We start from the raw sequence: 57,671 nt of genomic DNA on the forward strand, positions 1-57,671 counted from the left end.
GAACGGCGGGCTTTTTTATGGGGACTATTGTTGAAGACGATGTGTGCCGCGCTTAATTGGGTATCTGCCGGGCTTTATAAATGCGGCGAGCCAGTAGTAGCAATTCCAGGGTGGCGATCAGAATCAGGCTATAACCGAGTAGTTCGACGACTTCTTCAGCAACACTCTTAAAGGTTCCTGAATAGCTGTCTTCAAGAACGGCTTGCCAGAACTCTTGCCGCCCATACAGGCGCGAAAATATATAAGTGGTCAGCACGCCTGCCGTAAACAAACCAAAGGCGAAGGTGTTGCTGTAATGAGCGAACTCTGCAAGAAAACGTTGGCGCTGCTTCACCACCCAAAAAAGCGATGGGAGAATAATCAGTGCAACGAGTACCTTCCAGGTGTTATCAGCCACATAGTTATCTAAAAAGTGATCCTGTTCGCGTACCAGGGAGGCGGCCACAAATGCTAGCAGCAGCAGTGTAACGGTGGGCCACACTTTAAGTACATGACGAATGTAAATCAGCATTGCACAGCAGGTGGCTAGCACCAGCGTTTGGGTAAATTCGGTAAAACCCAGCTCAGAAAAGCGTACTGAGGGGAGATAGAGCGCTTCTAAATAGGCACCTTGGGTAATCGCACCGATAAACAGTACGTACAGTACTGCACGTACTAAAATGGTTTGAAATCCGATAGGCCAGGCAGGGGGGGGAGACATACCGACATCCTTTGTGGGTAAGCAGCGTAGCTACTACACAATTTTGCAATGACATGTGCATATAAAAACATGCAGGGTTGAATGTTCATTATATCGTCACAGTTATGTGTTGGCACGTCGATATTGCGGTTAATCACTCGACGTTTGGTCATCGGCGCTGCAAAGTGTCCCATAGGCAGGTAATAACAGTGTTGTGAGGCGTAATAGACATGGCTATTAGTGTGTTTGATCTTTTTCGAATTGGCATCGGGCCATCGAGTTCCCATACTGTGGGCCCGATGCGCGCGTCGCGAGATTTTGCCTTGGCGCTTGGCGATACCCGCGTTACCCGACTGGTGGTAAGGCTTCATGGGTCACTTGCCGCCACCGGAGTGGGCCACGGTACCGATCAAGCCGTCATCATGGGACTGATGGGCGAAGCACCAGAAAGTATCGATCCAGACACGATTACGTCGCGGTTAAAACAACTTGCCGAAGGCGAGCCGCTGTTGTTGGCCAATGGCCAACAGATCGCTTTTGACGCTCATAACGATGTCGAATGGGATGAGGCCTGTTTGCCGTTCCATCCCAATGCCATGGTGCTGAGCGCCTATTGTGATGACGCGCTAGTGGCGACCAATACGTTTTACTCCCTCGGCGGCGGTTTTTATGTCGATCAAGCGAAGGCTGATCAAGGCGAGGTCGGTGAAGATGCTACTGAACTGACTTACCCCTTCAATACGGCGGCCGAACTACTCGCACTATGCCGGCAGCATCAACTGCGTATTAGCCAGCTTATGTTAGAAAACGAGAAAGCCTGGCGTAGCGAATCGGCCATCCGTGAAGAGCTGCTGACCATCTGGCACGCTATGAGCGATAGCATTGAGAATGGCCTACGCGCGACAGGCCATTTGCCCGGTGGATTAAATGTGCGCCGCCGTGCGCAGCTGCTCCACCAGCAGTTGCTTCATCCACCGGAAAATCAGCGTCTGATTGTGTCGAGTTTTACCGTAATGGATTGGGTTAACGTGTTTGCGTTGGCAGTAAATGAAGAGAACGCCGCCGGGCGGCGGATGGTCACTGCGCCGACCAACGGCGCAGCGGGCATCGTGCCCGCCGTATTAGCGTACTACTTGAAGTTTGAGCCCGATACTAGCGAAGCTGATGTGGTGGATTTTCTGCTTACCGCCGGGGCCGTAGGCATTTTATGCAAAAAGAACGCCTCCATTTCTGGTGCTGAAGTGGGCTGTCAGGGCGAAGTTGGCTCCGCTTGTGCTATGGCGGCCGCAGGGCTTGCCGAAGTGCTAGGTGGCTCACCTGGGCAGGTGGAAAACGCCGCTGAGATCGGCTTGGAGCATAACCTCGGTTTGACCTGCGACCCGGTCGGCGGACTTGTTCAAGTGCCCTGCATTGAGCGCAATGCGATCGCCTCCGTCAAAGCTATAAACGCTGCACGAATGGCGCTGCACGGCGATGGAGAGCACTTTATATCGCTGGATAAAGTGATCCGTACCATGCGCGATACTGGTCGTGACATGCAAGACAAATACAAAGAGACCTCCAAGGGCGGGCTAGCCGTCAATGCCATCGAGTGCTAGGCCATCAAGTGCTAGGCCAGCGGATTAGGAGGCAGTAAGCTGTCAATATTGGTGACTAGGTAGTCGACCAGCTGGCGGATTTTGGGCGACAGGTGACGGTGGCGAGGGTATACCGCCCAGACAGCGGTATCGTGGTGCTGAAAAGGCTCAAGCACGGCCACCAGCTCACCGCTGGCCAAGTAGGGCGCTACGTAATAGTCGGGCAGTTGTGCAAGGCCGAGCCCTTTAAGTGCGGCATCTAATAAAGCAGGGCCAGAATTACCGCTCCAGCGCCCTTCTACGCGCACCTCGCGTCGTTGACCGTTGACTTCAAACAGCCAGTTGGGCCGTGAGCCAATCAAGCAGCGGTGCTGGCTAAGCTCGCTCAACGTATGCGGGCGTGGCGCTTGGCGAAAGTAGCTGTGTGAGCCGACGATATACTCGCGGCGGTCGCATAACCGTCTGGCGATCAGGCTGGAATCCTTTAATACGCCCATCCGAATGGCAATATCGTAGCCCTCTTCAATGAGTTCTACTGGTCGGTTAGTGAAGTGCATGTGAACATCCAGCTGCGGATGCAAACACTGAAAGTCATTCACCAGTGGGGCGATAAAGCGCTCGCCAAAGGTCGTGGCCGAGGTCAGTTTAAGTAGCCCGCTAGGCTTGGCCTGGAGTTCGCTAAGCGCCTGCTCGGCATCCCGCAGCCCATCAAATAGATGGCGGCAGTGTTCCACGTAGGTAGTCCCCGCGTCGGTTAAGCGAATTTGACGGGTGGTGCGATATAGCAACTGAACACCTAGCTGATTTTCGAGCTGGCTGACCAAACGGCTGATATGCGAGGTCGATACCTTCAGGTGGCGGGCCGCAGCAGAGAACGTGCCTAAACGCACCACCTCGACAAAGGCTTCGATACGGCTCCAGTGCTGCATGCTAACTCCCTGGGTTGATAGTAATTGTTGCTGTGTGGCAATAATCTTATGAGTGTATCCCGGTTTATCAAGAGCGCCTAGCTGGCCTACACTGCTAGCATCGCTAGCCTATCAATGGAGCCTTGTGCTTATGTCTATATCTTTATCTCAGTGGTCTCGCGGTGCGCTAGCAGTGGCCGTGGGCGCTGGCTGGGCAGTTAGTGCTCAGGCAGAGCTACCCGCCCAGCAGCAGGAGCAGGCGCCAGGCTGGTTTCGCATGATGGTTGGGGAGTATGAGGTAACCGCGCTGTACGATGGCCATACGGCTATTGATACCTCCTTGTTAAAAGGCATGGAGCAAGAAGAGATTCTCCGCCACTTGGATGCGCTATTTATCGATGCAGAGAGTGGCATGCAAACTGCGGTCAATGCCTTTCTTATTCACACTGGCGAGAACCTTGTGCTGGTTGATGCCGGCTCAGCTGCCTGCTTTGGCCCCTCGTTAGGTCAGGTGGAGAGTAACCTGCGCGCTTCTGGCTACTCGCCGGAGGATGTCGACACGGTGCTGATGACCCATCTGCATCCTGACCACGTGTGTGGTTTGGCCAATGAGGAGGGCGAAGCGGTTTATCCCAATGCTGAGCTGCGAGCGAGTCAAGCCGATGCCGATTTTTGGCTGGATGAAGAGCGTGCGGCTGCGGCGCCTGAAGCCAATCAACCCTTCTTTACCATGGCTCAAGAGGCGGTAGCGCCTTATCAGGAAGCTGACCGTTTCAACCCTTTTACGGCCGGTGATGAAGTGCTGATGGGTATCGTTGCCCAAGATACCCATGGCCACACCGCCGGACACTCAAGCTTTATGCTCAACAGCGATGATGACGCCATGCTGGTATGGGGTGATGTGGTGCACAGCTACGGTGTTCAATTTGCTGACCCTACTGTGGCCATTGAGTTTGATTCTGACCCCGAGCAGGCCATTCGCACCCGGGAAAGCGTGCTCGAAAGCGCGGTTGAAGATAAGCACTGGATAGCTGGTGCCCATATGCCTTTCCCTGGCATTGGTCATATCGTAGAGGATGAAGAGGGCTATCGCTGGCTGCCGATTGAGTTTGGCCCAGTGGCAGTTGACGAGTAACGGCTTAGTGTCTGTTGTTGAAGTAATGAACATTTAGGAGTCAATATGAAATCACGCGCAGCTGTTGCACTGGAAGCGGGTAAGCCGCTTGAACTGGTTGAGATCGATGTTGAAGGCCCGAAGGCGGGGGAAGTGCTGGTTAAAATGGCCGCGACAAGCGTTTGCCATACCGATGCTTACACGCTCTCCGGTGCTGATCCCGAAGGTAACTTCCCTGCCGTGTTGGGCCATGAAGGTGCCGGCGTTGTACAGGAAGTCGGCGAGGGCGTTACCAGCCTTAAGCCAGGCGACCATGTTATTCCGCTTTACACCGCTGAGTGTGGAAAGTGTAAATTCTGTTTGTCGGGCAAAACCAACCTGTGTGGCAGCGTGCGTGCTACCCAAGGTAAAGGGGTCATGCCTGACGGTACCTCGCGTTTTTCACTCGAGGGCAAAATACTTCATCACTATATGGGCACCTCCACGTTCAGCGAGTACACCGTGTTGCCTGAAGTCTCCCTAGCGGTGGTTTCTAAAGAAGCACCCATGGATAAAATCTGCCTACTGGGCTGCGGCGTGACCACCGGCATCGGTGCAGTGCTGAATACCGCAAAAGTAGAGCCGGGCGCCACGGTGGCGGTGTTTGGTCTCGGAGCTATCGGTTTGGCCGTCATTCAAGGCGCGGTAATGGCCAAGGCGGGGCGTATTATTGCTATCGACGTCAACGCTGATAAATTTGAGCTGGCCAAGCAGTTTGGCGCCACTGATTTTGTGAACCCCAAAGAGTACTCAGATCCAATCCAGCAGGTCATTGTCGATTTGACCGATGGCGGCGTTGACTACTCCTTTGAGTGTATCGGCAACGTCAATGTGATGCGCTCAGCGCTGGAGTGCTGCCACAAAGGCTGGGGTGAATCGATCATCATTGGTGTTGCTGGAGCCGGTGAAGAGATCTCCACACGGCCATTCCAGTTGGTCACCGGGCGGGTCTGGAAAGGCTCCGCCTTTGGTGGCGTAAAAGGACGCAGCGAGCTGCCGGGCTACGTTGATCGTTATATGAACGGCGAAATCAATATCGACGATTTCATTACCCACGATATGCCGTTCGAAAAGATCAATGAAGCGTTTGAGTTACTGCATGCGGGCAAGAGCATTCGTACAGTGCTGCATTACTAAGGTCTGCACAACTAAGTGTCAGAGCAGGTTTCCGTGAGGGCGCTGTGAACCCATCCGTGGGCGCTACTTTTGACATCTGACCGCCATGGATGGCGGAAATGCCGGAATTGTCGGGAATATTTTCCGGCCCTGTCAAAAGACCCTCACTCCAACCTGCCCTGACACTGCGTTATCGGGAGCTTTATAGACAGTCATTTGCCCTGTGCATTACTAGGCCTAGCATTATTAAGTAGTATAGGAAGCACGTTTGAAACGCTAAAACGCGGTAGGGTAGACCTGCCGCGTTTGCTGCATTTAAAGGAACCTGCCCATGAGCATGAGTGAAACTCTAGAACTGGTGTCTGCCAACCGTAGTTTCGGTGGCTGGCATAAGCGCTACCGCCACTACTCCCGTGCGCTGGATTGCGACATGATCTTCGCCGTTTACTTGCCGCCCCAAGCGGAAAACGAGCGCGTACCGCTGCTGTGGTGGCTCTCGGGGCTGACCTGTAATGACGAAAATTTCATGCAGAAAGCGGGCGCTCACCGTATTGCCGCTGAGCTGGGCGTGGCGATTGTTTGCCCTGATACCAGCCCACGGGGCACCGACTTGCCCGGCGAGCATGAAAGCTATGATTTAGGCTCTGGGGCTGGGTTTTACGTCAATGCCACCGAGTCACCCTGGAAGCCCCACTATCGCATGTACGACTATGTGATTGAGGAGTTGCCTTCTGTAGTGCGTCAGCACTTCCCGGTCAATGGGCGCGAATCGATTAGCGGACACTCGATGGGTGGGCACGGAGCATTGATCCTGGCGCTGCGTCATCCAGGTCGTTTCCGCTCTGTGTCGGCCTTCTCACCGGTGGTGAACCCGATGAACTGCCCTTGGGGGCAGCAGGCGTTTAACGCCTACTTGGGGGACGATCAGTCCCGCTGGCGTCAGTACGATGCCTGTGAGCTGGTGGCCAACGGCGCATCACGCCAGAGGCTGTTTATCGACCAGGGCGAAGCGGATCAATTCCTGGAAGAGCAGCTTCAGCCAGAGCGTTTAGAAGCCGTTTGCGAAGAGCATGATCATCCGTTAACGCTGCGCCGCCAGCCGGGCTACGATCACAGTTACTTCTTCATTGCCTCGTTCATCGAGGATCATCTGCGCTATCATGCAGATCACCTCATGAAGCGTTAAGGATAACGGGATGCTCAATCGCTTGCTGCGCCGTTTTATGCGTCTGCTATGGAGGATTGTATGGCGCGGCGTTTTAGCGTTTGTACTGTTGTCGGTCGCGCTGGTCTTGTTGTTTCGGGTCGTTCCACCACCGGGATCGATGGTGATGGTCGAGCGCAAAATTCAGAGCTGGATCCACAGCGATCCGATTCGTATACAGCGCGAGTGGCGAGGTTGGGACTCGCTCTCGGTGAACGCTAAGCTGGCAGTGATTGCCGCGGAGGATCAGCGCTTTCCACATCACGGCGGGTTTGATCTGGTCGAACTGCGCCGCGCATTGCAGGCTAGCCGGGACGGCGGACGACTGCGCGGTGCCAGTACCTTGAGCCAACAAACGGCTAAAAACGTTTTTCTGTGGACAGGTCGCAGCTGGACGCGGAAGGGGCTAGAAGCGTGGTTTACGCTACTGATCGAGATACTCTGGAGCAAGCAGCGTATTTTAGAGGTCTATCTCAACGTCGCCGAGTGGGATCGCGGTGTGTTTGGCCTAGAAGCCGCTGCTCAGCACTATTTTGGCGTTTCTTCAGCTTCGTTAACTGAGCGCCAGGCAAGTCTTCTCGCGGCTATCTTACCCAGCCCCCTGACGCGCAGCGCCGCACGCCCCGATGCCCAGGTTGAGCGGCGAAGCCAGTGGATTCGCCAGCAGATGCGTAACTTAGGTGGGGCTGATTATTTGCAACATCTATAGCTATTTTTAGCCACGCTAGCCGTATTTAGCGACGTCAATTTTCCCAGTGCCTCTAGATTGGGATAGGAGAAGTAATAACCTATGCTGCATGGGAATAAAAGGTACCGGAGAATCGCAACGGTTACAGTGTCCGTTCACCCTGGCGCAGTGGTGTTGTGCTGACATGTTTAGCCAAGCCCTGGAATAAAATTATCGACCATTATAAAAATCGGGTCATCGTCTAATCGCCTTAGGGCCGGGTTTCCGTATCACCATCACTACCCCAGTGATGGCCACCAACATACCCACAAGCCCTAACAAGGGAAGGCGTTCGTCAAAGAGCCACCACGCCTGAAGCGCCGTGACTGGCGGCACAAGATAAAAAAGACTCGCTACACGCGAGGCTTCTCCCTTTTTAATCAAGGCCATGAGTAACAGAATAGCGGCAATTGAGAGAATCAACACCAACCAGCCCAGGGTCAGCACAAAGGTGCTGCTCCACTCCACTTGGCGCGTCTCAAAAAGCAGGGCACCAACGCCTAGCAGAGCGCCTGCTGCCAAATACTGAATAACCGCCCCGGAAAGCAGCGGCATGCTGGTGCAGTATCTTTTCTGATAGAGCGTACCCAGCGAAATCCCCACTAACGCGGCGGTGACACACAGCAGAGCACTAATCCCGAAGCCGTCAAACAGCGACTCACCCAGCTCAAGCTTACTGCCGAGGACTAAACTGATACCTATCAGGCCCAGCGCTAGCCCTGTCCATTGGCGCCAAGAGAGCTGCTCACCCAGCAGTGGGCCAGCGAAGGCGGCGGTCAGAAGTGGCTGCAGCCCCACCAGTAAGGCCGCTAAACCGGCGGGCATGCCCAGGTAAATGCCATAGAAGACGCCACCTAAGTAAGCACCATGGACTAGAAAGCCTGATATGGCGATATGTGTCCATAGCCTGGGTGATGAGGGCCAAGGTATCCGCATCACGACGACCAGCGGAGTCAGTAGCAGTAGCGTGAGTACAAAGCGAATAAACAGAAACGTAAAAGGTTCTGCGTAAGGCAGGCCGAACTTCGCACCAATAAAGCCAGTGCTCCAAAGCAGAACAAAAAGTGCGGGCATGGCAGCAAGCCCTGCTGAAGATAAGTCGTTTTTATGTAACTTTCTGAATATGCTAGACATATTATTTCCGAGGTGGCGTGTTTAATTCGTCTTTTAGATACGTTTGGTTCTTTTTGTTACTAACTTTTACATAAAAGATTGAACCTGCTTGAGCATGGCGCGTCACAGAGGGCACATACACAACGCAATATTGAGGTTTCTTCTATGCAACGTATGACTGCTCTGTTCTCCGCTGCCCTGCTCGCGACCGGTTTGATGACGGCCACCGCCCACGCCCAGGAAGAGCAACAAGGCGCTGCACAAGATCCAATGGCAACCCAGCAAGCTCCTGCCCAGGATTTTTCTGACGACCAGCTCCAGCAGTTTGCCGATGCTTCTCAAGAAATTGCGGTTATTTCTCAGGAATATACCCAGCGTCTGCAGGAAGCGGAAGATGAATCAGCGCAACAGGAAGTGCGTACCGAAGCTAACGACCGCATGATCGAAGTGGTCGAAGACAGCGGCCTAGATGTTGATACTTTCAACGCTATTGGTCAATCCATTCAGCAAGATCCGGAAATGATGCAGCGTGTGCAGGAAATGGCTAACCAGTCATAAGTCATACTGCTAAAAGTGGCTGATGTGTTTTTGCTAATTGGGTCTGGCTAATATAGCAACCTTTATTTAGCAACGTTAATATTAGTATGGTTTCGGCCACCAAAGCCCGGTGCATAACTGCACCGGGCTTTTTTTGTGAGCCGATTGGCCTACGGTTAGTTTTATTATCCTTAGTGGGGTTTACCTAACTTAGCCTTCCCGCCACACTTTAGATTATGCGTTGATTATCCAGCCTATTGACCGGCAACACCAAGGAGTCCCCGTATGGATGTCGAACTGTTAGAAATACGCCAACATATGGGACGGTTTCCCCCTTTTGATGGGCTGTCGGATGATCTCCTTGATGCCATTGCTGAGCAGGTGGAAGTGAGCTACTTCAAAACAGGTAGCAGCATATTAACGCTTAACGAGATGCTCAATGATCTTTGCTATATCCGCAGTGGCGCTGTGGAGGTTTATCGTAGTCAGGGCGAGCTGTATAACCGCCTGGGCGAAGGCGATATTTTCGGTCACTTCAGCCTCTTGCGTAACCATAAGGTGCGTTTCCCAGCCCAGGCGATCGAAGATACCCTGATCTATTTTATTCCCAAGGCGGTCTTCCTGCGATTGTGCGAGGAGGATGACCATTTTGCGGATTTTGTCGAGTTGGAGCGACCGCGGCTTGAGAGCGCTGCCGAGCAGCAAAAGAAATCCAACGACATGATGGTGACGCGGATACGCAAGCTGCTAACCCGCTATCCAGTAATGGTGGAAACGTCTACCAGCGTTCAGCACGCCGCGCAGCAAATGAGCGAGGCTCAAGCCTCCGCCCTGCTGGTAATAAAAGAGGGGAGCGATAACCCTCGCTACAGTTTTAAAGATAGCGAAGGCCAAACTTGGCAGATGTGCGGTATTTTAACCGATAGTGATTTTCGTACCCGCATTGTGGCCGAGGGGCTATCGCCACAAACCTCCGTCGGTGAAGTGATTTCCTCGCGGCTAATTACTATCCAGTCTGACGCCTCTGTTTATGAAGCGATGCTGACGATGTTGCGCAGTAACGTGCATCACCTGCCTGTGCTCTATCGTCAGCGCCCTGTGGGCGTAGTGCATCTCTCCGACATTATTCGCTACGAGACCCACAGTGGTCTCTATCTGGTCAGCAATATTTTTAATCAGTCCAGCGCCCAGGGGCTGGCACGCTTGGCGCCGGATGTGAGCGCGGCGTTTGTGCGTATGGTGCAAGAGGGCGCTAACTCGCAGATGGTGGGTAGCGCCCTTTCCACGATCGGACGCAGCTTTACTCGACGGTTGCTGGAAATGGCTGAAGCTGAACTTGGCCCCCCGCCGGTGCCTTATTGTTTTATGGTGAATGGCTCAATGGCCCGCAATGAGCAGAGCATCGTCACTGACCAGGATAATGCGCTGATCCTCTCCGACGAGTTTAATTCCGAAGAGCATGACGACTACTTTTACGCCCTGGCAAAAATTGTCAGCGATGGCTTAGATGCCTGCGGTTACACCTACTGCAAAGGTGACGTTATGGCGACCAACGTTCAGTGGCGTCAGCCGCTCAGCGTTTGGAAGGGGTATTTTCAGGATTGGATGGCCAATCCCACGCCTGAACGGCTGCTGCACAGCTCGATTTTCTTTGACCTGGATAGTTGCTATGGCGAAGACCTTTATGTGGAAACGCTGCAAGATTTGATTGCCGAGACAGCGCCAAAATCACCGCTGTTTTTAGCTGCCATGGCGCGCAATGCCTTAAACCGTACGCCACCGCTAGGGTTTTTCCGTACCTTTGTGATGGAGCAAGATGGCAAGCACAACAACTCGATCAACTTGAAGCGCCGGGGAACTGCGCCGATGGTGGATTTGGTGCGTATTCACGCTTTGGCCTGCGGTTCCAAAGCGCAGAACTCCTTTCAGCGCTTGAATGACATCAGTAAGACCCAACTATTGGCGACCGGCATGAGCGACAAGCTAAGTTATGCGTTTGAGTTTTTATGCATGTCGCGGATTCGCCATCAAATGATTGACCTACAAGAGGATCGCCTGCCGGATAACAATATCGAGCCCGAAAACGTGGCGGACAGCGAACGCCACACCCTGAAAGACGCCTTCCAGGTGCTTAGCAACGCGCAAAAATTCCTCAAGTTCCGCTATCCCATGCCTGCACAACGGCAGGGGCGCTAAGATGCGCGGTATACGTCCACGTCAAAAAATCGTCCAGGCCGATTGGAAGGGCTATATGGCCCAACGAGCGCAACAAGCGAAAAATCCTGCCCTTCAGCAATTCTTTGGTACGCCGTTGCCTGATCCTGAAACGCCCATTTCTGAGGTGCCCATGGTGGCGCTGGATATGGAAACCACTGGGCTGGATGAGAGGCGCCATGCGATTGTTAGTATTGGCCTCGTGCCCTTCACGTTAAATCGTATCAAATTGGCTGAGCGGCGCTATTGGGTAGTGAACCCTTCGCGGCCGCTAGCAGAAGCCTCAATTACCTACCACCACATTACCCATTCAGAGATCGCCCAGGCGCCGGACTTAGATGCGATACTGGACGAACTGCTGGCCCAGCTAGCAGGTCGCCTAGTGGTCGTTCATTTTCGCAATATTGAACGGCCCTTTTTGAATGCAGCTGTCAAAGCCCGACGTGGGGAAGGGGTGCTGTTTCCGATGATTGATACCATGTCGCTGGAAGCGCGGATGCACCGCCAAACCCTATGGGCGCGGTTCCGCCGCTGGCTGGGTCGCCCACCGGTTTCCATCCGTATGCATGCGAGTCGTGAGCGCTATGGCTTGCCCCCTTATCAAGGACATCATGCCCTAGTGGATGCATTGGCCACCGCAGAGCTATTGCAGGCGCAAATAGCCACCCATTATCGACCTGAAACGCCATTGAAAGATATTTGGTGTTGATGCTTAGCTGTCGACATACCAACAAAAACGGGCAACCCATTGGGTTGCCCGTTTACTAGCTAAATTTGAACAGTACCAGCAAGCTTTAAACTTATGATTGGTTTAAAACCATGGTCGGTTCAAAGCATCGCTAGACGGCTTTAGGTTCGCTCATCAACCCCTTGATAATGGCATAGCAGGCCACTAGCAGAATGATGGTGAACGGGAAGCCGGTAGAAACAGCCATGGTTTGCAGCGCTGTCAGGCCACCGCCTAGCAGTAGCGCAATGGCAATCGCGCCTTCGATGATCGCCCAGAAAACGCGCTGTGGCGTCGGTGCATCGACCTTACCGCCAGCGGTGATGGAGTCAATCACCAACGAGCCAGAGTCAGACGACGTCACGAAGAACACGATGACTAGCACAATGGCTACGAATGAGGTGATTTGTGATAACGGCAGCTGCTCGAGCATTATGAATAGCTGCAGATCAACGCCTGCATCGCGAACGGCCTCAATGCCTTGGCTGACGTACTGATCAATGGCTGTGCCACCAAACGTGGTCATCCATAGTACTGATACAGTGGACGGCACCAGCATCACCGAGACCAGAAATTCACGCACTGTACGACCGCGGGATACCCGCGCAATAAACATACCGACATACGGAGACCAGGAGATCCACCAGGCCCAGTAGAAGGCTGTCCAGCCCTGGCTGAAGTTGGCATCTTCACGACCAAAAGGATTCGATAACGCAGGTAGATGAACCGCATAGTTCCAAAGGTTTTCAAAGAAGCCCGTGGCAATCATCAGGGTAGGGCCAACAGCAATCACAAAGAAAAGTAGCATTGCCGCAAGAATAATATTGATTTTGGAGAGCAGCTGTACGCCCTTATCAACGCCTGCCACGATTGAGCCGATGGCGATCATCGTAATACCGATGATCAACAGGATCATGGTGATATCACTTTCCGGCGCACCAAACAGGTAAGTGAGGCCTGCTGCTGCTTGGGTTGCCCCTAAACCAAGGGACGTAGCCAAACCAAATAAAGTGGCAAACACTGCCAAAATATCAATCACGTGGCCTGGCCAGCCCCATACGCGCTCACCCAAAAGGGGGTAGAACACTGAACGCATGGATAGCGGTAGGCCCTTATTGAAAGAGAACAGCGCCAGGGAAAGCGCGACCACCGCGTAAATCGCCCAGGGGTGCAGGCCCCAGTGGAAGATGGTTGCGGCCATAGCTAACGCTTCAGCACCGGCAGCATTGCCTTCCGCACCCGCAAGCGGCGCCCAACTGCCACCGTCAAATGAAGTGCCAAAGTGTGTCAGCGGTTCGTTAACACCGAAGAACATTAGGCCAATGCCCATGCCCGCGGCGAACAGCATTGAAAACCAACCCATATAGGTAAAATCAGGCTTGGCATCGGCGCCACCAATGCGGATTTTACCTAGAGGAGAGAAGATCAGACCAATACACAAGATGACGAATATATTCGCCGCTAAAATAAAGAACCACGCAAGGTTGCCGGTCAAAAAACCAAAAATAGCATCATAAATAGGCGCAATCGTACGCAATCGTATCTTGCAGCGCCAGGGTTAGCACCACAAACAGCAGCACGATGATTGCCGAAATGCTAAACACCTTGCCGTGCAGGTCAAGATTGAGACCCATGGTGTTAGTAGTGATGTTGTCTTGGCCGATGACATAATCGGTATCGATCAGGTTAGCCGGACCGTCTGGGGCGGGTATGCCCTCAGAGGCGGGCTCTTTAGGGGGGCGTTTATCGTCGTGGTTATCCACAGGAACCTCTCTATTTCGATCAAGAAGTGTCGATCAAAAGGGTGAACAGAAACCAAAATGTGGTCATCAACCCACATTGCATGGTGCGCGCTTAGGTGCTCACAGTAGCAAATCTATTATGAGAGTATTCAACGTAATGTGAACCTTGGCGCTTAAACAGTACTTAATAGCAGGGCTTAAAACAGTTCTTAAAACGACAACAGAGGGCCACCCGCCCCCTGCTACCGTAACTGCTTGGCTCGTTTAGCTATCGAGCCACTCTGTGACTACGTCTTGGTTATCTTCAACCCACTGCTTCGCGTTCTCATAGGGGTCGCTGCCATCTTCCTGGTTCATCAGCATGACTTCGCCCATCTGCTCTGGCGTCCACTCGAAAGCATCGAGAATGGCATAAGCTTCTGGCATGTCATCTTCCAGGCCTTGGCGAACTGCGGTGTGAATCTGCTCTGCACCGCCATAGACGTTTTCAGGGTCTTCTAGATATTTGAGATCAAAGCGGGCAAACATCCAGTGGGGCGTCCAGCCAGTAACAACGACATCTTCCTCGTTATTAATTGCACTCGACAGTGCCGCTGTCATGGTGGCACCGCTGCCACTACGCAGATTCAGCTCAAGGTCATAGGTATCCACAACCTCTTCGGTGAGGCTCATTAAGCCTGCACCGGGGTCAATACCGATGATCTCGCCGTTAAAGCTGTCGGCGTTATCGTTAAGATCTGCAATCGAGTCGACGTCGGTATACTCTGGAACCACAAGGCCCAGCTTGGTGCCATCCAGGTTGGGGCCAAGGTCTTCAATACTATCGCCCAGGCGTTCCATGTAATCGGCGTGAGTGGTTGGCAGCCAAGCAGCGACAATGGCATCCGCATCGCCAGTGGAGAGCGCCTGGAACATAGCCGCCGCTGAGAGTGAGGTTAGCTCGACGTCATAGCCCGCTTGCTCAAGTACTGCAGCGACCACGTTAGTTGAAGCGACTTCGGAAGACCACTCTACGTAGGCCAGGTTAACCATGCCTTTCTCTTCTTCAGCCTGCGCCGCGCTGCTGACGGTCACACCAGCACCTGCTAGCAGTGCCAGCGAAGCAAGACGGATACGGAGGTTCAATGTGCGATGTTTCATTCACTTTCTCCCTTGTGTATTAAAATATAAATGTACTGGTTATTAACGTGCATGATGCTTAACGAGCACGGTTGCTGCAAAACACAGCATGGTAAGCAAAGAGCGACTTAGCAAGCTAATGGCTCAACGCAGCCGCTTCTGCTGTTTTACTCTATCGCGCGTTTTCGCTATTGCCGGGTTTTTCTAAGCGATTGCGTCAGGCGGTCAAGCAGCATGGCCAGGATGACCACCGCGATGCCTGCTTCAAAGCCGTCGCCAGGGCGCAAGCGTTGAATTGCGCGCCATACTTCGCTGCCCAAACCATCTGCACCAATCATGGCGGCGATGACTACCATGGAGAGAGCGAGCATTATCGTTTGATTGATACCTGCCATTACTGTGGGCAGTGATAGCGGTAGCTGCACTTTGAATAGCTTTTGACCACGGGTAGCGCCGTAGGCATCGGCGGCCTCAATCAGCTCCACCGGTACTTGACGAATACCCAGGGTGGTAAAGCGAATGGCCGGGGGCATCGAGAAGATCACCGTGGCAAAAATCGCCGACACCGAGCCAATACCGAAAAATGGAATAGCCGGGATCAAATAGACGAATGCTGGCATGGTCTGCATAAAGTCGAGAATTGGCATAATGACCCGGTAAAGCCGGTTAGACAGCGCCGCGGCAATACCCACAGGTAACGCGATGACGACTGCCACCATGGTAGCGAACACTACCAGCGTGAGCGTTTCAATCATCGGGTTCCAGAGCCCCAGGTTCCAGATCAGTGCCAAGCCCGCAGCAGCGCCTATGGCTAGGCGAGTGCCCGCCAGCTTCCAGCAGAGCAGGGCGATCAAGCCAAGCAGCGCCCACTCGGGTAACCACATCAAGCCGTCATTTAAAACATCGATACCGGTTTGAGTGAAACGAGAGATGCCGCGGGTAACCAAAGAGTATTCGCTGGTCAACCAAGTCAGGCCGCCTTCAATCCAATCACCTAGCGGGATGCGTGGGATATCCATTATTGCTCTCCTGCTCGTGCCAGTTCGTCGAGTACTGCGCCTTTAACCACCACGCCTAGCAGTTGCTCTTGCTTATCAATAACGGCGATAGGGAAACTCTTTTCACTAAACATGGCAAACAGGTTATGCAGTGGCTCATCCATGGGGACTTTGCGGAAATCCTGGGTTAAGTAGGGAATAATCGAATCGGCACTCTCTTCAATGGCCCGGCTGGCGGCATCGGCCTCGAGTAGCCCGATAAGGCGGCGGTTGCGATCAACCACATAAATAGAGTCGATAGCATGGTCGCGCATGCGGTGTAGCGCCGTGCGTGGGCCATCGCTTTCCCGAGCGGTGGAGCGCAGTGGCCGCATGGCGCTCTCGGCGGTCAAGATACGTGCCCGGTCAACGCCTTCGATAAAGCGACGCACGTAGTCATCCGCAGGCTTGGTCAGAATCTCTTCCGGCGTGCCGATCTGCACCACTTCGCCATCTTTCAGCAACACGATACGGTCGCCAATGTTGAGCGCCTCATCCAGATCGTGGGTGATGAAGACCGTGGTTTTTTGCATTTTGGATTGCAGCTGCAAAAGCTCTTGCTGCATGTCTTTGCGAATTAGCGGGTCAAGTGCTGAGAAAGCTTCATCCATTAACAGTACGGTGGCATCGTTTGCCAGAGCACGGGCGAGGCCAACGCGCTGCTGCATACCGCCGGAAAGTTGATTCGGGTAGGCGTCTTCCCAGCCCTCCAGGCCCACTTGCTTAAGCGCATCATGGGCAATTTTATGGCGCTCTGTTTTCTCTACGCCGCGAATTTCCAAACCGAACTCGGCATTTTGCTGCACAGTGCGGTGGGGAAATAGCGCGAAATTTTGAAATACCATAGAGAAGTGACGGCGGCGGCACTCCAGTAACGCTTTCTCTTTTAGCGTCGGGATGTTTTCGCCGTCGATAATGATCTCACCTTCGGTGGTCTCAATTAGACGGTTAAGACAACGGATCAAGGTCGATTTGCCTGACCCCGAGAGTCCCATGATGACCAGCAGTTCGCCTTCATAGACATCAAACGAAATATTGGATAGCCCCAGCGTCTGGCCGGATTTCTCCAGAATTTCGGGGCGCTTCATTCCTTGATCACGTAGCTCAATGGCTTTTTGTGGGTGCTTACCAAAGACTTTGCTTAATCCGCGCACTTTAATTTTGACGGGTCGTGTCTCGTCCATCGGCGATGCCTTTTTGTTGAGCTGAATGGGCGTGTGTCGTTATTGCGCCATTCATAAAGAAATAAGAGCTTGAGTCGGATAATTTATTAAAAATTATTATACATAGGTGGGGCCTGTGTGTCACAACGGCTCGCTCAACGGGGCAATTAACGCTACATGTGTCATTTTTTACCCACTCGCGCGGGCTGCCTATAAGTACATAATGGCATTGCTAATGTTTTATAAGATATTGATTATTAATTGTTTATATTGGTTTTTTATGTTTTTGGCACGTAAAGTGATTGTAATCTAAGTAGAGTGTTGTGAATAACTTGTATACGTGTACGGAAAGCTGACTGTCGATTTTTCCAGTGAAATGTTTAGAAACAAGCAGCGTAAGTAATGGAGGTGGGTATTATGGATAAGCAACACGACCACATTGAGAGCAAGCAAATTTCCAATCGCCCACGCTGGTTAACGCTGTGCATGATGGCGACAGCGGCAAGTGTAATTGTGTTAGCTGGTTGCGGTGATAACGAAGAAACAGCGCCACCTGCTGAAGAGTCTTCACCATTAGAGCAGGATGCCACCACTCAGCCGGAACCGGGTATGAGTGAAGAGTCAGCGATGGAGCAGGATCCAGGCTTAAGTGAAGAGCCAGCAGCAGAAAACAGCATGACGCAATCTGAAGAAACGATGGCAGAAGATCCTATGCCAGAAGAGTCCATGCCGGATGACACCATGGACGAGCCCGCAGAGGGCACTATGAACCCTGACGACGAGCCTGGCTTTGGTGAAGGAACCGAACCTATGCCTGGCGCTGAGGAAGAGGATGAAAATTCGACCAGTAACTAGTCTTTAGCAAGTGTACCGCTCCCTACGATGGTAAATCGCCTCAGCTGTTTGTTCCCTGCGGCTGCTCCACACGATTTGCCATCCTTTCCGCCCCCGCGCCCGCGGGGGTTTTTTTGTTTGCTTTCTAGCTAGCGCATCCCGCCTTATCAGTATCCTGGTAGTTACTCTTCACTATCTTCCAGGCGGCGATAGAGCGTCCGACGAGCAATGCCCAGCACTTCTGCGGTGCGTCGTTTGTTGCCACCCGTTGCTTCTAATACCTTGTTAATATAGCGCTTTTCAACTTCTTCTAGGCTAGGCCAGCGGATTGGCGTTGCCGAGGGCACCTGGCTCCCTGCCAGCACTTCGCCACTGACGGTAGGCACCAGTGGGGTACCGCTTTCGACCGTTGATTGTTCGCGCAGCCGTTCGGGCAGATCTTTATGGCTGAGCGAGCCATCTTCGCTCAGGGTAACTGCCCGCATGATGGCGTTTTCCAGTTCGCGAACGTTACCGGGATAGGCATAGTTGAGCAGGTTGTTGAGCGCTTCTGGCTCGATTTGTTCGATCTGCTTGCCCTGGGCCTCGGAGTGCTTGTCGATAAGGGCAAAAACAAGGTGCTCAATATCGGTACCGCGCTCGCGTAGCGGGGGAATGCGCAGCGAGAACGTTTCCAAACGGTAGAACAAGTCGCTGCGGAAATTCTCCTGCTCGATTTCCTTCTCCAGGTTGCGGTGAGTCGCAGCGATGATGCGGACATCTACTGGCTCTTCGCGCTCGCCGCCCACTGGGCGCACGGTTTTCTCCTGCAAGGCCCGCAGTAGTTTAGCCTGCAGATTGATGGGCATTTCACCAATCTCATCTAAAAACAGGCTGCCGCCCTGAGCGCTTTGAAAGAGCCCTTTGCGCGCCTCATTAGCCCCGGTAAAGGCGCCTTTTACATGACCAAAGAACTCACTCTCCATCAAATCTGCGGGAATGCTCGCACAGTTAACCGGCACAAAGGGTTGGTCATTGCGAGGGCTTTCCTGGTGAATGGCGCGGGCGAGTAACTCTTTGCCGGTACCGCTTTCCCCTAAGATCAAAATGGGGGCATCGCTTTTGGCAAGGCGGGAGGCATCATGAAACAGTGTCTGCATGACCTGGCTTTTACCCACAATGCCGTGGAAATGGCTGATATCCGTGTCGTGGAAAACCGCCAGGCGTTGGCGTTCCAGCACGCGAAATACGGCATCGCGGATGGCATCAAGGTCTAACGGCTTGGTTAAAAAGTCGTCAGCCCCTAGCTTAAGTGCCTCAACCGCCTGATCGATGGTACCGAAAGCGGTAATCACAATAATACCCAGCTCACTGCCTGCTTGGCGGAGCTGCTGGAGTAGCTGAATGCCGGTCATACCCGGCAGTCGCACGTCGGTAATTACCAGTGAGACGGTGGTGTGGCTTAGTAAGGCAATCGCCTCTTCAGCGCTAGGTACGCCGAGTGTCGTGTAGCCTGCATCCTGCAGTTCTTCTTCTAATAACTCACGTATAGCGGCGTCATCTTCAACCACCAACAAAGGTAAAAGGGGATCCTGTTGGGTCACAAACGTTGTCCTCACGCGGATGCGGTTTCACTAATAGGTAGTGTGATTTCAAATCCAGCGCCGCCAAGGGCGCTGTCAAACACGCCGATCGTACCGCCGTGGTCGTTAATAATGCGATGTACCATAGAGAGTCCCAAACCGCTGCCTTGACCGACCGGTTTGGTGGTGAAAAATGGGTCGAACACTTTGTGATGATGGGCACTGGGTATCCCTGGGCCATCATCTTCCACCCACAGTATTAATTCGTGCTCTTGCTGCTGGGCGCGCACTCGAATTCTGTTCACTTCGGGGGCTTGCGCTGCATTGCGCAGCAAATTGGTCAGCACCTGCACAATTTGTTGGCCGTTGGCGAGTAAGTTGGGTGTCGGCGACGGTAATTCAATGTCTAAACGAATATTGCGTGGTTCCAGCTCGTCTTCAACCAAATCGCTGGCATTCATAATAAGCTGATCAAGCGCCAGTTCGCCTTTCTCTACGTTATGTTGGCGGCCTAATTCCATCAACTGGCGCACAATTTCAACGATGCGCTCGACTTCGCCACGAATACGCCCTAGCCGTGCGCGTTCGTCATCTCCAATCACATCGCGGCGAGCCAAACGCTGGGCCTGGCCATTGATCACCGTTAACGGCGCACCTATCTCATGGGCAACGCCGGCTGCCAATACGCCCAGTTCAGCCAGCTTTTTCGATTTGCGCAGGCGCTTTTCAAGCTCAATTTCGCGCCGTTGGCGATTTTCGATCTCTTGGTCTTTTTCGGCCATCGCATCCAGCATGCCATTCAAACCGGAGGCAAGGTGGCGATATTCGATAGGGCCGTCTTCGGTGGCGCGCTGGCTGCGGTCACCTTTTTCTACCAACTGCATTACGTGCAGCAGCCGGTTAAGCGGGCGCTCGATATGGCGGCGAAACCCCCACCAAATACTAAACACGATTCCGGCGGCGCCAATCACAAACACCAACACGGCCACAATACTGATAAAACCCGTGTAGTTCTCAATACCGGTATTTAGCCGATTAACCTGCAGTACCCCATATACAGTGCCATCTTGTGAGCGCAAGGGTGTCAATGCAGAGTAGTAATTCCACCCATCGTGTTGGCGATAGTTGCTATATAAGTCATCGCGCTCAATGATTTGTTGAATCTCTTCACGGCTGAAAATATCTTTGCCTAGGCCCAGCCCGTAAATATCGCGACCCTGGGTATCGAATACATAGGCACCGTAAATTCGATGGAAGGAGAACGCCGACTGTAGCGCTTCTTCAAGCGGCGTGTTGCTATCTGGCGTAACCGCGTAGCTGAGCGACGAACTCAGCGTACGGGTAATAATCTCAACTTCCGTTTGTAACTTTGAGCGTACGTTATCTTCGAGCGACTTGATTGCCACTAAGCTAAAAACCACCAGGATGACAAATAGCGGCACAATCACGGTCAAAATAATCAAATTGCGTAGTCGCATGGGGCATCCATGGTGGTTTTAATACGTTTTAATATCAGCCAGTGAATGAAGCGCTACTGGTTCGTTGGCGCTAGGCGGTACAAGCCGCCCTGGGGGGCGTCAGTGAGTAAGTAAATGGCATCATCAGGGCCTTGGCGAACATCGCGAATGCGACCCACTTCGCCTTGTAAAATCAGCTCTTCCTCGGTGACACGGCCCTCTTCCAAGCGCAGGCGCAACAGCTTCTCGCTACCTAGCCCACCGGCTAATAAGTTGCCTTGCCACTCACTAAAGGCGTCGCTAGTCACTTCGGCAAGCCCAGCGGGGGCGAAGCGGCCTTCAAATACATACACTGGATCAACCATGCCGGGGAGCGAATCTTCGCCAATCGGCTCGTTGGTTGCATAGTCATTGCCCTGGCTGACCTTTGGCCAGCCGTAATTATTGCCCGCTTCGATATGATTCAGCTCGTCGCCGGTGCGGGGGCCATGCTCTGACGCCCAGGCTTCGCCGTTACTGAGCACGACCATGCCTTGAATATTGCGATTACCCATGGAGTAAATTTCATCCAGGGTGGTGTCATCACCAACGAAAGGGTTGTCATCGGGAACGCCGCCAGTAGCGGTAAGACGCAGGGTAGAGCCCGCGTGGTCATCGCTTGCCTGGGCGCGGGGCGGTTCACTGCCGCGATCCCCAATACTCATTAGCAGGGTACCGTCGGGCAGCCACGCCAACCGCGAGCCGTAATGGCGGCCCGGCCCAGAGGCGCGATCTTGTTCAAACAAGTGTTCGACCTCTCCTAGCTGGCCATTGTGCCATTTTATTCGCGATAATGCTGAACGGCTGTTATTGCCCTCGGGCTTGCTCCAGGTGAAATAGATCCAGTCGTTATCACCCTCGCCATTTCCGCCTTCAAAATCAGGATGTAACGCTACGTCTAGCAAACCGCCCTGGCCCTGAGTACTCACTTCGGGCATGCCTTCCAACGTACTGGCTTCACCGCTCTCGGGGTCGACAAGTTTCAGTTGCCCGCTGCGTTCGCTCACCAAGTAGCGGCCATCGGGTAAAAACGCCACCGCCCAAGGGTGCTCAAAACCATCGGCGATACGCTCAATGGAAAGGTTTAAATGGTCGGTTTCCAGCGATTCCTGGACGATTTCCGCATTTGCCGTGTTAATAGCGCCCGCCAGCACTAGTCCACTGATCCTTGCCCAAGCCCCAGGGGGCAGTGGGCGTTGGGTATGGTTGTTCATGTGAAGCATAGCGTGCCCTCTGGTGACGTTAATCATTGGCATCCTTGCCAGTAGTCTAGCAGTGACCTTTTAGTCACGTGTGGGTTCCACTATTACATGAGCAGGGCGAGTAGCACGGGCAGGTAAAACAGCGCTAACAACGTCGAGCAGAAGACCAAACTGGCTACATAGACGGGTTCGCGCTGGGCGCGCTGAGCAAAGAGATAGTTGAAGACCGCCACTGGCATGCACATCTGCACCACTAAAATGCTTTGGGCCAGTGGCGGAAGGCCCACCCAGCCAGCGATCAACCAGGCGACCACGGCAGCGAGGGGCACGCGCACCAGACTAAATCCGAGCCCTGAACGCAGGTTCTTCACCTGAATGCTGGCTAGCGATACGCCCAGAGTAATGAGCATGAGCGGTACCGTGAACCCCGACATTAAGTCCACCGTATTCGCCAGCCAGGGGGGCAGGGAGGTGCCCGTTAGCAGTAGCGCCATGGAAATCGCAATGGCATACACCGTAGGCGTTTTGGCAAGGGTTTTAAGCGGGTTGCCTTGGCTATTAAGCACAGCGCCTAGGGTGAACTGAAAAAGCGAGACGGTCACCATCACGGTGATGCCGTAGGCAAACCCGGCACTACCAAAGGCGTAAAGCACCACGGGTAAGCCCATGTTGCCGGTGTTGGGGTACATCATGGGCGCAAGCAGTACCCGCCAACTGCGGCGCAGCAGTTTTGCCACGCCAAAGGTCGCCGCCCCCATAGTGAGAATGACAAGCGCGGCGGCTAGCATCGTCTGGCCAAAGGTGGTGGCATCAATATCAGCACCCGCCAGGGAGGCCAATACCAGCGAAGGCGTGCCAATGTTAAACACCAGCCGGGTAATAAAGTCGACCGGGTAGGGATGGCCTAGGCGTACCCACAAGTAGCCGAGCCCTGCACCCGCCAGCACGGGCGCCATGACAGCAAAGAGTTCGGCGAGCATTTACAGTCCTTGGCTAATCGGTAGCCGCCTATTGTCGTTAATAAGCGGGCTAACTGGCAAGGCAAACACTCGAATTAACCTAGACGGCGGCGGCTGACGTGCGCCACGGGGCGGGCACCTGGCTGCGTAAAAACTCTAACAGCGCGTGGGTACGGCGGGTCTGGTGACCGTAAGCATAAAGCAGTGTGATAGGAAGTGGCACCGGCTCCCAGCCGGACAGGCAGTTAATCAGCTCGCCTGGATGATGCTGTTCGCGTTTTGCGGTTAACCAGTGTGAGAGCAAGCCGATACCCTGGCTGCGCGCAATGGCATCTATATGCAGGGTAGTGAGATCTACCCGCAGCCGTGAACGGGGCGGGTTAAAGGTGTATTCGCCATGCTCTGGATGAGTGAGCAGTAGCCCGTCAGAAGCCGTGCCCAGCAGGTCTATCCAGGCGTGCTGGTTCAGTTCGTCGGGGTGTTGAGGCGTGCCAGCCGCCTCTAAATAGTGTGGGCTGGCATAAAGCCCGCGGGTTAAATGCCCCAAGCGCTCCTGGTTTAGCCCGCACTCATGAGTCGGCCCAAGCCAGACATGCACGCTATTGCTGTGCATTTTAGTGGGCGGTGTTTCCCTGGTGTGTAGCGTTAACTCTACCTTGGGGTGGCGGTTTAAGAAGGCATCAATGGCACTGGCTAACCAGCTGCGGGCCAGGGCACCGTGCACTTCAAGGGTAATTTCTCCGCTAATCTCCTCACGCAGCTCTGCCAGCGCCTCCTGGCTATGAGCCGCCATTGCCAAAAGCTCGGTGCAGTAGTTGTGAAACAGTAACCCCGCCTCGGTAGGAATCAAGCGGTTGGCCTGACGGCGCAGCAGTGGCTGGTTAAGCCGGGTTTCGAGCTGGCTGATACGGCGGCTAAGGGTCGATTTGGCTAATCCGAGCTTTTGAGCGCTGCGAGTCAAACTGCCCGTGGTCATCACATCGGCAAAGGCGGTAAGTTCGTCAAAGTCATACATGGTCAGGCCCACGGAAAAGGGTGAGCGCTAATTGTGCCATTTTTCGGTGCGAATGAAAATAATAGGCATTTGTGTTCCGGTATGCTGAACGTACCGTCTCACCCCAGTGTGCAAAGAGTGTGTAAAAATATTAATGCTAATAATTCGCATTTAATAGAGCAAATGCTTACCCACATTGCTCACACACTATAAAGGACGAAGTTATGTCTCCCTGTTTGCGCCGTACGCTGCTGGCCAGCGCTATCTCTTCGCTTGCCAGTAGTGCTCTTTGGGCACAAGACGCGCCCCGCTTAGACGATATGGTGGTAACTGCGTCAGGTTTTGAACAGCAGATTACCAATGCCCCCGCGTCTATCAGCGTGGTTTCCCGCGAAGAGTTGGAACAAGGCCACTATCAGAGTGTTACCGATGCGCTGCGCGATGTGCCCGGTGTGATTGTCACCGGCGGTGGGAGAGGGGATAACGGCCAGGATATCTCTATTCGCGGCATGCCCTCCCAGTACACCCTGATATTGGTCGATGGGCGCCCGCAGAATTCCCGCGAGTCTCGCCCTAATGGCGATGCAGGTTTTGAGCAAGACTGGCTGCCGCCGTTACAGGCTATTGAGCGTATTGAAGTAGTGCGTGGGCCAATGTCGACGCTCTACGGCTCCGATGCCATCGGCGGGGTCATTAACGTGATTACCCGCAAGGTTGCGCAGGAGTGGCACGGTAATGTGCAACTCGACACCGTGCTTCAGGAAGACAGCGACTCCGGCGATAGCCGCCAAGCCAATTTTTATCTGAGTGGCCCGCTGGTAGGGGAGCGTTTAGGGCTCCAGCTCTATGGCCGTGCCTCTCAGCGCGATGAAGACAATATCCTTAACGGCTACGAAGATAAAAGCCTGCAAAGCCTCACCGCTCGATTTAGTCTTGCCGCATCAAAAAACCACGACTTCACTTTTGAGGCCGGTATCACGGAGCAGGAGCGCGAATCGCTGATGGGCAACTCGGCGCCATCGGAGGGCTGTCGCGGTGGTTGTGAGGATAGCTACAACAACTATACCCATCAGCACGTTGCGCTAACCCACAGTGGTCGCTTCGATTGGGGTACCAGCGAAACCTACTTGCAGCGTGAGCGCAGCGAAAATAAATCGCGGGATATTGAAATTACCAACACTACCGCCAAAACCAGCGCTGTCATTCCGCTAGGCATGCATATGGTGACGCTAGGCGCTAACTACGAGGAAGAGTCGCTTGAAGATAGTACAACGAACAGACTGCCTGACTCTGATCGTAGTGAGATTGAGAATAGCCAATGGGCAATTTTTGTTGAAGATGAATGGATGCTTACCGATTCCTGGGCATTGACCGGCGGTTTACGTGTTGATGATGACGACAACTACGGTAGTCATTTAAGCCCGCGTCTTTATAGCGTGTGGAATATGACGCCTGACTGGACGTTGAAAGGCGGCGTTTCAACCGGTTATCGAGCGCCCAACCTGCGCGAGATCACCCCCGACTGGGGGCAGGTCAGTCGTGGTGGCAATATTTACGGTAATCCTGACCTTGAGCCAGAGACCTCGCTCAATAAAGAGCTGGCCCTGCTTTATGCCAACGACTCTGGCCTGAGCGGCAGCGTCACGCTATTCCATAACGACTTTGACGATAAAATTACCCGAATAGCTTGCCCCATCGATATCTGTACGGATGGCGCTAACCAGTTTGGCAGCGACCCGACTTATCGCGTTAACGTTGATGAAGCGGTGACCCAGGGCGTAGAGGCGAGTGTGGCTGCGCCTTTAACCGATACCGTTGAGTTAACGGCCAGCTACACCTATACCGATAGCGAGCAAAAAAGCGGTGAGTATGCAGGCGAGCCGTTAACACAGCTGCCTAAGCACCAGGTATCCGCCTCGTTAGATTGGCAAGTCTCTGCCAAGTTGAGTCAATGGACAAAAGTCACTTACCGCGGCGAAGAGAGCCAACCGACTACTGGCCCTTCGAGCAGTGCCATTGTGGCTCCTTCCTACACCTTTGTAGATGCAGGTATTGGCTACCAGCTAAATGAATCGACTCAACTGAACGCGGGTATCTACAACCTGTTCGACGAAGCGATTGACTACGATGAGTACGGCTATGTGGAAGATGGCCGCCGGGTTTGGTTAGGTCTCAACGTCGCCTTCTAAACGCTAGGTTCCCGTTATAAACGCAGTACAGCAGCGGCTATCCAGCGATAGCCGCTTTTTTGGCTGCTAGGCAAGGAGAGGAGAGTCAGCAAAAAAGCCCCAGCGCATGGCCGGGGCAGAAATCAGCATTGAAACAGTAGCGAGCTGAAATTGATTAGAACTCGTAGCGGGCGGATAGCCACAGACGGCGACCTTCTTCACTATTGGCGTAAACGTTGCCAAAGCTGGAGCCATCGCCGTAGGCGCGGTAGTCGACAAAGTCTTTGTCAAACAGGTTATAGATGGTTGCGCTCAGATTAAGCTGATTGGTGACTGCATAGTTACCGCCTAAGTGAAACAGTGAATAGGCTTTAAAGTCGCCCAGGTCATCAAACGAGGGGGCGCCGCGCACGCTTTCGCGGTTACGGTAGCGTTCGCTGCGGTACTCAGCTGAGAGCCAGGTGTCCAGTTTTGCCGTTGCCTGCCAGCGCAGCGTGGCGTTGATGGCGTGTTCGGGGGTATCCGTCAGTGGCTCACCCTCGTTATCGCCACTCTTCTGCTCGCTATCGGTATAGGTGTAGTTAGCGTTAACGTGCCAATCGGGAGCGAACTGGTAGCTGGTAGAGAGCTCAACCCCTTGGGTGATCGCTTCATCGATATTGATATCCTGGCTATACAGGCCGTCAGGAATCAGCAGGTCGTTTTCCACCAGGATATCGCTGCCGCTGGCAATCTTATCGTCAAACTGGTTGTGGAACAGCGTGGCGCTGGCGGTAAAGCCTTGCTGGTTGTCGTAATGGGCGCCTATCTCGCTGCTGGTGCTGGTTTCAGGCTCAAGATCCGGGTTGCCAATGGTCAGCACGGTGCCTTGGCCGGTAACGCCGTTGATGCCATCGTGCAAATCATTAAGCGTGGGCGTTTTATAGCCGCGGCTCACGCCACCTTTTAATGTCCAGTTGGGCGTCGTGTTCCACACCAAGTAGCCGCGCGGGCTGAACTGGCTGCCAAAGGCGTCGTGGTGATCGTAACGGCCGCCTAGGGTCAGGGCCAAATCGTCCCGCAGCATCCATTCATCTTCAGCAAACAGCGACCAGGTGGTTTGGGCAAAGGTCTCACCGGCCAAGCCGTCGTCAAGCTCGGCATCCCACCACTGCAGGCCCAACGTGGTCATGTGGTTGCCCAGCGGCATGATGAATTTGCTGTCGAGCACGGTATTGGTGGTTTCCAGCTCCCGCGGCGCACCGCCGACAATGCTAGGAAAGCCTTCGTAAGCGACGCCAACATCACCAGGAATCGTGCGTCCTTTGGTTTCGGTGGTATTGCGCATCAGGCTGGATTCCAACGTACCCGAGGCAAAACGTCCAGTGTGGCCAATGGCGATTTGCTCGCGCTCAAAACGGAGTTCATCCGAATAGCCGGTGGCGCTGCCAGGGGCGGGCGCGCAGCTGCGGGTGCGTCCATCCAGGGTGCCTAGCTGGCACTCGTCGTTGTTATAGCGTTGACGATTGACTTCACCATCTAGCCACAGGTCATGGCTATCAGAGGGTGTCCAGGTTAGCTTGCCGCCGATGTTGTAGGTATCGCCTTCCACCGGGCTGGGGCCGCGCTGGCTGACCTCAATAGGATTGCCGTCACCGTCGGTGTAGGTGAGTTCAGAAGCATCGCGCTCATAAACCCGGCCACGCAGTTGAAGGCCAAGGGTATCTTCCACCAAAGGGCCGCTGGTATACAGGTTGATCTCGCGACGATCGCCAAAATCGCGATCTTCGTTAAAGGTGTTTTCGACCCCGATAGAGCCAGTCCACTCGCGGCCAACCCGGCGGGTAATAATGTTGATTACCCCACCCATGGCGTCAGAGCCATATAGTGTCGACATCGGCCCACGGATAACTTCAATTCGTTCAATGCTGGAAATGGGGGGAAAGAAGCTGGTGGAGGTTTCGCCAAACCCATTGGGCGTCACGCTGCCGGCGGTATTCTGGCGGCGGCCGTCAATCAGGATCAGCGTGTAGTCGCTGGGCATGCCACGAATACTAATGTTGCTACCACCGGTTTTGCCCACTGAGCCGCCGATATCCACCCCCTCAACGTTGCGCAGGGCATCAGCAATACTGGTAACCCGTTGACGCGAAAGCTCCCCGCGAGAGATCACCGAAATGCTGGCAGGGGCATCGACCATCGCCTGTTCAAACCCGCTGGCCGAGACAACGATATTGTCCAGCTGTTGATCTTCTTGAGCGGTGGCTGTGCCTGCAGAAACAGCAAACGTGACGGCACTAGCCAGAACAGAGCGAGTAAAGCGTGGCATGTCATTCCCTCTTGGTTACGATAATTATTAGCCAATGATATTAATTATCAAATAAAGGCGGGAGTCTAAAAAGAAAAGTTCCCAAACGCGAGGGAATGATTGAGGAACGTTGCGTTGCGCATACTGAAACAGTGAGAGGGTGGAGGAGTTGCAGGAAATGGAACACGCCATTCGCTGGAATAGTAGTGCAAGCGCTTTTGAGAATCGTTATTATCCTTGCCAAGGTACCGTATTGAGAGAAACTTATGCTGGTTAAAACGACATCAATGGCCGCCATCCTCGCTAAGAGCGGGCGTTTAGGTATGGTCGGCGTATTGCTAAGTATTTTTGTGGCAGGCACTGCGCAAGCGCGCACGCTGGAAACCGCCTTTGGCGACGTAGACGTTGAGGGAACCCCAGAGCGCGTCGTAACACTCTACGAAGGCGCTTTGGACGCTGCCGTAGCGGCAGGCGTGAACCCGCTAGGCGCTGTGACGACGCGTGGTGGCGACAACGTGGCAAGCTATATTGAAGCGCACCTTGGCGAGAACACGCCTGCCATTATGGGCGTGGTGCGCGAGATCAATATCGAAGCCGTGCTGGCGCAGCAGCCGGATCTGATTTTGGCGCCCGCCCAGCTTTCTGATGAGCAGTATCAACTGCTGTCACGTATTGCGCCTACGGTGGTGCCACCCACTCAGCCACTTGCGCCGGATAACTGGAAAGACGAAGCCCGCCTTTACGGCGAAGCGCTTAATCGCCAAGCCGCCATCGCAGAAGCGATTGAGGCCGTTGAGCAACGCGCCGCCGAGGTCGCCGAGGCAGTGGAAGAGGCCGGTGTCGGTGGTAGCGCCTTCTTGGTGCGCTGGATGCCCGGTGGCCCTATGGTGATGTCGGAAAACCTTTTCGCTGCAGGTTTGTTAGCCCAAGCGGGGCTGGATGTTCAGGACGCTGGCCTAGTGGGCGAGCGCGGCGTGCATAGCGATGTGCTGAGCCTGGAAAACCTTTCCCAAGTGGACGGCGACTGGCTGTTCCTGGCAACGCTCAACGAAGATGGCCAAGCGGCGGTGGACGCAGCCAAGCAGAGCAGTGCCTTTACGCGCCTAAACGTGGTGCAGCAAGACCACGTAGTGCCGGTAGATGGCCAGCTATGGACAAGTGCCAATGGCCCGCTGGCCGCCCAGGCGATTCTTGACGATATAGAGGCAGCGCTGTTGCCGTGACGGTTCCACGTTTTGCAACGCCTAACGTTAGGCGTGCTACTCCCCGAACGCTAATGCTGCTGCTACTCACCGCCCTTGTGGCGGTGAGTCTCGTTAGTTTATTAATCGGCGCAGGTAGCGTTGGCCCCGGCAGGACCCTGGCGCTACTCAGCGGCGCCCAGGACGATGAAGCACGCTTCATCGTCTGGGAACTGCGCGCACCGCGCACCTTAATTGGTATTGTCGTGGGCATGGCACTAGGCGTTGCTGGAGCCTTGTTGCAAGCGGTGGCACGCAACCCGCTGGCTGAACCGGGGCTTTTAGGGGTTAGCGCGGGGGCGGCGTTTGCCGTGGCGCTGGCCTTAGTGCTGGGTGCCAGCGCCGCCACGTTACGCATTTCAGTCGCGCAGTTAGGTGCGCTGGTGGGCTGCGTGTGCGTATTGAGCGTGGCGCGCTTTCGCGGTGTGGGTAACGACCCCATCCGGCTCGTGCTTGCCGGGGCTGCGTTCTCTGGCCTGTTGGCGTCATTAACCTCATTGATACTGCTTTACGACCAGCGTGCCGCTGATGAAATTCGTTTCTGGGTGATTGGCAGCTTGGCAGGCCGCCGCTTGGACGACCTGCTTGCCGTGCTGCCCAGTATGCTGGTCGCGTCAGTGATGGTTGCGCTGATTGCTCGGCCGTTAGCTGCCCTGGCACTAGGCGAACGAGTGGCCTCTGGTTTGGGCCACCACCCCAACCTCATTCGTTGGTTGGTCATCGCCTGCGTGGCGCTGTTGGTGGGGGCTGCCACCGCCATCGCCGGGCCCATTGCCTTTGTTGGGTTGGTGGTGCCGTTTGTCGCACGGGCCTTTGCCGGGCCTGATATTCGTCGCACGCTATGGTTTTGTCTGCCCATCGGGCCGCTGATCGTCCTCGCGGCCGATATCATCTCTCGAGTGGTGGTCGCTCCATCGGAACTACCGTTGGGCGTACTCACGGCGCTGTGCGGCGCCCCCGTACTGATAGCGGTTGTACGTGCGCGCCGCCTACCAATGCTATGAATTCGCTAATGAAAACCACGCAGATAAAAAGCTCGTCTATGCCTTTCTCTTCGGAAGACCAGTTCCGCGCGGACGGCAATAACAACGTACCGCCACCGCAAGGTTACTGGCGATTCGCTTGGCGAAGCGGGAACGGTGCGAACAGTCTGTTATTTGAGCAGCGAGCGGTAGCCGTTAACCTGGGCCTGTTTGGCGCGTTACTGCTTGCCAGCGTTTTTTATCTAAGCCTGGGCAGCGTTAAGGTCGCGCCAACGGCGGTGCTGCAGGCACTGTTTGGCAACGCAGATATAATGGCGAGCTTTGTAGTGCAGGAGCTACGCTTGCCGCGTTTGGCCGCAGCCGTTAGTACCGGGGCGGCCTTCGCGTTAGCCGGCATACTGATGCAAACCCTGGCCCGCAATCGCTTGGCGACGCCGGGTATTATTGGTATTGATAACGGCGCGACGACATTTGCAGTGGCCTCCATCGTAGGCCTTGGTGTTTCTATCGCGCCGCCTGCCATGGCGTTAGCAGGGGCAACCACCGCAGCGGTACTCACCTTCGGACTCGCCGCGGGCAACGGCACCCAAGGGTATCGCTTTATCGTGGCGGGGATTGGCGTGGGCGCGGTGTTTGGCGCGATAACGCAATTGATGCTGGCGCGCGTCGCCATTGATACCGCCAATGCCGCTTACCCATGGACGGTGGGTTCGCTCAATGCCCGCCCCAGCGGCGCACTGCAGTTACTCATGCTCGGGTTGGCGTTAGGGCTGGCCGCTGCCATGGCATTAGCCCGTTCGCTAACGCTACTGCGTTTCAAGGATGCTACCGCTAGCGGGTTAGGCGTAAACGTCAAGCGACGCCGGTTGGAAGTGCTGCTGCTATCTGTCGCCTTGACGGGGTTAGCGGTCGCTGTTGCCGGGCCGGTGGGCATGGTGGGACTGATTGGCCCGGAGATTGCCCGGTCAATGTCGAGTTCTCGTAGCGTGCCGGTTTTGGCGGCAACGCTGGCGGGGGCGCTGGTCATGGTACTCGCCGACTTGGCCGGGCGTACGCTGCTGGCGCCGATCGAGATTCCCGTCGGTATCGTTACCGCCGTGGTCGGCGGGCCCTGGTTACTTTGGATATTAATGCGCCCGCAACGGAGCTTCACATGAGCCAATCTCCAACACCCACTATGCCATCTCTTGCCACGCAGTCGCTCGGCATGAGTTATGGCACCCGGCAGGTGATCGATGGCTTGGATATCACCCTGCCCAGCGGCAAAGTCACCGCCATTGTGGGCCCCAACGGCTGCGGAAAATCGACGTTGTTGGCCGGGCTTGCTCGTTTACACAAACCCGATAGCGGTGCTGTATTGCTCGATGGCGACGATATTCAGCGCTTGCCCACGCGCCAATTGGCCACTCAGCTGGCGCTACTGCCCCAGGAGGCCGTCGCACCGGAGGGGCTAACCGTGACCGAACTGATTCGTTTTGGTCGCCAGCCCCACCAAGGCTGGCTGCGCCAGTGGTCAGCAGAAGACCAGCGCGTGGTGCAGCACGCGCTAGCGGCGGCAGGGCTTGAACAACTCGCTGACAGGCCAATTGATGCGCTTTCCGGTGGACAGCGCCAACGCGCCTGGATCGCCATGACCATCGCCCAGCAAACCCCGCTGCTGCTGCTGGATGAACCCACCTCCGCGCTGGATCTTGGCCACCAGATTGAAGTGTTCGAGCTGGTGAAACATCTTGCCCACCACGGCCGTACCGTGGTGATGGTGCTGCACGATCTCGCCAGCGCCTGCCGCTACGCTGACCATCTCATCGCCATGCGCGAAGGTCAGATTATCGCGGCAGGGGCTCCGGCTACGGTGGTTACGCCTGACCTGGTGCGAACGCTCTATCAAGTGGAGTGCACGTTACTCACCGACCCTGATACCGGCAGCCCCTTGCTGGCCAATGTGCACCGCTCCCCGGCACCTGCTTACTAGGCAGTCTCCAGCCTTTCGCCGCATTGCTAAAGATGCATTAAGTTGATGCCCTGCTAGAGATAGCGGGGCGATTTCATTACTCTATCGCTTCTAAACCTATTTCAGCTATAACAACCTCAGTAAGGAACACTCGTGTCCTCTCCTGCACACAGTTTTCAAGCGTTGCTGCGGCTACTGCGCTACGCCAAAGGCTATCGTCGGCGCATCATTGCCGCCACCGCCTGTTCGATTATCAACAAGCTGTTTGATATTGCCCCAGAGATTCTGATTGGTGTCGCCATTGATGTGGTGGTCAATCAGGAGCAGAGTTTTGTGGCCAGCCTCGGCTTCGAGACGCCCCAACAGCAGATCACCATGCTGGCGGTGCTGACGTTTGTTATCTGGGCGGGGGAATCGCTGTTTGAGTACTTGTTCCAAATTCTCTGGCGTAACTTAGCCCAACGTTTGCAGGCGGATATGCGCCAAGATACCTACGAGCACGCTCAACGGCTGGATATGGCGTTCTTTGAATCAAGAAGCTCCGGCCAGCTAGTGGCCACCATGAACGACGACGTTAATCAGCTTGAGCGCTTTCTGGACGGTGGCGCCAACGCGATGGTTCAGGTAGTGGTGACGGTGGTGGTGATTGGCGCGGTATTCTTTGTGCTTTCGCCGTTGATTGCGCTGCTGGCGTTTACACCTATTCCGTTGATCATTTGGGGGGCGTTCTTCTTCCAGCGCAAAGCCGGGCCGCTCTACAGCGACGTGCGTGAAAAGGTGGGTGATTTAGCCAGCCGTTTATCCAACAACCTAAGCGGCATCGCGACGATTAAAAGCTTTACCAGTGAAGAGCGCGAAGCGGAACGCCTGCGCGAGGCCAGCGAAGCCTACGTAGAAGCCAACAGAAGGGCGATCAAGGTTAGCTCCGCGTTTATTCCTGTGATCCGCATGGCGATTTTGGCGGGCTTTCTGGCCACCTTTACTGTGGGCGGCATGATGGCGCTCAACGGTTCACTCAATGTGGGTGCTTACGGTGTGTTGGTATTCCTGACCCAGCGTCTGCTCTGGCCGCTCACTGGCCTGGCTCAGGTGATCGACCTGTTCGAACGCGCCATGGCCAGCACGCGACGGATTCTTGATCTACTTGAAGTGCCGATTACCGTTAAGGACGATAGCACCACCCCGCTCGTTCAGCCGGTGCGCGGCGAAGTGACCATCGACAATGTGAGCTTTCACTACGCTACCAGTGGTGTTGGCGTGGAAAACATTCATTTACACGCACCGGCAGGCAACACTCTGGCATTAGTAGGCGCGACCGGCTCGGGTAAATCGACCCTCATCAAGCTGCTGCTGCGCTTTTACGACCCGGAAAACGGGCGGGTACTCATCGATGGCCAGCCGATTACCGAGGTCAGCATGAACTCGCTACGCCAGTCGATCGGCCTGGTCAGCCAGGATGTTTACCTGTTTGAAGGCAGCATTCGCGACAATATCGCTTACGGCAAGCCCGATGCCGACGAAGCCGCGATTATCGATGCGGCAAAAACCGCCGAGGCGTGGAGCTTTATCGAAACGCTGCCCCAAGGATTGGATACGCCGGTAGGGGAGCGGGGCGTGCGGCTTTCCGGCGGCCAACGCCAGCGGCTTTCTTTAGCGCGGGCGCTACTTAAAGACCCGCCTATTTTGGTGCTGGATGAAGCCACCAGCGCAGTGGACAACGAAACCGAAGCGGCCATTCAGCGATCGCTAAAGCGCATCGCCCATGGCCGCACGGTGATTATGATTGCTCATCGGCTTTCGACCATTGTGCATGCTGATGAGATCGTGGTGATTGAGAAAGGCCAAGTGGCCGAGCGGGGCACCCATTCCAGCCTATTGGCAGCTAACGGCCACTACGCCGCCCAGTGGCGGGTACAAACCGGCGAAGCCCAGGCGGGGGATGTGGAAGCACTCAGTAACCTTTAACGACTACTGATTAACTATTACCTATTAACCAGGAGCGCATTGAGGGTGACGGGCACATGCTCTTCAATCTCCTGGTAGCCCAGTAACGACATCACGGTGCGCACCGTGGTGTTGGCCATCAGTGCTCGGCCATCCATCGCCATGGGCTCCGCGTGGGTGACGCGTATCTCATTTAGGCCTTCGCGGGTAAACCGCAGCGGCACGGATTCCTGTTGGTTAACCATGTCTGATTGAACGCTAAAGGTCAGCGTCTCCACCAGTGATTCGCCAATATCCAAACCGTCCAAGCGTTCTGGCGGCATTTGCGCTTCTAGCGTCACCAAGGTGGTGTTCGCCAGCAAACCTATCCAAGGTGGCAGCTCGCCAAAGCGTTCCAGCACATCCGTTTGGCTGAGCTTTAACGGCAAGCGCAGGGTGCCATCGCTGGAGATATCACCCTGCAGATCGCGCACTTGATGGTGATGAGTTTGCGGTGCTTCGCCGTTCAACTGAGTAATCGATGCCTGCACCCGCGACTGTCCAGGATCAAGCTGCCAATCAGCGTGCACGGGCAGCGCCAACAATAAGGGAAATAGAGCAATCAATGCTTTCACAGCGCGTCTCCGCATAAAGAACTACTCACCAGACTGCCCAATCCACATAAAGTGCCGTAATGACATCAAGATAGCGCAAAGGGGCTAGCCTCACCCGGCCACATTCGCTATGATATGCACGCTTTTCGGGCCTATAGCTCAGTTGGTTAGAGCAGGGGACTCATAATCCCTTGGTCGTAGGTTCAAGTCCTACTGGGCCCACCATTTCTATATTTACCTATTTCAAAAGCAGGGAGTAATTAGTCCCTGGAGCTGCTGTATATCTGATTCTAGTTACGCCCTGCGCACGTCTAAAACTTTCAAGTCCCCCAATATTACCCAACCCACCAGCGCCAACCCGCAGCGCAAAGCATACCCATGGCAATCGATACCAGCGGGCTTCTCAATACTACCGCCACCGTGCCAGCGGCAATGGCCGCGAGCCGAACGCCGCCGTCACCATGCACGATGATAGGCGTAATAACGGCAATCAGGACTGAGCTAGACATGGCATCGACGAATCGCCGCACGCGTGGACTTAGCGGCACACGCGACATGATTAGCAGCCCCAGCACTCTGGAGCCATAAGCAATTACCACCATTAGCATGATAGCTATCAACGGCTGCCACACGGGTGATGAGCTCATGAGGCGCTTTCCCTTAACCAGCGCCCGGGTAATAATACGGCCACCACGCCACCAGTAATGGCACCCACCATCACATGTAGGTAAGGCGGCAACCACCAGTACGCCATTAATGCACTCGCCGCTGCTGCCAGCCAGGGTAGGGCCATTGCCGCTCTTGGGTTTCCACCTACAACGATCATCAACAGAAAGCACAGCATGATCACATCAAGGCCGAAGCGTTCAGGTTCGGTAATGCCTCCACCGAAGGCTAGCCCTATCGCAGTGCCCCCGACCCAGGCGCCCCACAGCGCGATCCCGCCACCTAGAAGAATGCCCAGGTTTCGCTCACCGCGTTGATACTCTCCCAGCGCCATTGCCCAGTTGGAGTCGGTTAGCAGAATCACCATAGCGAATTGCTGGCGTTGAGGTAACGCCTTGAGCCAGGGATAGAGCGCCGCACTCATTAGCATATGCCGGGTATGAATCGCGAGTGTGACCGCTGCCAGAGCAAGCAGTGGCAGAGGCGAATGCCACATCTCTAGGGCAGCAAATTGCGATGGAGCCGCGAAGACAAACAGGCTCATTAGCATCGCTTCCCAGCCGGCCAACCCTTGGTGCACGGCGGCTACGCCAAACGCCAATCCAAACGCGATGGTAAAAACCGCCAAAGGCAGCATCATGCGGATCCCTCGCCAGGTGCCCGTGATATCCAGCCGAGTAGGATTTTCTTTTATTTTCATTGCTTAACCGTTCTAAGTGAAACAGGTCATATCAAAAACAAACAGACCTGCTTGTTTTTTTATTATTTGAAGTCTAGATTGAATTATGAACACGCGCCACAGCTGGTGACGTGCCAACAAGATGAAACAATACAACAGATAAAACAGCCGATTAAATCGGCCCGGGAAACTATATGAACTTCACTCGTAATACGCTGACACTCGCCGTTGGAGCGCTGGTCTTGCCTGTCGTTGCTTCTTCAGCCTATGCCGCAACATCCTTTATTGCCAATTCGTTCTACGACCAACAACACCCCCATTCCCGCTACGGTTACATAGAGTGGGCCGAAATGGTCAAGGAGCTCTCGAACGGTGAACTGCAACCCGAGGTTTATACCGGCACCGTACTGCTGGCACCACGGGCTAACCTGCAGGGTATCCAGGATAACGTGGTTCAGGTTGCTCACCATGCGGCTATCTACACGCCTTCTGAAATGCCGGTCGCGAATGCCGTGCAGGAGTTGGGGTTTAACTATGATGACCCGCTGATTGGCATACTGGCGGTGACAGACTTCAGCCTTAATAATCCCACTCAGCTAGCCGAGTGGGAGGAGCTGGATATTGTCTACCTGGGCGCCTATAACACGCCTTCCTATGTGCTGTTCTGCCGCGAGCCAGTCCGAAACCTGGAAGAGCTACGCGGTAAACGTATTCGTACGGCTGGCTCGACTGTTTCCGCCTGGGTCGAGCAAGCCGGGGGAACGCCCGTCAATGTGCCTTCCAGTGAGATGTATAGCGGCCTCGATCGTGGCTCGTTGGACTGTGCCTCTAATGCGGCTAACGACTTGATTGACCGGTCATTGTGGGAGGTTGCCGAGCACACCACGCTGCTGCCTACCGGCATGTATTGGTCTGGCCCTCAGTGGGGCTTCAATTCGGGCTTCTGGGCTAGCCTCAACGATGAGGAACGTGATGTCTTCAAAGAAGCGACTGCCAAGGCAATGACCCGCATGATTGTCCAATATCTGGGCGCTTCTGAAGCCGCACTGGAAGAAGCCGCCTCCCACGGCAACAATATCTACGAGCCTGAAGATGATCTGATGGCTTCCGTGGAGGCTTTCCGCGATGAGGCCTTGGCCAATGTCTACGATAAGGCCCGCGATGAGTACGGCGTTGAAGATCCAGAGGCGTTGATTGATGATTTTATCGCGACCTACGAAAAGTGGGATGCCTTAATCAGCGAGGTTGATCGCGAAGACGAAGAGGCTCTGGCCGAACTGGCCATGGAAGAGATCTACAACAAGCTTCCTGCTGACTACGGAATCTATTAACGCTGCAACACTGAGGCCGCCGCATTGAGGCGGCCTAGGCCAAATAAGGGTTCGCTATGACGAAGCGACAGAATCAAGAAGAACGCTCACGCCAAACCCAGGCTCGGGTGACGCAAGCGACTATCGAGTGCATTCTCGAGAAGGGCATTCGTGCCACTTCAACTGTGGATGTCGCACGTCTGGCGGGCGTTTCCCGTGGCGCTTTAGTTCACCACTATCCTTCTAAGACATTATTGATGCAGGCGGCGCTTGAGGACTTGCTGAGTCGCGAAGTCGAAAGCGTAAGAGAGATGGCCGTGAAGGTTAAAGCAGGCGAGCTTAACTTTGACAACTTACTGAAAGCATTGCATGAGCACTTCAAGGGTGACCTTTATATGGTGACCCTCGAATACCTCACTAACGCGCGTACCGACCCCGACATAATGAAAGTGTTAGTGCCGCTGGCAGCCAATTTCAATGACTCTTTGGAGCAGATTTGGGAGCAACTGGTTGCCAGCGCCAAGCACACGTCACATCAGAATCGCGTCGCCCTGAATGCCACCTTGTGCATGATGCGGGGTATGGGGGCACAAAGCATCTGGCGAGATGACCCAGAACTCTACCGCGACATGCTGCTGTTCTGGAAAGAGACCCTGTTAGAACTGGGCTTTTCTGCCCCGGATGCGCAGAGGAGTGAGCCCGCATGATGGCCAAACACGTCGAATCACTGAGCCAGTGGGTCGCCAAAAGTGCCATGGTGCTGGCGGCCCTCTTTCTGGTGCTTATGGCACTGCATGTCTCACTCGATGTTGGGCTGCGCTACTTATTCGGAAAGTCATTTACCGGCACCCTGGAGTTTGTGTCTTTTTACTACATGGTCGCCGTCGTCTTTCTGCCCCTCGCCTATGTGGAGCTTCAGCGGGAACACATCAGCGTGGATGTGCTGGTGGGAAGGCTTCCGCCTATTGCCCAACTAACGCTTTATCTATTTGCCAGCACCCTTGGGCTCCTCTATTTCGGCATGCTCTGCTACCAGAGCTATCTAGATGCCGTACGCGCTACGGTTCGAATGGAAACGGCCATGGCTAATTTTACCTTCTATTTATGGCCCAGCCGCTGGGCGTTACCGGTTGGCTTTGCAGCTATGTGCCTGGCCATCCTCGCCAACATGATTAAGGCGCTGCAACAACGCCAAGCCCTGTAGGAGCTTCCTAATGAGTAATATCGAGATAGGCGTGGCAGGCATTGCCATCGCCTTGGCCCTGATCGCCCTGCGCGTACCAATCGGCGTTGCGCTGGGGTTGGTTTCGATCATTGGCATTGGTGAAATGACCAGCATGCGTGTGGCCTGGGGCATGATTTCGGCCACTCCGTTTGACTTTGCAGGTACCTGGGAACTGACTGCGGCACCTATGTTCCTGTTTATGGGCTATTTGTGTACCAGCACCAATATGACCCAAGGTCTGTTTCATGCCATGCGCCTTTATCTGGCGCGCTTGCCAGGCGGCCTGGCCGTTTCCAGTGTTATGGCCTCTGCTTTCTTTGCTGCGGCCTCCGGTTCTAGCGTCGCAACATCGGCGGCCATGTCGCGGATTGCCGTGCCCGAAATGCTCAAGCATAACTACGACAAGGGGTTGGCCACCGGTACCGTCGCCGCCTCTGGAACACTCGGCTCGCTGATTCCCCCAAGCGTGTTGCTGGTGCTCTATGGTGTTTATGCCCAGGTGTCAGTGGGTCAACTGTTTATGGCGGGATTCATTCCCGGTGTGCTTTCAGCACTACTTTATATCGCCATGATTATGGTGCGAACCAAGCTTAACCCCAGCTTGGCGGGCAACACCGATGTACGCTCTAGCTGGGACGAGAAGTGGGACGCCTTTAAGCATATCTGGCCGTTGCCGCTGCTGATCGGCTCAGTTCTTGGCGGGATTTTTCTGGGTGTTTTCTCACCTACCGAAGCGGGGGCGGTGGGTACCTCCATTGCCGCTCTGATTGCCTTGGCACGTCGCACGCTAACCTTTTCAGCCATTCGGGAAGCACTGATCCGCACGGCGGTGAGCACGGCAAGCATCTTTATTATTCTCATCGGGTCGCTGTTTTTCACCCGCTTTCTAGCCATGAGTGGCGTGCCCGCTGCTTTCTCCGAAATAATCCTCGGCGTCAGTACCGAGACCTGGTGGATCATTCTCGCGGTGGCAGTGATCTATCTTGTGCTGGGTATGTTTATCGACTCCATAGGCTTACTGCTCCTCACTCTGCCGTTAATTCTGCCCTTAGTGGAAGGCGCAGACCTCAACTTGATCTGGTTCGGCATCATCGTCGTAAAGCTGCTTGAAGTGGGGTTGGTCACTCCGCCTATCGGGCTCAATGTGTATGTCATCAAAGGTGCCTTGGGCAATAGCGTCACACTGTCTGAAGTCTTTAAGGGCGTCGCCTGGTTCATCGTTATGGATATTGTTGCCCTATTGCTAATCGTGCTGATTCCAGCGCTTTCGCTTTACCTTCCGCAAAAGATGTTTTAACGCCACTCTCACAAGAACACTCACAAGGAATACTCATGACAACGACACGCTTTATAAATGCCAACGTTATCGACACGCGCAACGGAAAAGTACTCGCCAACCAGCAGGTGCGTATTCAGGATGGCCGTATCGTCGATGTGAGCGATTCGCCGCTAGAGGGCAGTGATGATCACGTCATCGATATTCAAGGCCACTTCCTGATGCCCGGTCTGGTTGATTCGCATGTACACGTCACGGCAATTACACCCAATTTTGCTCTGCTTGAGACGCTTTCGCCTTTCTATGTCGGTGCCAAATCAAGCGAGCTGCTGGAAGCTATGTTGATGCGCGGATTCACGACCGTGCGCGATGCTGGCGGTGCAGATTACGGGCTCGCCAAGGCTGTCGATGAAGGCGCTCTGGTCGGCCCGCGCATCATGTACGCAGGGAATGCACTCTCTCAGACAGGTGGCCATGCCGATATGCGTGGCCCAGGTCAGCAAACCTTTGAAGGCTGCTTCTGCTGCGCGGGTCTAGGTCGTGTTTGTGACGGTGTTAGTGAAGTACGCCGGGCCGCCCGGGATGAGATCAGAAAGGGGGCCACCCAGATTAAGATTATGGCGTCTGGCGGCGTCTCTTCACCGACCGACCGTATCGACAGCACTCAGTTTTCGCTTGAGGAAATTGACGCCATTGTGGAAGAAGCCACTGCCGCCAATATTCACACCATGGCACATGCCTATACGGCGCGCGCTATCAACCGGCTTATCCCCAGAGGCGTCAAGACCATTGAGCATGGCAACCTTATGGACGAGGAGAGCTGTCGGCTATTCCTTGAGTACGACGCTTACCTAACGCCAACTCTCTGCACTTACGATGCCTTAGCGAAGGAGGGCGTTGAAGCGGGCATGGCCGAGCACCTACAACGCAAGGTTTATGATGTCTTGGATGCTGGTGGTAAGGCATTAGAAATGGCCCAACGTTTCGGCGTTAAGATGTTATACGGTTCCGATTTGCTGGGCCGGATGCAGCGCCACCAGCTTAATGAGTTTAATTTGCGTAAAGACGTTGTGCCAACCGATGAACTGATTCGGGCAGCGACTAGCCACGCTGCCGATGCCTATGGCCACACAGGTGATTTTGGCGAGATTATCCCAGGCGCAAGGGGAGACGTCATCGTGCTTAAAGACAATCCTTTGGACGATATTAATGTTCTTACTCAGCCCGATGAGCAGCTCATGCTAATTATGAAAGGGGGAGTAGCTTACAAAAATGTTCTGTAGTCAGGCTTAATGCTGCTTAATAAAACGCTGCGTAATGAAGAGGCCAGCCAATGGCCTCTTTACCTAGCCCGTTGGCGTTACAGAGGAAGGGGGCTTATTAAATGCTTGATCAAGCGTTACGCTTCCTTTCTTTATATCACCGGTAACATTTTGGCGTATAACGCGCAATCATCGTTATAGCACTCGCAGGAGTGCCTCGATTTAGATGCAACTGATCAGTTCCAGCGCGATCCTGAGTCATCAGCAGCCATCGCGATTTCCAGCCGCTTGCAGTATCGATGACGACAATCAGTGACATGAAGCTATCGATGGGAAAGTAGACGTGGGTAAACGCCTCTGTGGGCTGTAGCAGTTCTTCGCCAAAGCCAAGCTCTAATGGTATCGCAGGCAGCCCTAAAGGCATTTCGCTCGACTTCCGGCAGCCCAACAAGCAGTTAATTGGCAGCGGGAACGAGCAGAGTACGTATGTTGGTATTGCCCTCAGTCAGCGTTGAAAATCCCCGCATTAGGCCATTGAAAGCAACTATTCAAAAGCGCTATCATGAATGCTAATAACAACGATTATCATGATGCTTATTTCTCTGCTTCCTCTTTGCTCCTAATTCCAACTGAGACTCTATCATGCCTCGTCTGCCGTTTGCCCGTCATCCTTTGGCGCGCTCAATTTCCGCACTGATCCCCGTCACTGCGGCGCTCTTTTGTGCATCTGCCTATGCTCAGGAAGAAACCACTTCCAACGATACTGTGGTGGTTACCGCCACGGCGCTGAAAGTCGATACCCCGCTAGTAGAGACGCCACGTCCGGTCTCAAGCGTTGACCGTGAAGAACTGGAAGCCCGTAACGTCCAACAGCTAGATGAAACGTTCCGCTATCGTGCGGGCGTGTTGTCGGGCCATTACGGTAGCGATAACAATACCGATTGGCTCAAGGTGCGCGGTTTTGATCAATCGACTTACCAAGATGGTCTGCGTATCTACCGCGAAGGGTTTTATCAGTGGCTACCCGAGCCTTATGGTTTGGAGCGTATCGAGGTATTTAAAGGGCCTTCATCGATTCTATACGGTGAGGCACCTCCGGGAGGCTTGATCAATGCGGTCAGTAAGCGTCCGACTGATACGCCGCAAGGCGAGGTTAATTTACAGCTCGGCAACCGCAACCACCGCCAAGTCGGCATTGATACCAGCGGGCCGCTGGGAGAGTCAGACGATGTGCGCTATCGTTTGGTGGGGTTATATAAAGAGCGTGACGGCGATTTAAACGCCACCGATAACGAGCGCTACTATTTTGCACCGAGCCTGGCGGTTGATCTTAGTGAAGACACTACCGTTACCTTTTTAGCCAGCGTGCAAAAAGATGATGGCGTTCCCGTTAATGGCTTTAAGCTGCCCTATGGCACTGCGGAAAACACCCCCTTTGGCCGCATAGACCCACAGACCAACTTGAGCGAACCTGGATACGATCAGGATGAACGCACTCAATGGGGGCTTGGTTATGAACTGCGCCATGCTATTAACGATACTTGGTCGTTTGAGCAAGACCTGCGCTACAGCGAACTGGACTTAGAGCTGCGCAGCACCTATGCGCTTTCCATGGTAGATGATCGACGCGCATCCCGTGGATTGGTTTATCGCGATGGTTCCATTGATAGCTGGACGATTGATAACCGCATGGTGGGTACTTGGTACGGTGATCGCACCGAGAATACGCTGTTGCTGGGGGTTGATTATCAAAACTTGAGCCTTAGTGGTCAGGAAGGGGATAACTATGCGTTCGGCGAGCCGATTGATATCTTTAACCCAACCTACGGCAACTTTACGCCGATTGCAGAAGAAGATCTGCTAACTCGGGAAATCGATAAAGAGCAGACTGGTCTGTATGCCCAAAACCAGCTGCGTATTGATGACCGCTGGGTGCTGCTGGGCGGCGTACGCTACGACCAAGCGGAAACTGATAACCGTAATCAAACCGCAGGAACCACTCAGCGCTCAGATGACGACCAAGTGTCTTGGTCAGGTGGCGCAATGTATCTGGGTGATAACGGCGTTAATCCTTACGTTAGCTACACCGAGTCATTTGATCCAGTGGGCCGAGTTGACGATGCGGGCGACCTGTATGATCCCCGTGAAGGTCGTCAGTGGGAAATAGGCGCTAAGTTGGCGCCATTCGACTGGGATGGCTATGTAACGGCGGCAGTTTTTGATCTGGAAGAGACCAATACTCTAGTGACCTCTCCAGCAGGCTTCCAGGTACAAGAGGGCAAGCGTACCTCTCAAGGCTTTGAGCTGGAAGGTGTTGGTTATATTACCGATGCGTTAAAAGTCACCGCGGCTTACACCTACACCGATGCTCGCCTGGAAGGCGATGAGCGTGCGCCGTTAATCCCGCGCCACCAGGCTTCTACATGGTTGGATTACGCCTTCACCGGCGGCGCGTTAAATGGTGTGACGCTAGGTGGCGGTGTACGTTATGTGGGCAGCACCGTTGATACTAGCGTCGCCGACAACACAGCCGTGGATAGCTACACTCTGGTTGATGCCATGGTGGGCTATGAGTTTGCTGACGGCTGGCAGGCCCAGGTCAACGTCAACAACCTCACCGATAAAGAGTACGTGGCCAGCTGTGAGTACTGGTGCTATTACGGTGAATCCCGCAGTGTGATTGGCAGCGTGAAATATAGTTGGTAAAGCCCATTGCAAACCACAGCGCCCGGCCATATAGGTCGGGCGTTTGCGCATCTGGGTTATGTCTTAGGGGCTTGAGGTATATCTAGGTACGGTATCGTGTGTTTCTAGCTATACTGAGGACGCTGACTGCTCTTCTTCTATGCAGAACAGCTAACTCAGGAGTCAGTTATGCCACGTTTAATCCGTCGATTTAACAGTGTTTTTCCGCTTGCGCTGCACGCGATACTAGTTGGTTGGGCTTCCTCCGCCGTCGCGCATACACATGACAGTGGCATGTTAAGCGCCGAGGAGTCAGACCCCAACCGTTTGGGTTGGATGCAGGGATTTCCGCCTGTTTCTGAACGGGTAATTGGCCAACCTGACTCCAATTACTTTAGCTTTCCTAAAATGCGCTGGACGGTGTGCCACTTCCGCGAATTGCTGCCCACTAAACAGGTAAGCCGTGGGTTAGGATCACCTTCGCCGCTTACCTACGCGCTGGATGACGCTATCAATGATGTGATGTTTACCCCGCTTGACGGCAGTGAACCCATGTCATGGCAGGCATCCTTGAACGAGAATTACACCGATGGCTTGCTGATTCTGCATCAGGGGAAAGTGGTGTATGAGTACTATGCAGGCTGTTTAGATGAGGCGGGCCAGCATGGGGCAATGTCGGTGACTAAGTCGATGACCGGCCTGTTGGGGGAAATACTGGTAGCGGAAGGAGCGTTGGATGAAGAGGCGCTCGTCGGCGATATATTGCCAGAGCTGGCCAATAGCGCTTTTGGCAATGCCACCGTGCAGCAGCTGTTAGAAATGACCACAGGCCTTGCCTATAGCGAAGATTACAGCGACCCCAGTGCGGAAATATGGGCGTACAACGCAGCGGCAAGCCCACTTCCTAAGCCAGAAGGCTACTCTGGGCCACGCACTTACTATGAGTATTTAGCCACCGTGCAGCCGGAAGGTGAGCATGGTCAGGTGTTTGGCTACAAAACAATCAATACCGATGCGCTCGGTTGGGTAATTGCGCGCACCACGGGCGAGTCGGTGACGTCGTTACTGTCGTCGCGAATTTGGCAACGTATAGGCGCCGAGCAGGATGGCTACTTTACCGTTGACTCCATCGGAACACCCTTTGCTGGTGGTGGCTTAAGTGCAGGCCTAAGAGATATGGCTAGAGTAGGGCAGTTGGTGCTGAATGAAGGCGTTATAAATGGCGAACGGCTCTTTCCCGCTGCCGCGGTAAAGCGCATTCGTCAAGGGGGCAACAGGCAAGCGTTTTCCGCTGCAGGCTACCGCACTTTACCCGGCGGCAGCTACCGTGGCATGTGGTGGTCACTGCATAATGATCATGGTGCTTTCGCTGCCCGCGGCGTGCATGGGCAAACGATATATATCGACCCCACCGCGGAGATGGTAATAGTGCGCTTTGCCTCTCACCCGGTGGCAGGCAATGCTGCTAACGACCCCTCCTCGCTCCCAGCTTATCAAGCAGTGGCTGAGTATTTGTTGGAGAATGCACCGTAGGCTAGAGTTGCCAGTTTTTCTTTGTGGGGTAATTAAATGATGGTGACTATTACGGTGCATAATTTAGAGGGTGACCTCAAAGCGCAGCTCCGCATTCAGGCGGCGAGCCAGGGGCTCTCTATGGAAGAAGATATTCTTCGCAATACGCTAGTAAAGCCGCAAAAGGGTGGGTTGGGAAGTCGTATCCATCAGCGTTTTGCCACTGAGGGCGGGCTGGATTGCCAAAACGTGTCAACTAGCTATCGCCTCCTCCTGCGTAAGGTGGCTTATACTTTTATGATCCGCAGCGTTATTGCACAACTGTCTCCGTTTTCGCAATGGATTGGCTGCGTTTCCGTGGCACACAAATCGGGCTGCCGCTTTCGGGGTCGTGGATCACATGGGCATCCAGGTCGAACACGCGCTTAAGGTTGGTGGCGGTAAAGACCTTGCTGGGTGCGCCGCTGGAAACGATACGGCCATCGCACATCATTACTAAATGATCAGCGTAGGCGGCGGCCAGGTTTAGATCGTGGAGCACCAGTAGCAGGGTGCGGCCTTTCTCATGGGCCAGGCGCGAAAGCAGTTCCAGCAAATCCACCTGTACCTTCAGATCCAGAAAAGTAGTGGGCTCATCAAGCAGAATCAGATCGGTTTGTTGAGCCAGCACCATGGCAATCCAGCAGCGCTGGCGCTGGCCGCCGGAGAGCGCATCGACATTGCGCTCGGCAAACTCAGTCACGTGGGTATAAGCCATAGCTTCACGAATAGCAGCGGCGTCTTGCTGAGCATTTTTCTGCCATAACCCCTGATGTGGAAAACGGCCCATCCCCACTAACTGCTTTACGCTCAGCCCCTCGGGCGCTACCGGGCCTTGGGGCAGAATTCCCAGGCGCTTGGCGACCTCCCGCGTTTTGCTGCGATGGATATCCTTGCCGTCCAAATACACATGCCCGCCACTAGGCGTAAGCGTGCGGGCAAGAGTTTTTAGCAGCGTCGACTTGCCACTTCCATTCGGCCCCAAAAGCACCGTGAGCTTGCCTTCCTCAATCGAAATGTCGACACCATCCAGTACACGCCGAGTGTCATAGCCCGCGTGCAGGGCTTCGCCCGTCAAGCGAGGTGGCTGATGAGAAGGTTGAGTCATGAATGTGCTCATTGGGGTTGTTTAAGCAGGCAGAACCGTAAGCCAAAATATTCTCATTTTCAATACTTGCCATTGCTCAGCAAGCAATTGCTCACTGCTTTAAACGTCGGCTGTAGAGGAAAGAGGGGGTAAGAAAGGGGAGAAATAGTGTCGTTATCCTGAACGGTTCGTTCCGCTTGAGTAGACCTTTGTGACTTATATGCATAAAATAATCATTATTATTTAGATGTAGATTGCGTTTTAAGAGTAGGGTTCACTCAAAAGCAGGGGGATAAAAACTAGATGTACACTAAGAAACGCCAGGTATTTTGGCCTACGGTAACGCTTGCCGGTTTGGTAGCTGCCAGCCACGCTTATGGACAGGAGTCTGCTGCCACAGGATCGCAAAGCGGCGCCAGTGATGCCGACTCGACCATGGTGGTGACGGCCACCCGCAGCCATAGCGAAGCGGGCCAAACGCCGCAGCGGGTAACGATCATTACCCGTGAGCAGATTGAGCAGCAGCTAGCGATTACTGATGACCCGGGCCAGGTGCTCAGTAATCTTATTCCCTCTTACTCCCCCAGCCGCCAAAAGCTCTCCAACGCGGGCGAGACATTCCGCGGCCGCGATGCCCTGTTCCTGATTGACGGAGTGCCGCAGTCCAATCCCCTGCGCGACAGCTCGCGGGATAGCTATACCATTGACCTTTCCATGGTAGAGCGTATTGAAGTCATCCATGGCGCCAGCGCCGAGCACGGATTAGGTGCTACGGGGGGCTTGATCAACCTGGTGACCCGGCGTGCCGAAGGCGGGGGCATTAGCCAGCACGCAGGCATTAGCCTGACCACGGACGATGATTTTCAATCCGGTGGGCTAGGCCACAAGCTGGACTACCGCATTAGTGGTCAGCAAGGCGACTGGGATTTCGTTGCCGCAGCGACGCGTCAGGAGCGCGGGGTCTTTTACGATGGCAACGATGAGGTGGTCGGTATCGCCTACCCAGGCGAGCTGCAAAACTCGGAAAGCTACGACCTTTTCGGCAAGCTGGGCTACTGGATCGACGACAATCAGAATATTGAGTTCTCGCTGAATCACTTCGATTTGGAAGAGGGCAACGACTACGTACCGGTAACAGGAGACCGCTCTGCAGGTGTTCCCACCACGGCACGCAAAGGCCGTCGTGATGGCGAGCCTGGGTTCAACGAAGTGACCTCGGCGCGGCTTTCCTACTCTCACGCTGACTGGTTTGGCAACGAGCTGGACGCCCAAGTGTATCGTCAGCGCTTCCGTGCACGCTTTGCCACTACGCCATTTTTCCCTTATCTGGATAGTGCAGGGGATACCCAGTATGACCAGACCCGCAACGAATCTGACAAAACGGGCGCCAAATTCACCTTGAACCGTGATGGTATGCTGGACGACCGTTTGGGTGTGACGGTTGGTTTGGACGTGCTGGAAGACGAAACAAGCCAGATGCTGGTGCATACCGGGCGCACCTATGTGCCGGAAAGCCGCTATCGTAATTTGGCGCCTTTTTTACAGGGCCAGTTTAAGCTCGCGGATCCTCTCACACTGCATGCCGGGGTGCGTCACGAGCATGCTGAGCTTGAGGTAGATACCTTCCAAACCATCGACCGCAGCAATGTTACTCAGGACAACGTTACCGTTGATGGTGGCAACCCGAGCTTCGATGAGACGCTTTACAACGTCGGCGTAACCTATCAAGCCACTGATTGGGCTCAGCTGTATGCCAACTATTCGGAAGGTTTCGGCATGCCCGACGTGGGCCGAGTGCTGCGCGGTATTGGCACGGCGGGCCAGGATGTGGATACCCTGCTGCAACTTCAGCCTATTGTTACCGATAACCGGGAAATCGGCGCGCGTTTTGACTGGGATGGCTACGGGCTAGAGATTAGCTACTATGAGTCCAATTCGGATTACGGCCAGCGGCTTACCGAGCAGAATGGCACCTGGGTAGGCAGCCGTGAGAAGACCGAAATCCAGGGCGTTGAGATTACCGGCGACATGCAGGTGGCGGACAAACACGATCTATCGCTCTCCTATGCCCACACTGAGGGCAAGTCGGATCAGGATGGCGATGGCAGTGTGGATACCAAACTCACCGGTATCAATATCGCCCCGGATACGCTCAAACTGGGCTGGAGCGCTACCTGGAACGACCGCGTTTCCACGCGCTTGCAGGGTAGTTACTACTTCGATCGAAGCGTCGATAATCCTGAACTTGATTTTGACGGCTACGGCTTAGTGGATGCTTCTCTAGCTTATCGCCTGCCCACCGGCAGGGTGTCAGTGGGTATCGAAAACCTCACCGATGAGGATTACCTCACTTACTACTCTCAAGCCGCACGCATCAGCGATGAGTACTACTTCACTGGGCGGGGCCGCACTTTCACGCTGGGGTACCAGCTGGATTTCTAGCCAGCCGCTTTCTATTTTCTATGTTTTGTGCTCGATACTGTTTGGCGGCGCCTTTGGGGTGCCGCTTTTTTTGTCAATTCGCGCTAAAAGCGAGCTCGCGATCTATGCAGTAAATAAACGAAGAAGGGCGCGCCTATCCCGGCAACAAAGATGCCCGCAGGCAGGTCTTTGGGTAAAAACGCTACCCGGCCCAGCAGGTCGGCGTAAAGCACTATCAGGGCGCCGACCAACGCTGATGCAGGCACCAGGCGTGCCATGTTCCGCCCCACCAGCCTAGCGGCCAGGTGGGGCGCAATTAAGCCCACAAAGCTTAAGCCACCGGCAAAAGCCACAGCGGCACCTGCCAGCGCCACGCTGCAGGCCAGCAATACTAATCGGCTGCGCAGGATCGCCACCCCAAGCCCTTCGGCAACGCTATCACCCAGGGCCATGGCATCCGCATGGCGGGCGAAGAGTAGGCTGATAGGTACCGCGACGACTAACCACGGCAATAGGCTCCACACATCGTCCCATTGCGCCGCGTAAAGGCTGCCGGTTAGCCATACATAGGCGGTCATGGCGGCAGAGTCATCGCTGATCACGATTAACAGGGTGGTGCCAGCGCCCATGGCCGCGGCCAGGCCAATGCCGACCAGTACCATGCGCGATGGGCTAACACCGTTTTTCCAGGCCAAGCTCACCACCAGCAGTGCAGAAACCAGTGCTCCCAGCATGGCGGCAACGGGCAGCCAGTGAATGCTAAGGGTCGAACTCAATAGGGATAAGAATACCACCGCCGCCAGCGCCGCGCCGCTAGTAATGCCGATGACATCCGGGGAGGCCAGCGGGTTACGCACAATGCTTTGCAGAATCGCCCCCGCGATTGCCAGGGCGGCGCCGACCAATACCGCTAGAGCGATGCGCGGAAGGCGCAGCTCCCAAATAATAAAGGCGATATCGCTACTTTGTGGGGCCGCCAGCGCGTCTAGTACCTGTAGAAGCGGCGTGGGAAAACTGCCTAAACAGAGCGACAGCCCGGCGCTTGCTAGCAATAAAAGGCTTAGCATCAGCAGGCGACGTAGTAAGCGACTACTGTCGTTTGTTGCTGCGCTATTGAGGGCTAACGTAGCGTCTGTTCTCATTGGCCAGCCATCTTGCGTCGTGCCAGATAGATAAAGAAGGGCGTGCCGATCAGCGCGGTCATCACACCGACCGGGATCTCCTGGGGTGGCATTAAAAAGCGCGAGGCGAGATCGGCCAACAGCAGCAAACAGGCACCCAATAGCGCGCAGGCCGGCAGCAGCCAGCGATGGTCGATGCCAAATATTCCCCGCGCCATATGGGGCACAATCAGGCCCACAAACCCGATCATGCCCGCCAGCGCCACGGAGCTACCCGCTAGCACAATCACAATTAAGCCGAGTAGTAGCTTGATGGTGGTGGCCTGCATGCCGAGTCCAGTGACCATGTCATCGCCCAGTAACAGCGCATTGGCGTGACGTACCAGCAGTGCACTGAGCAGCAGTGCTCCGCCGAAGAGCGGCAGTAAGGGCGCTACCAAAGAGAGGTCGCGCCCCGACACTGAGCCCGCCAGCCAGTAAAGCACGCTTTCAAAACTTTGCTGATCAATCACCAACAGCCCTTGGCTGAACGACACAAACATTGCTGTCACTGCTACACCTGCCAGCACGACCCGCAGAGGGGAGAGCTCACCGTGGCGGCCGCGGCTAAGCACCACCACCAGTATGGCCGCAACGAGTGCCCCTAATAGCGCGGCCCATACGTAGTGAGCGGGCGTGTGCAGCGGCAATAGCGAAACTGCCACCACCACAAAAAACATCGCGCCGGCGTTAATGCCTAGAATGCCCGGCGACGCCAGCGGGTTGCGCGTCATGGTCTGCATCAGCGCCCCGGCAATGGCTAAGCTGGCGCCCACTAGAGCGGCAATCACCGCCCGGGGTAAGCGCTCAGTTAAAAGAATGATGTGGGCGATGTTGGTAGGATCGTAATGGGCGAGCGAGCCATACAGAGAGGAAAGGGAGATCTCCGTTGTGCCTAACATCACGCTGGCGAAAAAGGCGCCTAGTGCCACCAGCACGCCGAGTAGCAGGCCAATACTTTTTGCGGTAGTACTGTTTAGCATGAAGCAGGCTCCCCACGGCCACTGGCGTGAGGCAGGCAAGCCTGATGCGGCGCCGCTTCGGGTTGCAACAGCCCGTAGTGACTATACAGATCATCCAGCATGGCGTTGGCCGCCAGTATGCCGCCACCCATCATCCAACTCACCGGCTCAACTTCAAATACGCGCCCGCTTTGTACCGCTGACAGCTGTTGCCAGAGTGGGTGGGAGGCCCAGTGCTGGTAATTATCTGCAATAGCGGGGTCATCGGGCTCAAGCAGAATAAAGAGGGCATCGGCATCCAGCACCGGAATGTTTTCAGTACTGGAAAGCTTCATTCCCCAACTCTGGCTTTGCAGTGTATCCGGCTGATTAAAGCCCAGCTCATCAAGAATCGAACCCGCAAAGCCGCTGGTATAGATACGCACGTGGTCGCTTTTAAAACGCACCACGGCCACTTTTTGCGGCCATTCGCTGCCCAGCCTGGTGGCAATCTGCTGACGAAAGTCTGCGACACGATCATCCCATTGCTCAAGGAGCTCATTTGCCTGCGCTTCGCGGCCAGTAGCATTGGCCACCATGTTCAGCGTGGTCTTGAAGTTAAACACTGTCGGGGCAGATACAGTGGGGGCGATGGCCTCCAATAGCGGCGCTATGCGCGCATGGCGAAAGTCGCTGGCAATGACCAGGTCTGGATTCAGCCAGGCAATCTTTTCCAGGTTCGGTTGGGTTTCCAGCCCCACATGCTCGACGCTATCAAGCGCATCGCGCAGATAGCGGTACATGGGCTTTTCCAGCCAGGAATCGACTACGCCAATAGGCGTCAGTCCAAGGGCTACGGCGCTGTCGGTAGCCCCCTGGTAAAGCGTCACAATGCGTGGCGGTTCCGGGGGGCTGCTCGGCGTATCAGCGGCTGCCATAAAGGGCATTAGCGCCGCCTGCGTTAACAGCAACACACTCATAAAAACCTTCTTGCGATGGGTGTGTGCTTTTAACATTAATGTCACTTTACGATTGGCTCGGACTTAAGAGCCGGGATGATGGCATGACGTAAAAGCTAATGCAAAGCATTACCAAATGAAGGCCGCGACCTCAACTATCCCAAATACCGCGACGCCGGCCGCGACCGGCCAGCCAAGTGAGCGTACCCGCGACCACACCAGCAGCGTGACAGAAAGCCCGATGGCGGTGGCGATCCAGGAAACAGCGCTTGGGTTAACCGGTACAATGGATACCCCCAGCACGGCGGCAATCATCAGTGGGCCAAGAATACCCAGCCACTGGGGCATGTTATTAAGGCCACTTTCGCTGTTGAGGCGGCGCTGCATCCATAAAAACGGCACTACCCGCATCAACAACGTGCCGATGGCGGAAATCGCGACCGCTAGCCAAAGTGCAGTGCTCATGATTCACGCCTCCTGCTGGTGGTGAATTTCACCGTATAGAACTGCATGGAGTAGAAGCACAGCGCGCCGCAGGCGGCGGCTAAGGGAATCGCCACGTTGCCCCAGCCGACCAGGGTCAAACACAGCGCCGCTAAAATGGTGCAGCCCATGGCGACTGCCCAACGCTTGTCGGTAAAGCGCGGCGCCACCATGGTCAAAAACAGCGCGGGCAGCGCGAAGGGCATAATCTCACCCAGCAGCGGCCAGCGGGCGGTAAAGGCCTCACCGGCGGTAGCCCCCACCGCGGTGCCAATTATCCAGGCGCCCCAGGCCAGCAGTGATGCGCCCAAAAACCAACTAAAACGCTTTACCTCAGGCAGTTGGGGCAGTCGGGTTAGGGCCAGTGCAAACACCTGGTCGGTGAGGCCGTGCATTAACCAGGGCCAGTGGCGGCTGCGCGGCAGTAGTCCCGCCAGGTTAGGGCCGTACACCACATGGCGCACGTTAATCAGCAGCGTCATCGCTACCACCAGCCACAGCGGGGCGCCTGTAGCGATCATACCGACAAATAGAAATTGCGAAGCACCGGCGTAAATCAGCGCTGAAATAGCCGTGGCCTCCAGCGTGCTAAAGCCGGCCTGGGTGGCGACTAAGCCAAATGACAGCGCCACGGGAATGTAGCCGCCCAATAGTGGGATGGCTTCTCGCACGCCCTGCAGCGCGCTACGAACAGGAGAGTGGCTGGCAGCTTGGCTCATGATGTTTGGCCTTCCAAACCATAGGTGATGGTCATCATCAACGTGGCCTCCGCTTCGTGGGTACGGTAAAGGTGCGGTTGATCGGCGGCGAAGGTGATGGCCTCTCCCGGTGTCAGTACCGTGGTTGCCCCTTCGGGCCCCGCTTCCAGCCAGCCGCTGATCAGCGTGAGTGATTCACGGGTGCCGGGTGTATGGGCTTCAGCATGACGCAATGTATGCGGTGCGCAGCGCATCCAGTAGGCGTCCACCTGAGGGGAATCCTTGCCTTGATCGATTAAACGCACCTGTACGCCATCTTCACCCAGCGGCACGCTGATTGGCGCTACCAGAGTGCCGAAAGGCACATTGAGCTGCACCGCCAGCCGCCAAATGGTATCCAGGGTCGGATTGCCGTTGCCTTGTTCAAGGCGACACAGGTTGGATTTGGCAATCCCCGCCTCATTGGCTAACTGCGACAGTGACCAGCCCCGCTCCAGGCGAAGTGCTTGAAGGTGCTGGCCCAACGTGTTGAGTGAGAGCTTATCCATAAGGCTGTCCGCTGTTCTTTATATAGAACGTTCTATATAAGGAACGTTCGTCTGTCAATGGCCTCGCTCGGCAACAATAGCCTTATTCGGAAGTGGCACCCTCTAGCGGCGGCGCGCTGGGAGTATGCCTAATGGGGCACTATGCCCCAGGCAGTGCTAGTTGTTCGCTTCCTTGGAGCGGCAGGCCGCTGCAGTAAACAGCACATCGGTAGAGGAGTTGAGCGCAGTTTCGGTGGAGTCCTGTACCACGCTGATCACAAAGCCAATCGCCACCGCCTGCATGGCCACTTCCGTGGGAATACCGAACAGGTTGGCGGCCATGGGAATCAGCATCAGTGAACCGCCCGCCACGCCTGAAACGCCGCAGGCCGCCAGCGCTGAAACCACGCAAAGTAGCAGCGCCGTGGGAAAGTCGACGCTAATGCCTAGCGTATGAGTGGTCGCCAGAGTGATGACAGTAATGGTGATGGCTGCGCCACACATATTGATCGTTGCACCCAACGGAATGGAAATGGAGTAGGTGTCAGGGTCGAGCTTTAGGCGGCGGCAAAGCTCCAGGTTCACGGGGATATTCGCGGCCGAACTGCGGGTGAAAAAGGCAGTAATCGCACTACCGCGCAGGCACGTAAACACCAGGGGATAAGGGTTTTGCCGGATGGTGAAGTAAACCAGCAGCGGGTTGCTAACCAGCGCGACAAACAGCATACAGCCCACGATCACACCCAGCAGTTGGGCGTAGTTGAGCAGCGACTCAACGCCGGATTCTGCCAGCGTGCCTGCCACTAAACCAAAGATACCCAGCGGCGCTAAATGAATCACCAGTGTCACAATGCGGGTGATCGCTGCGGATAAATCGCTCAATGCTTGGCGGGTGGTATCGCTGGCTTGGCGCAGCATTAAACCCAGGCCGATAGCCCAGGCCAAAATAGCGATAAAGTTAGCCTCCATTAGCGCACTAACCGGGTTGGCAACCGCGTTTAGCAGCAGGTCGCGTAGAACGCTAAAAATATCCCCGGGCGGGTTGCCGTCAACTTGCCCCAAATCTAACGTAAGCTCCGTGGGAAACAGGAAGCTGGCTGCCACCGCAATCAGGGCGGCGATCAGCGTGCCCACCACATAGAGCACCAGCACGGGGCGAATATGGGTGGGTTGACCTTTTTGATGAGCAGAGATCGCAGCGGCTACCAGTACAAACACCAAAATGGGCGCCACCGCCTGCAATGCGGCGATAAAGAGCTGGCCAAGTAGGGCCACGTCGCTTGCAATGTTTGGCGCAAACAGGGCGAGCACTACCCCGGCAACGATACCGATTAAAATCTGTGGGATAAGGCCCAGCCGAATAAGTGGCCGGAAAACGGTGCGGGCGGTGGCGATCATTGCGCAACTCTCAGGTAGTAAAAGTGGTGACGTGGCGGCATTTAGCCGCTAACGCGCCTGAAAGGGGCGGTATTCTATCAGCTACGGCCTGCCTTCGTTACGCTGATCTTTGTTTAGCCGATGAGATGACTATATTTAAGATCCAGCGATTAGACGCTGAGTTGATTCAATAAAAATGCCCCTGCCGCGTAAGCGGGCAGGGGCATTAATAGATAATGCTTGTTGCCTTAGCCCTTTAGGTCAGGCCGCCACGACCTCAGCAGCAGCGCAGCGGCGAGGGCGTTCTGGCTGGGTAAGCGGCATTGTCCAGCGGTCAAGCACGCGGTTCTCCTCAACAGGTATGGGAAAGTCTAGGTTAATAATACCGACAACCTACCTAGTTCGTACGCTTATGTCATCGTTAGCATTTGCGTATAGTTAAACTAAAGTTGTTAGACTTTGGTTGTAATTAATGGCAAATCACTGGACTAATTGCCTATTGCAGTTAATAAAGGGCGCCAAAGGAGGTTCCGTGTCGCCCATCGCGCGGCATATATCGGAATGTTGATCCTCGATTTGTTCTTTTCACTCTGACCGTAAGTGGCGCAAATTGTATGCATAAAACTGCCCTGATGACGGTATGGGATCAGCTATGGCACTCCCACTACCAAGCCAAAAACCTATTGATGTGCGCGCTACCTACGGGCGGGGCCGCCAACGCCGCGGCTTCGAATACCAAGCGTAACCCTTCCCCTCAACCTAAGCCGCCTGCCTACACCACGCCGCAGAAGATTGGCCTGTTGCTTGGCCCGCTGCTGTTCGCTTGTGTGGTGATGTTCTTTCACCCTGAAGACTTAAGCTTTGAAGGGCGCATGGTGCTCGCTACCACTCTGTGGGTGGCCGTATGGTGGATCACCGAAGCTATTCCTATTCCCGCGACCTCGTTGCTACCCATTGTGCTTTTACCGATTACCGGCGCGTTGGATGGTAATACCGTTACGGCCGCCTACGGTAACCCAATAATTTTCCTGTTTCTGGGCGGTTTTATGATCGCGCTGGCAATGGAGCGATGGGATCTTCACAAGCGTATCGCGCTGTCGATTATTGCCGTGTTGGGCACCAGTATTAATAGCATCGTGTTTGGTTTTATGGCCGCGACGGGCTTTTTGTCCATGTGGGTCTCCAACACCGCATCGGTCATGATGATGCTGCCGATCGGTACCGCTATCGTGTATCAGGTGAGCCAAGAGCTGGCGAAAAGTGACGGCGATCACAGTGCTGAAATCGATAAGTTCAGCAAAGCGCTGATTTTTGGTATCGGTTATGGCGGTACCATTGGGGGGCTGGGCACGCTCATTGGAACCCCACCGAATATCATACTCGCCGCAATTGTAAATCAGCTGTTTGGCATCGAGATCTCCTTTGCCGGTTGGCTCATGTTTGCATTTCCCATTGTGTGTGTACTGCTTTTTATCACCTGGCTGCTACTTACGCGGGTGTTTTTCCGCATTGACTTTAGTCACCTACCAGGTGGCCGAGAGCTGATTAACAAAGAAAAAGCGGCGCTGGGTAACACCAGCTTCGAAGAGAAAGCGGTGCTAGTGGTGTTTTTGTTCGCTGCCTTTATGTGGATCACCCGCTCGTTCTTGTGGCAGGGGCAGATCATCAATATCCCCGGCATCAATGACACCATGATCGCGATTGTCGCTGCGCTGCTGCTGTTTTTGATTCCCTCAAAAAACAAAGGTGGCTGCCTGCTGGGTTGGGACGTGGCGAAAGACGTACCCTGGGGCATTCTGCTGTTGTTCGGGGGCGGTTTGGCGATTGCCGCAGGCTTCGGCTCTTCCGGCCTGGCGGAGTGGATCGGTGGGCAAATGAGCGTGCTGGAAGGCGCCAACTTCTTGCTGGTCATCCTGCTGGCGACCGGCATGGTGCTGTTCTTGACCGAAATCACCTCGAATACCGCCACGGCCACCATGATTCTGCCGGTGTTGGCGTCGCTGGCGCTGGCGCTGGATATCCACCCCTTCGTGCTGATGGTGCCCGCCGCCATGGCTGCCAACTGTGCCTTTATGCTACCTGTTGGTACGCCGCCCAACGCCATCATCTTCGCCACTGGCAAACTGAAAATTAT

At 54.8% G+C, this 57,671-nt stretch carries 49 protein-coding genes, 1 tRNA gene and 1 pseudogene (1 of these 51 cut by a window edge); 26 read left to right on the forward strand and 25 right to left on the reverse strand.

Annotation, left to right across the window (positions count from 1 at the left end):
* Window positions 1-52: 52 nt before the first annotated feature.
* Window positions 53-700: a hypothetical protein gene (locus tag HALA3H3_RS14875; protein ID WP_022522383.1), complete on the reverse strand. Its 648-nt coding sequence runs from the start codon at window positions 698-700 to the stop codon at window positions 53-55.
* Window positions 701-909: 209 nt separating this feature from the next.
* Between HALA3H3_RS14875 and HALA3H3_RS14880 the strand changes: the two genes are divergently transcribed.
* Complete coding sequence (locus HALA3H3_RS14880) at window positions 910-2,277, forward strand: L-serine ammonia-lyase (protein WP_022522385.1); 1,368 nt, start codon at window positions 910-912, stop codon at window positions 2,275-2,277.
* An 11-nt stretch (window positions 2,278-2,288) separates the two neighbouring features.
* Here HALA3H3_RS14880 and HALA3H3_RS14885 read toward each other — a convergent pair whose 3' ends face one another.
* Window positions 2,289-3,185, reverse strand: coding sequence for a LysR family transcriptional regulator (locus tag HALA3H3_RS14885; protein ID WP_022522386.1), 897 nt, complete (start codon window positions 3,183-3,185; stop codon window positions 2,289-2,291).
* Window positions 3,186-3,315: 130 nt separating this feature from the next.
* On the opposite strand from HALA3H3_RS14885, the gene HALA3H3_RS14890 reads away from it, so the two are divergent.
* The 4 genes from HALA3H3_RS14890 to mtgA all read left to right on the forward strand — a co-directional run bounded on the left by HALA3H3_RS14890 (window position 3,316) and on the right by mtgA (window position 7,346).
* Window positions 3,316-4,299 (forward strand): MBL fold metallo-hydrolase, encoded by a 984-nt coding sequence (locus tag HALA3H3_RS14890; RefSeq protein ID WP_022522387.1) that lies wholly within the window; start codon window positions 3,316-3,318, stop codon window positions 4,297-4,299.
* Window positions 4,300-4,344: 45 nt separating this feature from the next.
* Entirely contained in the window at window positions 4,345-5,454 is a 1,110-nt protein-coding gene (locus tag HALA3H3_RS14895; RefSeq protein ID WP_022522388.1) for an S-(hydroxymethyl)glutathione dehydrogenase/class III alcohol dehydrogenase, read from the forward strand.
* A 310-nt stretch (window positions 5,455-5,764) separates the two neighbouring features.
* Complete coding sequence (gene fghA / locus HALA3H3_RS14900) at window positions 5,765-6,619, forward strand: S-formylglutathione hydrolase (RefSeq protein ID WP_009288687.1); 855 nt, start codon at window positions 5,765-5,767, stop codon at window positions 6,617-6,619.
* Window positions 6,620-6,629: 10 nt separating this feature from the next.
* Window positions 6,630-7,346, forward strand: coding sequence for a monofunctional biosynthetic peptidoglycan transglycosylase (gene mtgA / locus HALA3H3_RS14905; protein ID WP_009288686.1), 717 nt, complete (start codon window positions 6,630-6,632; stop codon window positions 7,344-7,346).
* 213 nt (window positions 7,347-7,559) lie between these two features.
* On the opposite strand, the gene HALA3H3_RS14910 is transcribed toward mtgA, so the two are convergent.
* Window positions 7,560-8,498 carry a DMT family transporter gene (locus tag HALA3H3_RS14910; protein WP_053857002.1) on the reverse strand — a complete coding sequence of 313 codons (939 nt, stop codon included), beginning with the start codon at window positions 8,496-8,498 and terminating at the stop codon, window positions 7,560-7,562.
* Between the two features lie 144 nt (window positions 8,499-8,642).
* Between HALA3H3_RS14910 and HALA3H3_RS14915 the strand changes: the two genes are divergently transcribed.
* From HALA3H3_RS14915 to HALA3H3_RS14925, 3 genes are all read left to right on the forward strand, one after another.
* A complete protein-coding gene (locus tag HALA3H3_RS14915) occupies window positions 8,643-9,035 on the forward strand; it encodes a DUF4168 domain-containing protein (RefSeq protein ID WP_022522390.1) in 393 nt (130 codons plus the stop codon).
* Window positions 9,036-9,299: 264 nt separating this feature from the next.
* Window positions 9,300-11,210, forward strand: coding sequence for a DUF294 nucleotidyltransferase-like domain-containing protein (locus tag HALA3H3_RS14920; RefSeq protein WP_022522391.1), 1,911 nt, complete (start codon window positions 9,300-9,302; stop codon window positions 11,208-11,210).
* A 1-nt stretch (window position 11,211) separates the two neighbouring features.
* Window positions 11,212-11,937: a 3'-5' exonuclease gene (locus HALA3H3_RS14925; protein WP_022522392.1), complete on the forward strand. Its 726-nt coding sequence runs from the start codon at window positions 11,212-11,214 to the stop codon at window positions 11,935-11,937.
* A 130-nt stretch (window positions 11,938-12,067) separates the two neighbouring features.
* Here the strand turns inward: HALA3H3_RS14925 and HALA3H3_RS14930 are convergent.
* The 4 genes and pseudogenes from HALA3H3_RS14930 to HALA3H3_RS14945 all read right to left on the reverse strand — a co-directional run bounded on the left by HALA3H3_RS14930 (window position 12,068) and on the right by HALA3H3_RS14945 (window position 17,037).
* Window positions 12,068-13,718, reverse strand: a pseudogene (locus HALA3H3_RS14930) (BCCT family transporter).
* A 243-nt stretch (window positions 13,719-13,961) separates the two neighbouring features.
* Complete coding sequence (locus tag HALA3H3_RS14935; protein WP_022522395.1) at window positions 13,962-14,837, reverse strand: glycine betaine ABC transporter substrate-binding protein; 876 nt, start codon at window positions 14,835-14,837, stop codon at window positions 13,962-13,964.
* 167 nt (window positions 14,838-15,004) lie between these two features.
* Window positions 15,005-15,835: an ABC transporter permease gene (locus HALA3H3_RS14940; protein WP_009288360.1), complete on the reverse strand. Its 831-nt coding sequence runs from the start codon at window positions 15,833-15,835 to the stop codon at window positions 15,005-15,007.
* On the reverse strand, window positions 15,835-17,037 hold the full coding sequence (locus tag HALA3H3_RS14945) for a quaternary amine ABC transporter ATP-binding protein (RefSeq protein WP_022522396.1): 1,203 nt from the start codon (window positions 17,035-17,037) through the stop codon (window positions 15,835-15,837). Before HALA3H3_RS14945 ends, HALA3H3_RS14940 begins: the two co-directional genes overlap by 1 nt.
* A 396-nt stretch (window positions 17,038-17,433) precedes the next feature.
* On the opposite strand from HALA3H3_RS14945, the gene HALA3H3_RS14950 reads away from it, so the two are divergent.
* Entirely contained in the window at window positions 17,434-17,871 is a 438-nt protein-coding gene (locus HALA3H3_RS14950; protein ID WP_022522397.1) for a hypothetical protein, read from the forward strand.
* 161 nt (window positions 17,872-18,032) lie between these two features.
* On the opposite strand, the gene HALA3H3_RS14955 is transcribed toward HALA3H3_RS14950, so the two are convergent.
* The 5 genes from HALA3H3_RS14955 to HALA3H3_RS14975 all read right to left on the reverse strand — a co-directional run bounded on the left by HALA3H3_RS14955 (window position 18,033) and on the right by HALA3H3_RS14975 (window position 24,084).
* A complete protein-coding gene (locus tag HALA3H3_RS14955; RefSeq protein ID WP_027958616.1) occupies window positions 18,033-19,433 on the reverse strand; it encodes a sigma-54-dependent transcriptional regulator in 1,401 nt (466 codons plus the stop codon).
* A gap of 11 nt (window positions 19,434-19,444) precedes the next feature.
* Window positions 19,445-20,890 carry an ATP-binding protein gene (locus HALA3H3_RS14960; protein WP_022522398.1) on the reverse strand — a complete coding sequence of 482 codons (1,446 nt, stop codon included), beginning with the start codon at window positions 20,888-20,890 and terminating at the stop codon, window positions 19,445-19,447.
* 53 nt (window positions 20,891-20,943) lie between these two features.
* Complete coding sequence (locus HALA3H3_RS14965; RefSeq protein WP_053857205.1) at window positions 20,944-22,131, reverse strand: PQQ-dependent sugar dehydrogenase; 1,188 nt, start codon at window positions 22,129-22,131, stop codon at window positions 20,944-20,946.
* Window positions 22,132-22,214: 83 nt separating this feature from the next.
* Window positions 22,215-23,090 (reverse strand): AEC family transporter, encoded by an 876-nt coding sequence (locus HALA3H3_RS14970; RefSeq protein ID WP_022522400.1) that lies wholly within the window; start codon window positions 23,088-23,090, stop codon window positions 22,215-22,217.
* Window positions 23,091-23,169: 79 nt separating this feature from the next.
* Window positions 23,170-24,084: a LysR family transcriptional regulator gene (locus HALA3H3_RS14975; RefSeq protein WP_022522401.1), complete on the reverse strand. Its 915-nt coding sequence runs from the start codon at window positions 24,082-24,084 to the stop codon at window positions 23,170-23,172.
* A 203-nt stretch (window positions 24,085-24,287) separates the two neighbouring features.
* Between HALA3H3_RS14975 and HALA3H3_RS14980 the strand changes: the two genes are divergently transcribed.
* Window positions 24,288-26,252 carry a ligand-gated channel protein gene (locus HALA3H3_RS14980; RefSeq protein ID WP_022522402.1) on the forward strand — a complete coding sequence of 655 codons (1,965 nt, stop codon included), beginning with the start codon at window positions 24,288-24,290 and terminating at the stop codon, window positions 26,250-26,252.
* Window positions 26,253-26,406: 154 nt separating this feature from the next.
* On the opposite strand, the gene HALA3H3_RS14985 is transcribed toward HALA3H3_RS14980, so the two are convergent.
* Entirely contained in the window at window positions 26,407-28,539 is a 2,133-nt protein-coding gene (locus tag HALA3H3_RS14985) for a TonB-dependent receptor domain-containing protein (protein ID WP_022522403.1), read from the reverse strand.
* A 302-nt stretch (window positions 28,540-28,841) separates the two neighbouring features.
* On the opposite strand from HALA3H3_RS14985, the gene HALA3H3_RS14990 reads away from it, so the two are divergent.
* The 5 genes from HALA3H3_RS14990 to HALA3H3_RS15010 all read left to right on the forward strand — a co-directional run bounded on the left by HALA3H3_RS14990 (window position 28,842) and on the right by HALA3H3_RS15010 (window position 34,658).
* Complete coding sequence (locus HALA3H3_RS14990; RefSeq protein WP_370657680.1) at window positions 28,842-29,741, forward strand: ABC transporter substrate-binding protein; 900 nt, start codon at window positions 28,842-28,844, stop codon at window positions 29,739-29,741.
* 53 nt (window positions 29,742-29,794) lie between these two features.
* Window positions 29,795-30,763 carry a FecCD family ABC transporter permease gene (locus tag HALA3H3_RS14995; protein ID WP_022522405.1) on the forward strand — a complete coding sequence of 323 codons (969 nt, stop codon included), beginning with the start codon at window positions 29,795-29,797 and terminating at the stop codon, window positions 30,761-30,763.
* A gap of 38 nt (window positions 30,764-30,801) precedes the next feature.
* A complete protein-coding gene (locus HALA3H3_RS15000; RefSeq protein WP_053857207.1) occupies window positions 30,802-31,899 on the forward strand; it encodes a FecCD family ABC transporter permease in 1,098 nt (365 codons plus the stop codon).
* Window positions 31,896-32,714: an ABC transporter ATP-binding protein gene (locus HALA3H3_RS15005; RefSeq protein WP_022522407.1), complete on the forward strand. Its 819-nt coding sequence runs from the start codon at window positions 31,896-31,898 to the stop codon at window positions 32,712-32,714. The genes HALA3H3_RS15000 and HALA3H3_RS15005 overlap by 4 nt, the downstream gene beginning before the upstream one ends.
* 132 nt (window positions 32,715-32,846) lie before the next feature.
* A complete protein-coding gene (locus tag HALA3H3_RS15010; protein WP_022522408.1) occupies window positions 32,847-34,658 on the forward strand; it encodes an ABC transporter ATP-binding protein in 1,812 nt (603 codons plus the stop codon).
* Window positions 34,659-34,675: 17 nt separating this feature from the next.
* Here the strand turns inward: HALA3H3_RS15010 and HALA3H3_RS15015 are convergent, their stop codons facing one another.
* Complete coding sequence (locus tag HALA3H3_RS15015) at window positions 34,676-35,266, reverse strand: hypothetical protein (RefSeq protein WP_022522409.1); 591 nt, start codon at window positions 35,264-35,266, stop codon at window positions 34,676-34,678.
* Between the two features lie 112 nt (window positions 35,267-35,378).
* Here HALA3H3_RS15015 and HALA3H3_RS15020 point away from each other — a divergent pair.
* Window positions 35,379-35,455, forward strand: a tRNA-Ile gene (locus HALA3H3_RS15020).
* Between the two features lie 110 nt (window positions 35,456-35,565).
* Here HALA3H3_RS15020 and HALA3H3_RS15025 read toward each other — a convergent pair.
* Window positions 35,566-35,877, reverse strand: a complete 312-nt coding sequence (locus tag HALA3H3_RS15025) for an AzlD family protein (protein ID WP_022522410.1) — start codon at window positions 35,875-35,877, stop codon at window positions 35,566-35,568.
* Window positions 35,874-36,596: an AzlC family ABC transporter permease gene (locus HALA3H3_RS15030; protein WP_053857004.1), complete on the reverse strand. Its 723-nt coding sequence runs from the start codon at window positions 36,594-36,596 to the stop codon at window positions 35,874-35,876. Before HALA3H3_RS15030 ends, HALA3H3_RS15025 begins: the two co-directional genes overlap by 4 nt.
* A gap of 173 nt (window positions 36,597-36,769) precedes the next feature.
* Between HALA3H3_RS15030 and HALA3H3_RS15035 the strand changes: the two genes are divergently transcribed.
* The 5 genes from HALA3H3_RS15035 to HALA3H3_RS15055 are packed head-to-tail and all read left to right on the forward strand — an operon-like array spanning window position 36,770 to window position 41,669.
* Entirely contained in the window at window positions 36,770-37,906 is a 1,137-nt protein-coding gene (locus tag HALA3H3_RS15035) for a C4-dicarboxylate TRAP transporter substrate-binding protein (RefSeq protein WP_022522412.1), read from the forward strand.
* A gap of 56 nt (window positions 37,907-37,962) precedes the next feature.
* Entirely contained in the window at window positions 37,963-38,592 is a 630-nt protein-coding gene (locus tag HALA3H3_RS15040) for a TetR/AcrR family transcriptional regulator (protein ID WP_022522413.1), read from the forward strand.
* Window positions 38,589-39,089, forward strand: a complete 501-nt coding sequence (locus HALA3H3_RS15045) for a TRAP transporter small permease (RefSeq protein ID WP_022522414.1) — start codon at window positions 38,589-38,591, stop codon at window positions 39,087-39,089. The genes HALA3H3_RS15040 and HALA3H3_RS15045 overlap by 4 nt, the downstream gene beginning before the upstream one ends.
* A 10-nt stretch (window positions 39,090-39,099) precedes the next feature.
* The gene (locus HALA3H3_RS15050; RefSeq protein WP_022522415.1) at window positions 39,100-40,407 is read left to right on the forward strand and encodes a TRAP transporter large permease; all 1,308 of its coding nucleotides are present in this window, start codon (window positions 39,100-39,102) and stop codon (window positions 40,405-40,407) included.
* A gap of 35 nt (window positions 40,408-40,442) precedes the next feature.
* Window positions 40,443-41,669 carry a metal-dependent hydrolase family protein gene (locus HALA3H3_RS15055; protein WP_022522416.1) on the forward strand — a complete coding sequence of 409 codons (1,227 nt, stop codon included), beginning with the start codon at window positions 40,443-40,445 and terminating at the stop codon, window positions 41,667-41,669.
* Window positions 41,670-41,805: 136 nt separating this feature from the next.
* Here HALA3H3_RS15055 and HALA3H3_RS26695 read toward each other — a convergent pair whose 3' ends face one another.
* Window positions 41,806-42,072, reverse strand: coding sequence for a hypothetical protein (locus HALA3H3_RS26695; RefSeq protein ID WP_022522417.1), 267 nt, complete (start codon window positions 42,070-42,072; stop codon window positions 41,806-41,808).
* A 218-nt stretch (window positions 42,073-42,290) separates the two neighbouring features.
* Between HALA3H3_RS26695 and HALA3H3_RS15065 the strand changes: the two genes are divergently transcribed.
* The 3 genes from HALA3H3_RS15065 (at window position 42,291) to HALA3H3_RS27935 (ending at window position 46,274) form a co-directional block, all read left to right on the forward strand.
* The gene (locus HALA3H3_RS15065) at window positions 42,291-44,354 is read left to right on the forward strand and encodes a TonB-dependent siderophore receptor (protein ID WP_022522418.1); all 2,064 of its coding nucleotides are present in this window, start codon (window positions 42,291-42,293) and stop codon (window positions 44,352-44,354) included.
* Between the two features lie 168 nt (window positions 44,355-44,522).
* On the forward strand, window positions 44,523-45,866 hold the full coding sequence (locus tag HALA3H3_RS15070) for a serine hydrolase domain-containing protein (RefSeq protein WP_022522419.1): 1,344 nt from the start codon (window positions 44,523-44,525) through the stop codon (window positions 45,864-45,866).
* A gap of 39 nt (window positions 45,867-45,905) precedes the next feature.
* Complete coding sequence (locus HALA3H3_RS27935; RefSeq protein ID WP_375340853.1) at window positions 45,906-46,274, forward strand: FitA-like ribbon-helix-helix domain-containing protein; 369 nt, start codon at window positions 45,906-45,908, stop codon at window positions 46,272-46,274.
* Here HALA3H3_RS27935 and HALA3H3_RS15075 read toward each other — a convergent pair.
* Window positions 46,156-46,992: an ABC transporter ATP-binding protein gene (locus tag HALA3H3_RS15075; RefSeq protein ID WP_022522420.1), complete on the reverse strand. Its 837-nt coding sequence runs from the start codon at window positions 46,990-46,992 to the stop codon at window positions 46,156-46,158. The genes HALA3H3_RS27935 and HALA3H3_RS15075 overlap by 119 nt on opposite strands.
* Window positions 46,993-47,274: 282 nt before the next feature.
* Here HALA3H3_RS15075 and HALA3H3_RS15080 point away from each other — a divergent pair, with 282 nt between their 5' ends.
* A complete protein-coding gene (locus HALA3H3_RS15080; RefSeq protein WP_022522421.1) occupies window positions 47,275-49,413 on the forward strand; it encodes a TonB-dependent receptor in 2,139 nt (712 codons plus the stop codon).
* Between the two features lie 83 nt (window positions 49,414-49,496).
* Here HALA3H3_RS15080 and HALA3H3_RS15085 read toward each other — a convergent pair whose 3' ends face one another.
* The 7 genes from HALA3H3_RS15085 to sstT form a co-directional block, all read right to left on the reverse strand.
* Window positions 49,497-50,534: a FecCD family ABC transporter permease gene (locus HALA3H3_RS15085; RefSeq protein ID WP_022522422.1), complete on the reverse strand. Its 1,038-nt coding sequence runs from the start codon at window positions 50,532-50,534 to the stop codon at window positions 49,497-49,499.
* The gene (locus tag HALA3H3_RS15090; RefSeq protein WP_022522423.1) at window positions 50,531-51,535 is read right to left on the reverse strand and encodes a FecCD family ABC transporter permease; all 1,005 of its coding nucleotides are present in this window, start codon (window positions 51,533-51,535) and stop codon (window positions 50,531-50,533) included. Before HALA3H3_RS15090 ends, HALA3H3_RS15085 begins: the two co-directional genes overlap by 4 nt.
* Window positions 51,529-52,473, reverse strand: a complete 945-nt coding sequence (locus HALA3H3_RS15095) for an ABC transporter substrate-binding protein (protein WP_022522424.1) — start codon at window positions 52,471-52,473, stop codon at window positions 51,529-51,531. Before HALA3H3_RS15095 ends, HALA3H3_RS15090 begins: the two co-directional genes overlap by 7 nt.
* Window positions 52,474-52,581: 108 nt before the next feature.
* Window positions 52,582-52,917: an AzlD domain-containing protein gene (locus tag HALA3H3_RS15100; protein ID WP_022522425.1), complete on the reverse strand. Its 336-nt coding sequence runs from the start codon at window positions 52,915-52,917 to the stop codon at window positions 52,582-52,584.
* Entirely contained in the window at window positions 52,914-53,654 is a 741-nt protein-coding gene (locus HALA3H3_RS15105; RefSeq protein ID WP_022522426.1) for an AzlC family ABC transporter permease, read from the reverse strand. Before HALA3H3_RS15105 ends, HALA3H3_RS15100 begins: the two co-directional genes overlap by 4 nt.
* Entirely contained in the window at window positions 53,651-54,181 is a 531-nt protein-coding gene (locus HALA3H3_RS15110) for a helix-turn-helix domain-containing protein (protein WP_022522427.1), read from the reverse strand. The genes HALA3H3_RS15105 and HALA3H3_RS15110 overlap by 4 nt, the downstream gene beginning before the upstream one ends.
* A gap of 156 nt (window positions 54,182-54,337) precedes the next feature.
* Window positions 54,338-55,558 (reverse strand): serine/threonine transporter SstT, encoded by a 1,221-nt coding sequence (gene sstT / locus HALA3H3_RS15115; protein WP_022522428.1) that lies wholly within the window; start codon window positions 55,556-55,558, stop codon window positions 54,338-54,340.
* 593 nt (window positions 55,559-56,151) lie between these two features.
* Here sstT and HALA3H3_RS15120 point away from each other — a divergent pair.
* Window positions 56,152-57,671, forward strand: the 5' portion of a protein-coding gene (locus HALA3H3_RS15120; RefSeq protein ID WP_022522429.1) for an SLC13 family permease. 130 nt of this gene lie beyond the right edge of the window; only the first 1,520 of its 1,650 coding nucleotides appear in the window; the start codon lies at window positions 56,152-56,154; the stop codon falls past the right edge of the window.

This window comes from Halomonas sp. A3H3, assembly GCF_000982975.1.
Lineage (GTDB): Bacteria > Pseudomonadota > Gammaproteobacteria > Pseudomonadales > Halomonadaceae > Vreelandella > Vreelandella titanicae.

Coding starts and splice junctions, on each gene's coding strand:
- HALA3H3_RS14875 (WP_022522383.1), bottom strand. CDS start 700: ATGTCTCCCCCCCCTGCCTGGCCTATCGGATTTCAAACCATTTTAGTA.
- HALA3H3_RS14880 (WP_022522385.1), top strand. CDS start 910: ATGGCTATTAGTGTGTTTGATCTTTTTCGAATTGGCATCGGGCCATCG.
- HALA3H3_RS14885 (WP_022522386.1), bottom strand. CDS start 3,185: ATGCAGCACTGGAGCCGTATCGAAGCCTTTGTCGAGGTGGTGCGTTTA.
- HALA3H3_RS14890 (WP_022522387.1), top strand. CDS start 3,316: ATGTCTATATCTTTATCTCAGTGGTCTCGCGGTGCGCTAGCAGTGGCC.
- HALA3H3_RS14895 (WP_022522388.1), top strand. CDS start 4,345: ATGAAATCACGCGCAGCTGTTGCACTGGAAGCGGGTAAGCCGCTTGAA.
- fghA (WP_009288687.1), top strand. CDS start 5,765: ATGAGCATGAGTGAAACTCTAGAACTGGTGTCTGCCAACCGTAGTTTC.
- mtgA (WP_009288686.1), top strand. CDS start 6,630: ATGCTCAATCGCTTGCTGCGCCGTTTTATGCGTCTGCTATGGAGGATT.
- HALA3H3_RS14910 (WP_053857002.1), bottom strand. CDS start 8,498: ATGTCTAGCATATTCAGAAAGTTACATAAAAACGACTTATCTTCAGCA.
- HALA3H3_RS14915 (WP_022522390.1), top strand. CDS start 8,643: ATGCAACGTATGACTGCTCTGTTCTCCGCTGCCCTGCTCGCGACCGGT.
- HALA3H3_RS14920 (WP_022522391.1), top strand. CDS start 9,300: ATGGATGTCGAACTGTTAGAAATACGCCAACATATGGGACGGTTTCCC.
- HALA3H3_RS14925 (WP_022522392.1), top strand. CDS start 11,212: ATGCGCGGTATACGTCCACGTCAAAAAATCGTCCAGGCCGATTGGAAG.
- HALA3H3_RS14935 (WP_022522395.1), bottom strand. CDS start 14,837: ATGAAACATCGCACATTGAACCTCCGTATCCGTCTTGCTTCGCTGGCA.
- HALA3H3_RS14940 (WP_009288360.1), bottom strand. CDS start 15,835: ATGGATATCCCACGCATCCCGCTAGGTGATTGGATTGAAGGCGGCCTG.
- HALA3H3_RS14945 (WP_022522396.1), bottom strand. CDS start 17,037: ATGGACGAGACACGACCCGTCAAAATTAAAGTGCGCGGATTAAGCAAA.
- HALA3H3_RS14950 (WP_022522397.1), top strand. CDS start 17,434: ATGGATAAGCAACACGACCACATTGAGAGCAAGCAAATTTCCAATCGC.
- HALA3H3_RS14960 (WP_022522398.1), bottom strand. CDS start 20,890: ATGCGACTACGCAATTTGATTATTTTGACCGTGATTGTGCCGCTATTT.
- HALA3H3_RS14965 (WP_053857205.1), bottom strand. CDS start 22,131: ATGCTTCACATGAACAACCATACCCAACGCCCACTGCCCCCTGGGGCT.
- HALA3H3_RS14970 (WP_022522400.1), bottom strand. CDS start 23,090: ATGCTCGCCGAACTCTTTGCTGTCATGGCGCCCGTGCTGGCGGGTGCA.
- HALA3H3_RS14975 (WP_022522401.1), bottom strand. CDS start 24,084: ATGTATGACTTTGACGAACTTACCGCCTTTGCCGATGTGATGACCACG.
- HALA3H3_RS14980 (WP_022522402.1), top strand. CDS start 24,288: ATGTCTCCCTGTTTGCGCCGTACGCTGCTGGCCAGCGCTATCTCTTCG.
- HALA3H3_RS14985 (WP_022522403.1), bottom strand. CDS start 28,539: ATGCCACGCTTTACTCGCTCTGTTCTGGCTAGTGCCGTCACGTTTGCT.
- HALA3H3_RS14990 (WP_370657680.1), top strand. CDS start 28,842: ATGGTCGGCGTATTGCTAAGTATTTTTGTGGCAGGCACTGCGCAAGCG.
- HALA3H3_RS14995 (WP_022522405.1), top strand. CDS start 29,795: ATGCTGCTGCTACTCACCGCCCTTGTGGCGGTGAGTCTCGTTAGTTTA.
- HALA3H3_RS15000 (WP_053857207.1), top strand. CDS start 30,802: ATGCCTTTCTCTTCGGAAGACCAGTTCCGCGCGGACGGCAATAACAAC.
- HALA3H3_RS15005 (WP_022522407.1), top strand. CDS start 31,896: ATGAGCCAATCTCCAACACCCACTATGCCATCTCTTGCCACGCAGTCG.
- HALA3H3_RS15015 (WP_022522409.1), bottom strand. CDS start 35,266: ATGCGGAGACGCGCTGTGAAAGCATTGATTGCTCTATTTCCCTTATTG.
- HALA3H3_RS15025 (WP_022522410.1), bottom strand. CDS start 35,877: ATGAGCTCATCACCCGTGTGGCAGCCGTTGATAGCTATCATGCTAATG.
- HALA3H3_RS15030 (WP_053857004.1), bottom strand. CDS start 36,596: ATGAAAATAAAAGAAAATCCTACTCGGCTGGATATCACGGGCACCTGG.
- HALA3H3_RS15035 (WP_022522412.1), top strand. CDS start 36,770: ATGAACTTCACTCGTAATACGCTGACACTCGCCGTTGGAGCGCTGGTC.
- HALA3H3_RS15040 (WP_022522413.1), top strand. CDS start 37,963: ATGACGAAGCGACAGAATCAAGAAGAACGCTCACGCCAAACCCAGGCT.
- HALA3H3_RS15045 (WP_022522414.1), top strand. CDS start 38,589: ATGATGGCCAAACACGTCGAATCACTGAGCCAGTGGGTCGCCAAAAGT.
- HALA3H3_RS15050 (WP_022522415.1), top strand. CDS start 39,100: ATGAGTAATATCGAGATAGGCGTGGCAGGCATTGCCATCGCCTTGGCC.
- HALA3H3_RS15055 (WP_022522416.1), top strand. CDS start 40,443: ATGACAACGACACGCTTTATAAATGCCAACGTTATCGACACGCGCAAC.
- HALA3H3_RS26695 (WP_022522417.1), bottom strand. CDS start 42,072: ATGCCTTTAGGGCTGCCTGCGATACCATTAGAGCTTGGCTTTGGCGAA.
- HALA3H3_RS15065 (WP_022522418.1), top strand. CDS start 42,291: ATGCCTCGTCTGCCGTTTGCCCGTCATCCTTTGGCGCGCTCAATTTCC.
- HALA3H3_RS15070 (WP_022522419.1), top strand. CDS start 44,523: ATGCCACGTTTAATCCGTCGATTTAACAGTGTTTTTCCGCTTGCGCTG.
- HALA3H3_RS27935 (WP_375340853.1), top strand. CDS start 45,906: ATGGTGACTATTACGGTGCATAATTTAGAGGGTGACCTCAAAGCGCAG.
- HALA3H3_RS15075 (WP_022522420.1), bottom strand. CDS start 46,992: ATGACTCAACCTTCTCATCAGCCACCTCGCTTGACGGGCGAAGCCCTG.
- HALA3H3_RS15080 (WP_022522421.1), top strand. CDS start 47,275: ATGTACACTAAGAAACGCCAGGTATTTTGGCCTACGGTAACGCTTGCC.
- HALA3H3_RS15085 (WP_022522422.1), bottom strand. CDS start 50,534: ATGAGAACAGACGCTACGTTAGCCCTCAATAGCGCAGCAACAAACGAC.
- HALA3H3_RS15090 (WP_022522423.1), bottom strand. CDS start 51,535: ATGCTAAACAGTACTACCGCAAAAAGTATTGGCCTGCTACTCGGCGTG.
- HALA3H3_RS15095 (WP_022522424.1), bottom strand. CDS start 52,473: ATGAGTGTGTTGCTGTTAACGCAGGCGGCGCTAATGCCCTTTATGGCA.
- HALA3H3_RS15100 (WP_022522425.1), bottom strand. CDS start 52,917: ATGAGCACTGCACTTTGGCTAGCGGTCGCGATTTCCGCCATCGGCACG.
- HALA3H3_RS15105 (WP_022522426.1), bottom strand. CDS start 53,654: ATGAGCCAAGCTGCCAGCCACTCTCCTGTTCGTAGCGCGCTGCAGGGC.
- HALA3H3_RS15110 (WP_022522427.1), bottom strand. CDS start 54,181: ATGGATAAGCTCTCACTCAACACGTTGGGCCAGCACCTTCAAGCACTT.
- sstT (WP_022522428.1), bottom strand. CDS start 55,558: ATGATCGCCACCGCCCGCACCGTTTTCCGGCCACTTATTCGGCTGGGC.